59 protein-coding genes (2 of these 59 running past the window's edge) are annotated in these 54,913 nt (G+C 60.7%); 39 read left to right on the top strand and 20 right to left on the bottom strand.

Features of this window, described 5'->3' with window-relative positions; genetic code table 11:
* The 4 genes from L4923_RS02970 to L4923_RS02955 all read right to left on the bottom strand — a co-directional run.
* Nucleotides 1-116, bottom strand: partial view of an aminoglycoside phosphotransferase family protein gene (locus L4923_RS02970; protein WP_239361925.1) — the 5' end (the start) only. 784 nt of this gene lie to the left of the window's left edge; only the first 116 of its 900 coding nucleotides appear in the window; its start codon is at nt 114-116; its stop codon lies beyond the left edge, outside the window.
* 258 nt (nt 117-374) lie between these two features.
* Entirely contained in the window at nt 375-2,015 is a 1,641-nt protein-coding gene (gene groL, locus L4923_RS02965; RefSeq protein ID WP_239361924.1) for a chaperonin GroEL, read from the bottom strand.
* Between the two features lie 57 nt (nt 2,016-2,072).
* Entirely contained in the window at nt 2,073-2,369 is a 297-nt protein-coding gene (gene groES / locus L4923_RS02960; RefSeq protein ID WP_019173599.1) for a co-chaperone GroES, read from the bottom strand.
* Between the two features lie 394 nt (nt 2,370-2,763).
* Entirely contained in the window at nt 2,764-3,399 is a 636-nt protein-coding gene (locus tag L4923_RS02955; RefSeq protein ID WP_239361923.1) for a TetR/AcrR family transcriptional regulator, read from the bottom strand.
* A 130-nt stretch (nt 3,400-3,529) separates the two neighbouring features.
* On the opposite strand from L4923_RS02955, the gene L4923_RS02950 reads away from it, so the two are divergent.
* The 8 genes from L4923_RS02950 (at nt 3,530) to L4923_RS02915 (ending at nt 12,593) form a co-directional block, all read left to right on the top strand.
* The gene (locus L4923_RS02950) at nt 3,530-4,714 is read left to right on the top strand and encodes an MFS transporter (RefSeq protein ID WP_239361922.1); all 1,185 of its coding nucleotides are present in this window, start codon (nt 3,530-3,532) and stop codon (nt 4,712-4,714) included.
* A gap of 13 nt (nt 4,715-4,727) precedes the next feature.
* Nucleotides 4,728-6,011 carry a D-arabinono-1,4-lactone oxidase gene (locus L4923_RS02945; RefSeq protein WP_239361921.1) on the top strand — a complete coding sequence of 428 codons (1,284 nt, stop codon included), beginning with the start codon at nt 4,728-4,730 and terminating at the stop codon, nt 6,009-6,011.
* Nucleotides 6,011-7,159: an alanine racemase gene (locus L4923_RS02940; RefSeq protein ID WP_239361920.1), complete on the top strand. Its 1,149-nt coding sequence runs from the start codon at nt 6,011-6,013 to the stop codon at nt 7,157-7,159. Before L4923_RS02945 ends, L4923_RS02940 begins: the two co-directional genes overlap by 1 nt.
* Nucleotides 7,160-7,275: 116 nt before the next feature.
* Complete coding sequence (locus tag L4923_RS02935) at nt 7,276-8,211, top strand: bifunctional helix-turn-helix transcriptional regulator/GNAT family N-acetyltransferase (protein ID WP_239361919.1); 936 nt, start codon at nt 7,276-7,278, stop codon at nt 8,209-8,211.
* A 168-nt stretch (nt 8,212-8,379) separates the two neighbouring features.
* Nucleotides 8,380-8,904 (top strand): OsmC family protein, encoded by a 525-nt coding sequence (locus tag L4923_RS02930; protein WP_239361917.1) that lies wholly within the window; start codon nt 8,380-8,382, stop codon nt 8,902-8,904.
* Between the two features lie 271 nt (nt 8,905-9,175).
* Complete coding sequence (locus tag L4923_RS02925) at nt 9,176-9,613, top strand: MarR family winged helix-turn-helix transcriptional regulator (protein ID WP_343302641.1); 438 nt, start codon at nt 9,176-9,178, stop codon at nt 9,611-9,613.
* Nucleotides 9,610-10,791: an HlyD family secretion protein gene (locus L4923_RS02920; RefSeq protein WP_239361913.1), complete on the top strand. Its 1,182-nt coding sequence runs from the start codon at nt 9,610-9,612 to the stop codon at nt 10,789-10,791. Before L4923_RS02925 ends, L4923_RS02920 begins: the two co-directional genes overlap by 4 nt.
* A gap of 269 nt (nt 10,792-11,060) precedes the next feature.
* Complete coding sequence (locus tag L4923_RS02915; RefSeq protein WP_239361912.1) at nt 11,061-12,593, top strand: DHA2 family efflux MFS transporter permease subunit; 1,533 nt, start codon at nt 11,061-11,063, stop codon at nt 12,591-12,593.
* Nucleotides 12,594-12,673: 80 nt separating this feature from the next.
* Here L4923_RS02915 and L4923_RS02910 read toward each other — a convergent pair whose 3' ends face one another.
* Nucleotides 12,674-13,162 carry a CAP domain-containing protein gene (locus L4923_RS02910; RefSeq protein ID WP_239361911.1) on the bottom strand — a complete coding sequence of 163 codons (489 nt, stop codon included), beginning with the start codon at nt 13,160-13,162 and terminating at the stop codon, nt 12,674-12,676.
* 215 nt (nt 13,163-13,377) lie between these two features.
* Between L4923_RS02910 and L4923_RS02905 the strand changes: the two genes are divergently transcribed.
* Nucleotides 13,378-14,196, top strand: coding sequence for a DUF2189 domain-containing protein (locus tag L4923_RS02905; protein WP_239361910.1), 819 nt, complete (start codon nt 13,378-13,380; stop codon nt 14,194-14,196).
* A gap of 22 nt (nt 14,197-14,218) precedes the next feature.
* Here L4923_RS02905 and L4923_RS02900 read toward each other — a convergent pair whose 3' ends face one another.
* The gene (locus L4923_RS02900) at nt 14,219-14,803 is read right to left on the bottom strand and encodes a LysE family translocator (RefSeq protein ID WP_425530901.1); all 585 of its coding nucleotides are present in this window, start codon (nt 14,801-14,803) and stop codon (nt 14,219-14,221) included.
* Nucleotides 14,804-15,097: 294 nt separating this feature from the next.
* Between L4923_RS02900 and L4923_RS02895 the strand changes: the two genes are divergently transcribed.
* The gene (locus tag L4923_RS02895; RefSeq protein ID WP_239361908.1) at nt 15,098-15,958 is read left to right on the top strand and encodes a TIGR01459 family HAD-type hydrolase; all 861 of its coding nucleotides are present in this window, start codon (nt 15,098-15,100) and stop codon (nt 15,956-15,958) included.
* Nucleotides 15,959-15,968: 10 nt separating this feature from the next.
* Nucleotides 15,969-16,952 carry a bifunctional riboflavin kinase/FAD synthetase gene (locus L4923_RS02890; protein WP_239361907.1) on the top strand — a complete coding sequence of 328 codons (984 nt, stop codon included), beginning with the start codon at nt 15,969-15,971 and terminating at the stop codon, nt 16,950-16,952.
* Nucleotides 16,953-17,048: 96 nt separating this feature from the next.
* On the opposite strand, the gene L4923_RS02885 is transcribed toward L4923_RS02890, so the two are convergent.
* Nucleotides 17,049-17,612 carry an HdeD family acid-resistance protein gene (locus L4923_RS02885; RefSeq protein WP_239361906.1) on the bottom strand — a complete coding sequence of 188 codons (564 nt, stop codon included), beginning with the start codon at nt 17,610-17,612 and terminating at the stop codon, nt 17,049-17,051.
* 171 nt (nt 17,613-17,783) lie between these two features.
* Between L4923_RS02885 and L4923_RS02880 the strand changes: the two genes are divergently transcribed.
* From L4923_RS02880 to L4923_RS02870, 3 genes are all read left to right on the top strand, one after another.
* On the top strand, nt 17,784-18,593 hold the full coding sequence (locus tag L4923_RS02880; protein WP_239361905.1) for a MipA/OmpV family protein: 810 nt from the start codon (nt 17,784-17,786) through the stop codon (nt 18,591-18,593).
* Between the two features lie 291 nt (nt 18,594-18,884).
* Nucleotides 18,885-21,821, top strand: coding sequence for an isoleucine--tRNA ligase (gene ileS / locus L4923_RS02875; protein ID WP_239361904.1), 2,937 nt, complete (start codon nt 18,885-18,887; stop codon nt 21,819-21,821).
* Nucleotides 21,822-22,012: 191 nt separating this feature from the next.
* A complete protein-coding gene (locus L4923_RS02870; protein WP_239361903.1) occupies nt 22,013-22,693 on the top strand; it encodes a hypothetical protein in 681 nt (226 codons plus the stop codon).
* Between the two features lie 124 nt (nt 22,694-22,817).
* On the opposite strand, the gene L4923_RS02865 is transcribed toward L4923_RS02870, so the two are convergent.
* Nucleotides 22,818-23,264 (bottom strand): nucleoside deaminase, encoded by a 447-nt coding sequence (locus L4923_RS02865; protein WP_239361902.1) that lies wholly within the window; start codon nt 23,262-23,264, stop codon nt 22,818-22,820.
* A gap of 233 nt (nt 23,265-23,497) precedes the next feature.
* Here L4923_RS02865 and L4923_RS02860 point away from each other — a divergent pair, with 233 nt between their 5' ends.
* The 5 genes from L4923_RS02860 to L4923_RS02840 all read left to right on the top strand — a co-directional run bounded on the left by L4923_RS02860 (nt 23,498) and on the right by L4923_RS02840 (nt 29,751).
* On the top strand, nt 23,498-25,534 hold the full coding sequence (locus tag L4923_RS02860; RefSeq protein WP_239361901.1) for a pseudouridine synthase: 2,037 nt from the start codon (nt 23,498-23,500) through the stop codon (nt 25,532-25,534).
* Nucleotides 25,534-26,088 carry a 16S rRNA (guanine(966)-N(2))-methyltransferase RsmD gene (gene rsmD / locus L4923_RS02855; RefSeq protein WP_239361900.1) on the top strand — a complete coding sequence of 185 codons (555 nt, stop codon included), beginning with the start codon at nt 25,534-25,536 and terminating at the stop codon, nt 26,086-26,088. The genes L4923_RS02860 and rsmD overlap by 1 nt, the downstream gene beginning before the upstream one ends.
* A 172-nt stretch (nt 26,089-26,260) precedes the next feature.
* Entirely contained in the window at nt 26,261-27,565 is a 1,305-nt protein-coding gene (locus L4923_RS02850) for a M16 family metallopeptidase (protein ID WP_275448233.1), read from the top strand.
* A 3-nt stretch (nt 27,566-27,568) separates the two neighbouring features.
* Nucleotides 27,569-28,918, top strand: a complete 1,350-nt coding sequence (locus L4923_RS02845; protein WP_239361898.1) for a M16 family metallopeptidase — start codon at nt 27,569-27,571, stop codon at nt 28,916-28,918.
* Nucleotides 28,915-29,751 (top strand): patatin-like phospholipase family protein, encoded by an 837-nt coding sequence (locus L4923_RS02840; protein ID WP_239361897.1) that lies wholly within the window; start codon nt 28,915-28,917, stop codon nt 29,749-29,751. The genes L4923_RS02845 and L4923_RS02840 overlap by 4 nt, the downstream gene beginning before the upstream one ends.
* 21 nt (nt 29,752-29,772) lie before the next feature.
* Here L4923_RS02840 and L4923_RS02835 read toward each other — a convergent pair whose 3' ends face one another.
* The 3 genes from L4923_RS02835 to L4923_RS02825 form a co-directional block, all read right to left on the bottom strand.
* The gene (locus tag L4923_RS02835) at nt 29,773-30,189 is read right to left on the bottom strand and encodes a VOC family protein (protein WP_239361895.1); all 417 of its coding nucleotides are present in this window, start codon (nt 30,187-30,189) and stop codon (nt 29,773-29,775) included.
* Nucleotides 30,190-30,289: 100 nt separating this feature from the next.
* Nucleotides 30,290-30,658, bottom strand: a complete 369-nt coding sequence (locus L4923_RS02830) for a hypothetical protein (protein WP_239361894.1) — start codon at nt 30,656-30,658, stop codon at nt 30,290-30,292.
* Nucleotides 30,655-30,921, bottom strand: a complete 267-nt coding sequence (locus L4923_RS02825) for a hypothetical protein (RefSeq protein WP_239361893.1) — start codon at nt 30,919-30,921, stop codon at nt 30,655-30,657. Before L4923_RS02825 ends, L4923_RS02830 begins: the two co-directional genes overlap by 4 nt.
* A gap of 128 nt (nt 30,922-31,049) precedes the next feature.
* On the opposite strand from L4923_RS02825, the gene L4923_RS02820 reads away from it, so the two are divergent.
* The 7 genes from L4923_RS02820 (at nt 31,050) to lpxK (ending at nt 37,086) form a co-directional block, all read left to right on the top strand.
* Entirely contained in the window at nt 31,050-31,376 is a 327-nt protein-coding gene (locus L4923_RS02820; RefSeq protein WP_239361892.1) for a winged helix-turn-helix transcriptional regulator, read from the top strand.
* Nucleotides 31,377-31,491: 115 nt separating this feature from the next.
* Nucleotides 31,492-32,835, top strand: coding sequence for a TldD/PmbA family protein (locus L4923_RS02815; protein WP_239361891.1), 1,344 nt, complete (start codon nt 31,492-31,494; stop codon nt 32,833-32,835).
* Complete coding sequence (locus tag L4923_RS02810) at nt 32,822-33,628, top strand: 3'(2'),5'-bisphosphate nucleotidase CysQ (RefSeq protein WP_239361890.1); 807 nt, start codon at nt 32,822-32,824, stop codon at nt 33,626-33,628. The genes L4923_RS02815 and L4923_RS02810 overlap by 14 nt, the downstream gene beginning before the upstream one ends.
* A gap of 74 nt (nt 33,629-33,702) precedes the next feature.
* Nucleotides 33,703-33,948 (top strand): DUF4170 domain-containing protein, encoded by a 246-nt coding sequence (locus L4923_RS02805; RefSeq protein WP_239361889.1) that lies wholly within the window; start codon nt 33,703-33,705, stop codon nt 33,946-33,948.
* 2 nt (nt 33,949-33,950) lie between these two features.
* Complete coding sequence (locus tag L4923_RS02800) at nt 33,951-34,742, top strand: lysophospholipid acyltransferase family protein (protein WP_239362065.1); 792 nt, start codon at nt 33,951-33,953, stop codon at nt 34,740-34,742.
* A complete protein-coding gene (gene waaA / locus L4923_RS02795) occupies nt 34,739-36,055 on the top strand; it encodes a lipid IV(A) 3-deoxy-D-manno-octulosonic acid transferase (protein WP_239361888.1) in 1,317 nt (438 codons plus the stop codon). The genes L4923_RS02800 and waaA overlap by 4 nt, the downstream gene beginning before the upstream one ends.
* A 2-nt stretch (nt 36,056-36,057) precedes the next feature.
* Nucleotides 36,058-37,086, top strand: coding sequence for a tetraacyldisaccharide 4'-kinase (lpxK, locus tag L4923_RS02790; protein ID WP_239361887.1), 1,029 nt, complete (start codon nt 36,058-36,060; stop codon nt 37,084-37,086).
* 34 nt (nt 37,087-37,120) lie between these two features.
* On the opposite strand, the gene L4923_RS02785 is transcribed toward lpxK, so the two are convergent.
* The gene (locus L4923_RS02785; protein WP_239361885.1) at nt 37,121-37,354 is read right to left on the bottom strand and encodes a DUF2093 domain-containing protein; all 234 of its coding nucleotides are present in this window, start codon (nt 37,352-37,354) and stop codon (nt 37,121-37,123) included.
* A 338-nt stretch (nt 37,355-37,692) separates the two neighbouring features.
* Between L4923_RS02785 and L4923_RS02780 the strand changes: the two genes are divergently transcribed.
* Nucleotides 37,693-38,106: a hypothetical protein gene (locus L4923_RS02780; RefSeq protein ID WP_239361884.1), complete on the top strand. Its 414-nt coding sequence runs from the start codon at nt 37,693-37,695 to the stop codon at nt 38,104-38,106.
* Between the two features lie 64 nt (nt 38,107-38,170).
* Here the strand turns inward: L4923_RS02780 and L4923_RS02775 are convergent, their stop codons facing one another.
* Nucleotides 38,171-39,097 carry a LysR substrate-binding domain-containing protein gene (locus L4923_RS02775; RefSeq protein ID WP_239361883.1) on the bottom strand — a complete coding sequence of 309 codons (927 nt, stop codon included), beginning with the start codon at nt 39,095-39,097 and terminating at the stop codon, nt 38,171-38,173.
* A 91-nt stretch (nt 39,098-39,188) separates the two neighbouring features.
* Here L4923_RS02775 and L4923_RS02770 point away from each other — a divergent pair, with 91 nt between their 5' ends.
* Nucleotides 39,189-40,082 (top strand): DMT family transporter, encoded by an 894-nt coding sequence (locus L4923_RS02770; protein ID WP_239361882.1) that lies wholly within the window; start codon nt 39,189-39,191, stop codon nt 40,080-40,082.
* An 8-nt stretch (nt 40,083-40,090) separates the two neighbouring features.
* Here L4923_RS02770 and mutL read toward each other — a convergent pair whose 3' ends face one another.
* Both mutL and L4923_RS02760 read right to left on the bottom strand, forming a co-directional pair.
* Nucleotides 40,091-41,935, bottom strand: a complete 1,845-nt coding sequence (mutL, locus tag L4923_RS02765) for a DNA mismatch repair endonuclease MutL (RefSeq protein WP_239362064.1) — start codon at nt 41,933-41,935, stop codon at nt 40,091-40,093.
* 116 nt (nt 41,936-42,051) lie between these two features.
* On the bottom strand, nt 42,052-42,945 hold the full coding sequence (locus tag L4923_RS02760) for a metallophosphoesterase (RefSeq protein WP_239361881.1): 894 nt from the start codon (nt 42,943-42,945) through the stop codon (nt 42,052-42,054).
* A gap of 287 nt (nt 42,946-43,232) precedes the next feature.
* Between L4923_RS02760 and L4923_RS02755 the strand changes: the two genes are divergently transcribed.
* The 3 genes from L4923_RS02755 to L4923_RS02745 all read left to right on the top strand — a co-directional run bounded on the left by L4923_RS02755 (nt 43,233) and on the right by L4923_RS02745 (nt 44,972).
* The gene (locus tag L4923_RS02755) at nt 43,233-43,628 is read left to right on the top strand and encodes a DUF3828 domain-containing protein (RefSeq protein WP_343302640.1); all 396 of its coding nucleotides are present in this window, start codon (nt 43,233-43,235) and stop codon (nt 43,626-43,628) included.
* 4 nt (nt 43,629-43,632) lie between these two features.
* A complete protein-coding gene (locus L4923_RS02750; protein ID WP_239361879.1) occupies nt 43,633-44,181 on the top strand; it encodes a YbjP/YqhG family protein in 549 nt (182 codons plus the stop codon).
* 113 nt (nt 44,182-44,294) lie between these two features.
* Nucleotides 44,295-44,972, top strand: coding sequence for a superoxide dismutase (locus L4923_RS02745; protein WP_239361878.1), 678 nt, complete (start codon nt 44,295-44,297; stop codon nt 44,970-44,972).
* 34 nt (nt 44,973-45,006) lie between these two features.
* Here L4923_RS02745 and queF read toward each other — a convergent pair whose 3' ends face one another.
* Both queF and L4923_RS02735 read right to left on the bottom strand, forming a co-directional pair.
* A complete protein-coding gene (gene queF, locus L4923_RS02740) occupies nt 45,007-45,468 on the bottom strand; it encodes a preQ(1) synthase (RefSeq protein WP_239361877.1) in 462 nt (153 codons plus the stop codon).
* Between the two features lie 125 nt (nt 45,469-45,593).
* Nucleotides 45,594-45,998, bottom strand: coding sequence for a tautomerase family protein (locus L4923_RS02735; protein ID WP_239361876.1), 405 nt, complete (start codon nt 45,996-45,998; stop codon nt 45,594-45,596).
* Nucleotides 45,999-46,158: 160 nt separating this feature from the next.
* Here L4923_RS02735 and L4923_RS02730 point away from each other — a divergent pair, with 160 nt between their 5' ends.
* Nucleotides 46,159-46,476 carry a hypothetical protein gene (locus L4923_RS02730; protein WP_239361875.1) on the top strand — a complete coding sequence of 106 codons (318 nt, stop codon included), beginning with the start codon at nt 46,159-46,161 and terminating at the stop codon, nt 46,474-46,476.
* Nucleotides 46,469-47,374, top strand: coding sequence for an RNA polymerase sigma factor (locus tag L4923_RS02725; protein ID WP_239361874.1), 906 nt, complete (start codon nt 46,469-46,471; stop codon nt 47,372-47,374). Before L4923_RS02730 ends, L4923_RS02725 begins: the two co-directional genes overlap by 8 nt.
* A 31-nt stretch (nt 47,375-47,405) precedes the next feature.
* Here L4923_RS02725 and L4923_RS02720 read toward each other — a convergent pair whose 3' ends face one another.
* Nucleotides 47,406-48,506, bottom strand: a complete 1,101-nt coding sequence (locus L4923_RS02720) for a mandelate racemase/muconate lactonizing enzyme family protein (RefSeq protein WP_239361873.1) — start codon at nt 48,504-48,506, stop codon at nt 47,406-47,408.
* 165 nt (nt 48,507-48,671) lie between these two features.
* On the opposite strand from L4923_RS02720, the gene L4923_RS02715 reads away from it, so the two are divergent.
* The 3 genes from L4923_RS02715 to L4923_RS02705 all read left to right on the top strand — a co-directional run bounded on the left by L4923_RS02715 (nt 48,672) and on the right by L4923_RS02705 (nt 51,563).
* Entirely contained in the window at nt 48,672-49,859 is a 1,188-nt protein-coding gene (locus tag L4923_RS02715) for a glycine C-acetyltransferase (RefSeq protein ID WP_239361872.1), read from the top strand.
* A gap of 11 nt (nt 49,860-49,870) precedes the next feature.
* The gene (gene tdh, locus L4923_RS02710; protein ID WP_239361871.1) at nt 49,871-50,905 is read left to right on the top strand and encodes an L-threonine 3-dehydrogenase; all 1,035 of its coding nucleotides are present in this window, start codon (nt 49,871-49,873) and stop codon (nt 50,903-50,905) included.
* A 154-nt stretch (nt 50,906-51,059) separates the two neighbouring features.
* Nucleotides 51,060-51,563 (top strand): HPP family protein, encoded by a 504-nt coding sequence (locus L4923_RS02705; protein WP_239361870.1) that lies wholly within the window; start codon nt 51,060-51,062, stop codon nt 51,561-51,563.
* Between the two features lie 5 nt (nt 51,564-51,568).
* Here the strand turns inward: L4923_RS02705 and L4923_RS02700 are convergent, their stop codons facing one another.
* Together L4923_RS02700 and L4923_RS02695 are read right to left on the bottom strand one after the other, a co-directional pair.
* Complete coding sequence (locus L4923_RS02700; RefSeq protein ID WP_239361868.1) at nt 51,569-52,150, bottom strand: tetratricopeptide repeat protein; 582 nt, start codon at nt 52,148-52,150, stop codon at nt 51,569-51,571.
* Between the two features lie 61 nt (nt 52,151-52,211).
* Nucleotides 52,212-52,664, bottom strand: coding sequence for a MarR family winged helix-turn-helix transcriptional regulator (locus L4923_RS02695; protein WP_239361866.1), 453 nt, complete (start codon nt 52,662-52,664; stop codon nt 52,212-52,214).
* Nucleotides 52,665-52,768: 104 nt separating this feature from the next.
* On the opposite strand from L4923_RS02695, the gene hmgA reads away from it, so the two are divergent.
* The 3 genes from hmgA to L4923_RS02680 form a co-directional block, all read left to right on the top strand.
* A complete protein-coding gene (gene hmgA, locus L4923_RS02690; RefSeq protein ID WP_239361864.1) occupies nt 52,769-54,082 on the top strand; it encodes a homogentisate 1,2-dioxygenase in 1,314 nt (437 codons plus the stop codon).
* A 91-nt stretch (nt 54,083-54,173) separates the two neighbouring features.
* A complete protein-coding gene (locus L4923_RS02685) occupies nt 54,174-54,527 on the top strand; it encodes a DUF1428 domain-containing protein (protein ID WP_239361862.1) in 354 nt (117 codons plus the stop codon).
* A 10-nt stretch (nt 54,528-54,537) separates the two neighbouring features.
* Nucleotides 54,538-54,913 carry the 5' portion of a fumarylacetoacetate hydrolase family protein gene (locus L4923_RS02680; protein WP_239361861.1) on the top strand. It continues 638 nt past the right edge of the window, so 376 of the gene's 1,014 nt are visible here — the first part of the coding sequence; it begins with the start codon at nt 54,538-54,540; its stop codon lies beyond the right edge, outside the window.

Genomic DNA, 54,913 nt, shown 5'->3' with positions numbered 1-54,913 from the left:
CCGCCCGGCTCGACCTTGCGGATCGACAGGTGTGCCCACTGTGGAAATTGCGTGCCGACCAGCCGTCGCACCAGCGTTGTGTCGATTTCGACAGTGACTTCGGATGTACCCGACATGGCTGTCCTCCGGTGCGTGGAGCACCTTGCAAAAGAAGAAAGGGCGACATTTCTGTCGCCCTTTCCCGGATATTGCCTGAGAAGGGCAGGCGTAGATGGATTTCGTTAAAAAACCATATCGTTGCTGGTACTTACAGACAGATCATGAAAATTGTTCTGAAGCCGAAAGCGTCGCAAATATAGCGCTGAAACCGGGTCGGCAAAAGAAAAGGGCGGCATTTCTGCCGCCCTTCGTAAGCTTGAGCCGGTTGGCTGGACTTAGAAGTCCATGCCGCCCATACCGCCCATGCCGCCAGGCATGGCCGGAGCCGGGGCGTCCTTCTTCGGAGCTTCGGCGATCATGGCCTCGGTGGTGACCAGCAAGCCGGCAACCGAAGCGGCGTCCTGCAGGGCGGTACGGACAACCTTGACCGGATCGACGATACCGAAGGCGATCATGTCGCCGTATTCGCCGGTCTGGGCGTTGTAGCCGTAGGTCGCGCCCTTGTTCTCGAGCACCTTGCCAGCAACGATCGAAGCTTCAGCGCCGGCGTTCGAGGCGATCTGACGGATCGGAGCCTGAAGGGCACGACGGACGATCGCGATACCAGCAGCCTGGTCGGCGTTGATGCCGGCCGACTTGATGGCCTGGGTGGCGCGCAGCAGGGCAACACCACCGCCTGCAACGATGCCTTCTTCCACCGCAGCGCGGGTGGCGTTCAGGGCGTCGTCAACGCGGTCCTTCTTTTCCTTCACTTCCACTTCAGTCGCACCGCCGACGCGGATAACGGCAACGCCGCCAGCCAGCTTGGCGAGACGCTCCTGGAGCTTCTCACGGTCGTAGTCCGAGGTGGTTTCTTCGATCTGCTGCTTGATCTGGGCGACGCGGCCCTGGATCTCGGCCTTCTTGCCGGCGCCGTCGACGATCGTGGTGTTCTCCTTCTCGATACGGACCTTCTTGGCCTTACCGAGCATGTTGAGCGTCACGCTTTCGAGCTTGATGCCGAGGTCTTCCGAAATGACCTGGCCACCGGTGAGGATGGCGATGTCTTCCAGCATGGCCTTGCGGCGGTCGCCGAAGCCCGGAGCCTTGACGGCAGCGATCTTCAGGCCACCGCGCAGCTTGTTGACGACCAGCGTGGCCAGAGCCTCGCCTTCGACGTCTTCCGAGATAATGAGGAGCGGCTTGGAGGTCTGCACGACGGCTTCGAGAACCGGGAGCATGGCCTGCAGATTGGACAGCTTCTTCTCGTGCAGGAGGATGTAGGCGTCCTCGAGCTCGGCGATCATCTTGTCCGGGTTGGTGATGAAGTAAGGCGACAGGTAGCCGCGGTCGAACTGCATGCCTTCGACGACTTCCAGCTCGGTCTCGGCGGTCTTGGCTTCCTCAACGGTGATGACGCCTTCGTTGCCGACCTTCTGCATCGCTTCGGCGATCATCTTGCCAACCGACTCGTCGCCATTGGCCGAGATGGTGCCGACCTGGGCGACTTCCTCGGAGGTCTTGATCTTCTTCGAGGCCTTGCCGAGAGCGGCAACGACTTCGGTGACAGCGAGGTCGATACCGCGCTTCAGGTCCATCGGGTTCATGCCGGCGGCAACCGACTTGGCGCCTTCCTGCACGATCGCCTGGGCCAGAACGGTAGCGGTCGTGGTGCCGTCGCCGGCGATGTCGTTGGTCTTCGAAGCGACTTCGCGGACCATCTGGGCGCCCATGTTCTCGAACTTGTCTTCAAGTTCGATCTCCTTGGCGACGGTGACGCCGTCCTTGGTGATGCGCGGAGCGCCGAACGACTTGTCGATGACGACGTTGCGGCCCTTCGGGCCGAGGGTCACCTTCACCGCGTCGGCGAGGATGTTGACGCCGCGCAGCATGCGCTCGCGGGCATCACGGGAGAATTTTACTTCTTTAGCAGCCATTTTTTACTCCTGGGCTTTGCGCCCGAAATCAAGATTGGATGGTGCGGATAAAGGCGGTCAGCCGATGATGCCCATGATGTCGGATTCCTTCATGATCAGAAGGTCTTCGCCATTGAGCTTCACTTCGGTGCCCGACCACTTGCCGAACAGGACGCGGTCGCCGGCCTTGACGTCCAGCGGAACCAGCTTGCCGGCCTCGTCACGAGCGCCCGAGCCGACGGCGATGACTTCGCCTTCCTGCGGCTTTTCCTTGGCGGTGTCGGGGATGATGATCCCGCCAGCCGTCTTCTCTTCGGATTCAACCCGGCGAACGACCACGCGGTCATGAAGCGGGCGGAACTTCGACTTTGCCATTTGATTTCCTCGGTGCGAAAGGTGAGAAAGAATTTCCTCCGTCCGGCCCTGCCGGACCTTCGGTTAGCACTCGCCATGGGTGAGTGCTAACGTGGCGGTGAGATAATCCCGTGTCGGAGGAGAGTCAAGGAGCGGCGCGGCATCTGGCCGCATGAAATCGGCGTTTTATCCTGGAGGCTGCCTTCGCGGCAGGATGCTCGTCGGTGATACCGATCCAATATGGGCAAAACATGCTAATAAGATGTCGTCCACGAACGGGCTGATGAAATGGGTCATGCTCGACGCAGCGGCGTAAGACGGGCATCCTTGTGGATGTTCATTCGGACCCTCCGATGATGCTGAAGCGTGGTAACTCCGGTCCGGTCCGAATGGACAACCTCCTGAAAGCGCACAGCTAGTCGAAGAACGTGCGCAACTGGCTGTGAATGATCGACTTGTAGTCGTCGAGCGTACGCTGTCCTTCCGCCCTGTCTTGTGTCAATGCCAGCCGCACGACGCCGCCGGCGAGCTGAAAGAACAGAAACACCAGGCGTCGAAATTCGTCACGCCGTTCGTACTTCAGCAGATGGATGACCTGACCGCAGAAGATATCGGCCTGATGATGTGTCTCGGCGATGTCGAGATTCTGAAGTGCCTTATCGGCCTGGATGGCGTTCTGCAGGTCCTGGATGGCGGGGTCTCCAGCGACGCGCTGGTAATAATCGTCGAGCATCCGATCGGACGCGGCGATCATGCTGTCCAACCCATCGATGTCGGTGACGATTTCCTGCTGACGCGCCCGAGTAACTTCGGAAAAGCGTTCGTAGAGCGTGGCCAGGATGGCCGACTTGTTGGGGAAGTAGTGATAGACGGTGGCAATCGGCCCGCCGGCTAGCGCGCCCACCTCCTTCATGGTCACGGCGTCAATGCCTTTCTCGCCGATCAGCCGCTTGGCGGTGGCCAGGATCGCGTCGATGCGCTCCCGGCTGCGTTCCTGTTTCGGCCGGCGCCGCAATTGCGACCCAGCGGCTGCTCGCTTGGACTGTTTCATGAGCCGGCTGTCCACATTGAATGCCCGTCGCCAAATCCGCATTGACAGGAAAGATGATCATGTATCAGTTTTCAAGATGCTGATTGAGTGTCAGCTTTTGGTTTGAGGCAACGGACGTTGGGAGGCGCCTGTGGACTCGACAAGTTCCGTGGATAGGGGAGAGGCAGACTGGCTTGTTGGCAATCCGACACGCCAGCAGCTTGCCGCATCCCTGTGGGTTGGTTCCGTTGGGCTGCTTGTGCTCGGTCTGCAGCCGGTGCTGCTCGGGGCGCTATTCACACAAGGTCATGTCACCGGTGATGAACTCGCACTGGTGGCAACCGCCGAACTGATCACCATCGGTATCGGCTCGGCCATCGTGGCCATGGCGCTCCCGGCGCGCAACATGCGTGGAAAGAGCGCGATCCTGCTGATCCTCCTGGCACTGGCCAATGTCTGGACGGCCCGCTCGGCGGGCGCAAACATGTTAATCGCTGCCCGTGCCGCAGCTGGCCTCGCCGAGGGCGGGTTGGTGGCGGTTGCAACAGAACTGATTGCGCGGTCGCGCAAGGCGGAGCGCATCGGCGGTTATTTCGTATCGTTGCAGACCCTTGCCCAGTGCGTTCTGACGCTGCTGCTCACGCTTGCGGTGATCCCGGCCTACGGCGCAAGTGGTGGTTTCATGGCCTTGGCCGTGGTTTGCGTGTTGTCGCTCGTGGTTGCACAAGCGGTGGCCGATGATTACGCAGACCTGCCGAGGGACGAACATTTCTCGAATGTGCTGACACCCGGCGCAATCACCGCGCTGCTTTCCATCTTCTGCTACTTCATGTTCTTCGGCTCGGTCTGGGCCTTCCTGGAACCACTCGGCGCCCAATACGGCATCGACGGCCGCACGGTTGGGCTGATTGTCTCGGCGAGCCTGGCCGCGCAGATCTCGGGTGCGATGACGGCGACCGTGTTCGAAGCACGCATCAACTATCGGGTCGCCATCATCGGCGTCGGTGTCGTCGCGGTGCTTGCGTGCGTGGTGCTGGCCAGCAAGCCAGCGTTGACCGCTTTCTGGGCTGCCGCGCTGGCGATGGGTTTTATCCTGCTCTTCGTTGTTCCCTATCAGATCCGGCTGGCGATCGCAGCGGACGAAACACGTATGGCAGCCCTTCTTGTCCCCGCGGCGCAACTGTTCGGATTGGCGCTCGGGCCTGTCGCCGCTTCGCTGCTCATCGATGAAGGCGACTTCCGCGCTGTGCCGGAATTCGCGGCTGTCAGCGTCATCGCCTCCGTTGCGTTGCTTGGCCTGTTTGTTGCGCTGGCGCGTCGGCGCGCTGCAGTCTGAGGCGAGGACAGCCATGACTGACACTGCACGCTGGACGAATTGGTCGGGCTTCGTAGAAGGCTCGCCACGGCGGATTTTGAACCCCGATAATCTCGATGGTGTTGTCGAAGCGGTGAAGACGGCACCGGGTCCATTGCGCGTGGTCGGGGCAGGACATTCATTCACACCGCTCGCCCTGACGGACGGCACGATGCTGTCGCTGGAGAAATTCCAAGGGCTGGTTTCGCACGACACAGCCGCCAACGTTGCGCGGGTTCGTGCCGGCACAAAACTCGGCTCGCTGATGCGGCTGCTGCAGGATATCGGCCAGGGTCTGCCCAATATGGGCGATATCGACAAGCAGGCAATCGGCGGGGCACTTGGAACGGCAACCCATGGTTCGGGCCGTAGGTTCGGCGCTTATCATACACAGCTCGAGGCGATGCAGTTTGTCGATGGGCGCGGCGAAGTACGCGAACTGACATTGACCAAGGACCGCGACATGATCCACGCTACCGGCGTGGCGCTTGGCGCTTTCGGCGTGCTGACCGAGGTGGCGCTCAGGAACATCCCGACCTATAGGCTGCATCGGCGCAAATGGGTGCTGCCGATCAAGGAGATGCTAGCCGAATTCGAGCCGATGATGGGCGCCCATCGCTCGGCGGAGTTCTACTACGTCCCGTTCTCCGGCCATGCGCAATTCATTGCCAGCGACCTGTCCGACAAGCCGGTGAGCCCGCGGCCGCCGGAGGAGGATGAAGAGGGATTGGCGACGCTGCGCAAGTTGCGCACGATGCTGCGTTTGGCACCTTGGTTGCGCGGAATGATCATCCGCTCCGTGATGGCCAGGCTGCCGGCGGAAGACTATGTACAGGATTGGCTCAACGTCTACGCCAGCGATCGCCGCACCCGCTTCAACGAGATGGAATATCACCTGCCTTTCGAGGAAGGACCTAAGGCGCTGGCCGAGATCGTCGAACTGACCGAAAAGCGCTTTGCGGAGGTCTATTTCCCAATGGAGGTCCGCTCGGTCGCGGCCGATGAGTTCTGGTTAAGTCCTTTCTACAGACGCCCGACTTGCTCGATCGCTATCCACCACGATGCGGCCAACGATCCGCGGCCTTTCATGCGGGCCGCTGAGCCGATCTTCCGCAAATATGGCGGGCGTCCGCATTGGGGGAAGATGCACAATCTGAAGGCGGCGGATTTCGAGGAACTTTATCCGCGCTGGAAGGACGCGATGGCGGTGAGACGGGATATCGACCCGGAAGGCCGTTTTGTTTCCCCCTATATGGCAGACCTGTTCGGGTTGAAGTGATGGACGCCCATTTCCTGACGATAACGGCTGCGCTGCGCGAGGCAGGACTGTTCAAGCCTTGCCTCGTTCTGGACCTGGATCGGCTTGATGCCAATGTCGCTCTGACCCGTCAGAAGCTGGCACCCGAGTTCGCACTCAGGCTGGTCGACAAATCGCTGCCTTGCCTTCCGCTTCTTTCCCATATTGCCAATGCACTTGGCTCTACGCGGTTCATGACCTTTCACCTGCCGATCAGCGAGGTGGTTCTCAAGGCTTTTCCGAAGGCGGATCTCCTGCTCGGCAAGCCAATGCCGGCTGAGGCCGCACGACAGGTGCTGTCGCGCAGGGATGACGACTGGAAACGCGTCTGTTGGCTGATCGATACGGAAGCGCGGCTGGAGCAATATATGGTGCTGGCGGAGGCGCTGGGTTGCGACCTTCGCATTGCCTTCGAGGTCGATGTCGGCCTGCATCGTGGCGGTATTGCGGAACCGGCCGCGCTGACTCGATTTTTGCAGCGGGCGCGCCAGCATCCTCTGCTGCATTGCGAAGGCATCATGGGCTACGAAGCCCATGCGCCGCATATTCCGAAACTGTTCGGCGGGCCGGAAAAAGCGCTGGCGGAATCTGTGGCCGCATTCCAGACCTTCGTTGCCTGTCTTGAGCCCGGTGAGCGGCAGATCCTGAACACCGGCGGCTCGAAAACAGCGCTGCTGCATGGCGTGCGGACGCAGGCGAATGAAGTATCCATCGGTTCGGCTTTTGTCCTGCCAAGCGATTTCGACACGGCCGGTCTGGTCGGCTTCAAGCCCGCTGCCTTCATCGCAACGCCGGTGCTGAAAGTGGTGGAAGCGCAAATGCCAGGGCCGGCTTTCGTTGGACGTATGTTGCAGGCGTTTGGGCGTTTTCCGCGGCGCGGCTGCTACATCTACGGTGGCAAGTGGATGGCGAAGCCGGTCTTTCCCAGCGGGGCGCGGGAGGAAGCGACGCTTGGCCAATCCTCCAATCAGCAGTTCATGGCGCTACCCGACAATACGACTCTATACCCGGACGATTTTTTCTTCCTGCGCCCAACCCAGTCCGAATCCGTCCTGCAGCAGTTCGGTGCCATTGCCGTGTTTTCCCAAGGACGTATCATTGAGCAATGGCCGGTTCTTCCGGTGGGCTGACTTATGATCGTTTAATGGTCGAGAGGGGCTTGATCGTTGCTTTTGGCATCCATATATTTGACTTAGTCAACAATTTGGTTGACGCCGTCTGGCGCCGCCAATCCCTTGAGGTTCTCATGTCTGCTTTTTCCAGCCCCCGTAACGAGGAAGTTGCCTGCGTGCGTGCGTTCAACCGTTTTTATACGCGCCAGATCGGCCTGCTGGAGGAAGTGCTGCTGAAGAGCCCATTTTCCCTGAGCGAAGCGCGGGTCCTGTTCGATCTTGCCCAGCGCGACGGTCAGAGCGCGGCTGAATTGGGGCGTGAGCTCGGGCTCGATGCCGGCTATCTCAGCCGCATGCTGAAGAAGTTCGAGGAGCGTGGCCTCGTACAGCGTCAGGCGCAGGCCGACGATGCCAGGCAGTCTGCAATCGTATTGACCGAGGCGGGCAGGCAGGCATTCGCCGGTCTGGATGAAGCGTCCAACCGCGAGATCGGCGTCATGCTCGATCGGCTGCCGGCCGAACAGCGTGAAACGCTGGTAACGTCTATGATGACGATCATGCGATTATTGGGCGAGGGGGGCGAACCCAAGGTACCTTACATCTTGAGACCGCTGCAGACCGGTGATGTCGGCTGGATTACGCACCGACAAGGCCTGCTCTACGCGCAGGAGTATGGCTGGGACGAAACCTATGAAGCGCTGGTAGCCGAAATCCTCGCCGGTTTCGTCAAGTCTTACAATCCGAAGAAGGAGCGCGCCTGGGTTGCGGAACGCAACGGCGAAGTGGTCGGTTCGATCTTCGCCGTCCACCAATCCGACGATGTGGCAAAGCTCAGGCTGCTTTATGTCGAGCCGGCTGCACGGGGGCTTGGCATTGGCCAACGACTGGTGGATGAATGCATCGCCTTTTCCCGCTCGCGCGGCTACAAGACGCTCACCTTGTGGACCAACGACATTCTCGTTGCGGCACGGCGCATATACCAGACTGCAGGTTTCAAGCTGGTCAAAGAGGAGCGCCACACGTCCTTCGGCAAGGACCTTGTCGGTCAGATCTGGAACCTCGAACTCTAAGCCTGTCCGCGGCGAACGAGGGCAGGGCTGCAACATTGTTCTGTTCCTCCAGTGCCGAGCGAACGACCATCCCTGTGCCTGCCATACACGGGGCATCACTTTGCTTTTCCCGGGCGAGCCGACGCGCGAAACTTCAACCATTCGGTGCAATCGAGCTGGAGGTGAGTGATGGCTTTTCGCTTCAAGGATGTTTTCAACAACACGCAAAGCGCGCTCGGCGCCGATGCCAGCCAGGCGACGGCGACTTTTCAAGCGCACTCGCAACTCGCCGACGGCTTTCGTTCAAACGTGGCGATCCGTCAGTTCAGCGTTGGTGTGGACGAGCCACCGGCGCTGGCAGGCCAGGATACGGCGCCAAACCCGGTCGAGTATATTCTGGCGGCGCTGGGTTCATGCCAGGAGATCACATATCGGCTCTATGCGGATGCGCTCGGTATTCCGCTGAACAGCGTTTCTGTTCAGTTGAGCGGCGATGTCGATCTGCGCGGGTTCTTCAGTGTCGATTCCAATGTGCGGCCGGGCTACCAACACGTCCGGGCGGAAGTTTTTATCGATAGTCCTGCGCCGGAAGCAGATATCGCTCGGCTCAAGGAAACTGTCGACCGCCATTGTCCGGTACTCGACATTTTGCGCAATCCCACGCCGGTCGAACTGCAGCTTACCAGGAGGGTACAGCAGGTCGCGGCGGAGTAGGGCGCCGACCTGGCCAGAACGCCGTCGGGCCTTAGTCCAGATTTGAAATTTGTCAGGGTCGATCCAAAGGGATCGGCCCTTTTTTCATGGTGTTGAACGTATGCATCCCCGTCAGCATGCTCGAGCGCTTGTGCATGACTGCCATGCAAATTTGCCCGATCACGTCTTTGGTGATCAGCTTGAATAGTAAGCATGCTTATTATATATCGCGCTTATGACTTCGAACGCGGAACATACGCTTGGCTTTCTGGTCCACACAGTGGGCCGGTTGTTGCGCAAGCGCCTTGAGCAGATGGCGGTGAACACCAGCTTGTCCGCCGCCCAATGGCGGCTGCTGTTTTCGGTCGCCAAGGAAGAAGGGACAACGCAGGCGCGTATCGCCGAGTTTTTGGAGATCGAGCCGATCAGCGTTTCGCGCATGCTCGATCGCATGGAGCAGGGCGGATGGGTTGAACGGAGGCCCGACGCCAGCGACCGCCGCGTAAGGGCGATCTTCCTCACGGAACTCGGGCGGGAAGCCTTTTTGTATGTGAAGAGTTTTGCGGGCGAGGTGACCGAAGAGGCATTCGCCGGCATTTCGAAGGCTGACCAGAAGATCATCATGCAGGGGCTCGAGAGGGTCATCGAGAACCTGAACAACAGCATAACGTCCTCCCAAGACGTTGAAGACGGCACCGAAGCCAAGACCTTAGAAAGCGCACACCAATGAACGCCGTGTCCAAGATCGATGAGAAAGACGCTGCCAAGCTCGAGATGGAGCAGCCTGCACCAGCCACCCAGCCGGTAGTCGCAGCTCCGCCTCCGGTAGAGACGCTGGCGGTGTCGCAGAAAAAGAAATCCCGCGGCTTGCGCTTTTTCCTGATGGTTTCGGTGCCACTCGTCCTGGTGGCCGCTGGTGGCTACTACTGGGTGACCGGTGGCCGTTATGAAGAGACTGAAAACGCCAATCTGCAGCAGGCGACGCTTTCGATCGCGGCCAATGTTCCAGGCCGTATCGTTGAAGTGAACGTTGCCGACAACAAGCCGGTCAAGAGGGGGGATGTGCTGTTCGCCATCGATCCTGAACCTTACAAAATCGCTCTCGCGCAGGCCGACGCCGCGGTTGCCAATGCCCGGCTCAGCGTCGAGCAGTTGCGTTCTTCCTACCGCCAGGCTCAGGCCAAGGAGCTGTCGGCTTCGAGCGAAGTCACCTATGCACAATCGCAATATGACCGCGCCGTCGACCTGGTAAAGAAGGGCATCAACCCGCAATCCACCCTCGACCAGGCCCGTAATGACCTGGACAAAGCCAAACAGGATCTTTCCGTTGCCGCTCAGGGCATCGATAGCGCCAAGGCTGCCCTTGATGGCAATCCCGATATCGCCACGGACCAGCATCCGACTGTGCTGGCCGCGCTTGCCGCCCGCGACAAGGCTGCTTTCGATCTTTCGCAAGCGACTGTCAGGGCTCCCGACGATGGTGTCGCTTACAAGGCCGCGTCCTTCCGGGTCGGCCAGTATGTCAGCGTTGGTACGCCATTGTTTGCGCTGGTCGAAACCGGGGACACCTGGATCGACGCCAACTTCAAGGAAACGCAGCTCACTCGCATGAAGCCCGGCCAGAAAGCCGAGGTGGTGCTCGACACCTATCCGGACAAGACCTTCGAGGCCACTGTCCAGGCGATCGGCGCAGGCACAGGCGCACAGTTTTCGCTGCTGCCGGCTCAGAATGCGACCGGCAACTGGGTGAAGGTGACGCAACGCATTCCGGTACGGCTGCAACTGGACAATGAAGATGCGGATCTGGCCCTGCGCGCCGGCATGAGCGCGTCGGTCACGGTCGATACCGGTGTTTCGCGCGGCTTTGGCGGTCTGTTCGGCCACGCCTTTGCAGGCGAGGCCAAATAAACCGGTGTTTTGAACCTAGTTTGACGAGGAGGATCGGTTTGCCGGCGAGGCAGGACGGATAAGCAGGTCGTCGCGGCGTAAAACGACGTCGCCCGGCCAGTCCACTCTCGTCCCGACCCGCACCAGGTTTCCGGGTGGCAGGCGCCTCAATGCGGGCGCTGGCCGTTAAACCCCCAAAACGGCCGGCATTTCCCATTTGGGTTTGCCCTGCCGCCCGGAAAGCCACTTGGAAACATCGGCGCCGATCATTCCAACTGGACGATATTGCCATGAGTGCAGAGCAAACCTTTCGCGAAGTCCCGAACCGCGGGCTGGCCACAGTCGCCATCATGGCGGCAACGGTCATGCAAGTGCTGGACACCACCATCGCCAACGTCGCTCTGCCGTCGATGTCGGGTGACCTCGGAGCTTCTCCCGATACGATCAACTGGGTGCTGACCTCCTATATCGTCGCCGCTGCCATCGTTACGCCGATGACCGGCTGGCTATCCGACAAGTTCGGTCGCAAGGAGCTGTTCCTCGGTTCGGTAGTCGGCTTCGTCGTCTTTTCGCTGCTGTGCGGTATCGCCTGGAGCCTGGAGACAATGGTGCTGTTCCGCCTGCTGCAGGGCGTGTTCGGAGCATCGATCGTGCCGCTCTCGCAGCTCTTCCTGATGGACATCAATCCCAAGGAGCGACGCGGGCAGGCAATGGCGATCTGGGGTGCCGGCATCATGGTCGGCCCTGTTGTCGGGCCAACTTTGGGTGGATGGTTGACCGACAGCTACAATTGGCGCTGGGTGTTCCTGATCAACCTGCCGGTCGGTATCGTCGCGTTCCTGGGTATGGCGGCGTTCCTGCCCAGTATCCCGAAGCGCTTGCGCGGTTTCGACTTCTTCGGCTTTGCCATGCTGTCGCTCGGCGTCGGTGCGTTGCAGCTGATGCTCGACCGTGGACCTGACGCCGACTGGTTTTCTTCAACCGAAATCTGGATCGAAACCGGCCTCGCGCTGATTGGTTTCTGGGTGTTCATCGTCCACACCGTCACTGCGGAGCGACCGTTCATCGACGCCAAGATCTTCCGTGACCGCAATTTTGCGGCGGCACTGGTGTTCATCTTCATCATCGGCGTCATCCTGCTTGCCGGCATGGCGCTGCTGCCGCCGATGCTGTCGGCCATTTTCGGTTACCCGACGGTGACGACGGGCATGGTGATGGCGCCTCGCGGCGTCGGCACGATGATCTCGATGCTGGCGGTCGGGCGACTGATGAAGATGATCGATCCGAAGAAGCTGATCTTTTTCGGCATGCTCCTCACAGCCTATTCATTCTACATGATGTCCGGCTTTACGCCGCAGATGGATGCCTGGCCGATCGTCACGTCGGGGGTAGTCCAGGGCCTGGGGCTCGGCCTGGTATTCGTGCCGATTTCGACGATGGCGTTTTCGACGCTCAACCCGGGCAATCTGCCGGACGCGACATCGCTGTTCACGTTGGTGCGCAACATCGGTTCCTCGATCGGCATCTCAGCCTTTACTGCGGTGCTGACGCAGAATACCCAGATCAATCACGTCGAGTTGTCGGCCTTCATCAACCCGTTCAACCCAACGTTCTGGGCGGCCAATCCGACGGCTGCGATGGGTGATCGGACCGCGTTGTCGCAGGTCGATGGCATGGTCAATATCCAGGCGCAGATGATCTCCTACGTCTCCGATTTCAAGCTGATGGCACTGGTGACCGCATGTGCGATCCCGCTGCTTCTGCTGCTGAGATCACCGAAGCAGGCTCCCGCGGGCGGTGCGCCGGCGGTGCATATGGAGTGAGTAGCGAGATAGAGAGTAGCGAATAGTGAGCAGGGCGAGTTTTGCGCCCTATTCGCTACTCTCTAATCACTATTCGCTCGTCATTTCCCCATCACCAATGCCCAGTAGCGCCAATCCGGCCGCTTGGCGTCTGTCACATAGGCAAGACCGAAGCGTGTGAAGCGTGGGTCGAGCATGTTGCGGCGGTGCGGTGGTGAATTCATCCACATGTCGAACAGGCGCGTGAGGTCCATGCGACCCTGCGCGATGTTCTCGGCCGCCGCTCCTGCGATGCCGTTGCCGGAAACACGCGAAGCGAAATCCTTGCCCCAGCCAGTTGTGTGTTCCATCCGACCCGCGCCAGCCATATAGCGCGCCTGCTGCAAGGCAGCTTGCTCGAGTTGCGAGTCCGGGGCCATATCAGGCAATCCAGCGCTGGAGCGGATCTTTCCGACCAGTCCGGACGCAGCCACGGATGCACCACCGCCTTGTCCGGTGGGGCGCAATGTGCCGCAGCCCGCGAGGAGGCCAATGAGACCGCCGCAGGCGGCCGTGATGAATATGCGGCGATCGAGTTGAGAAACAGGCATGATAAGGCTGCGAGCGGAGTGAGAGAGGGCTGTCTTGTCCTGCATAATGGCGATCATGGCTTTTAGCAGGCAGGACCTGTCCGAACTCAACAATCTGTGACCGGGGCAGCGCGACAATCTGGCCGAAAACTGCTAGTCTCCCCGCGTTCATTGAGTGGCAGCCACGGGCGGCCATCCTGGCGATGACCGCCCTCCAACCCCCCGGGAGGAAGGTAATGGCCGATTTTCACGTCATGGCTGGCGCACACGGGCTCGAACTGCCGACTGTGCGTCGTATCACCATTTCGGATCTTTTCGATGCATTGAGGCGTGGCGCCGAGGATTTCTGGGCCAAGCCATCGCATTATGTTTTCCTTGGCCTGATCTATCCTATCGTGGGTTTGATCCTGACGCAGTGGTCGTCCGGTTCAAATGCCATCCAACTCGTCTATCCGTTGATGACCGGTTTTGCGCTGGTCGGTCCATTCGCGGCGATCGGTCTCTACGAGATGTCGCGGCGGCTCGAACGCGGTATGGATACCTCTTGGAAGCGGGCATTTGATGTGCGCCATTCGCCGGCGCTGCCGTCCATCGCGGTCATTGGCATCATGCTGATGGCAATCTTCCTTTTGTGGTTGTTCACCGCGCAATCCATCTATACGGCCTATTTCGGCGAGCAGCCGCCGACTTCGATGGGAACCTTCGTTCGCGACGTCCTGACGACCAGCCATGGTCTGGGGCTGATCCTGTGGGGCAACATTGTCGGATTCTTCTTCGCGCTCGTGGTTCTGGCCACCACGGTGATCGCCTTTCCGCTGCTGCTTGACCGTGATGTCGGCGTGGTTTCGGCGACCGAAACCTCGGTCCGCGCTGTTGCCATGAACCCGGTACCGATGCTGGCATGGGGCCTGATCGTGGCTGTGCTACTGGTGATCGGCTCGATCCCGCTCTTTGCCGGTCTTGCCATCGTCATGCCAATCCTCGGTCACGCCACCTGGCATCTCTACCGCAAGGTAGTGGAGCCGGAACCGAGGGCAGACCGGCGGCCGATGTAGGCATCAGTCGGTCGGTAATGACCTAGCGCTGGCTTTCGGTCGCCATCCGAACAGCCAGCGCTGCCAGCACCGTCCCCATCAGCCAACGCTGGATCAGCATCCACAGCGGGCGGCCTGCCAGGAACACCGCTATCGAACCGGCTGTAATGGCGATGATCGCATTGACCGACAGGCTGATCGCGATCTGGGTCACGCCCAGCACCAGAAGCTGCGACAGCACCTGGCCCTTTTCTGGGTCGATGAACTGCGGCAGCAACGACAGGTAAAGCACCGCGACCTTCGGGTTCAACAGGTTGGTCATCAGCCCCATCATGAAAAGCTTGCGCGGCCGGTCGCGTGGCAGTTCGCGCACTTGGAAGGGCGAACGCCCACCGGGTCGAAGCGCCTGCCATGCGAGATAGAGCAGATAGAGTGCGCCGGCCAATCGCAAGGCGTCATAGGCATAAGGAACTGCCAGCAGTAGGGCGGTGATGCCGAAGGCCGCGGAGAACACATAGAACAGGAAGCCAACGGCGACGCCGCCGAGTGAGATCAGACCTGCTTTTGCTCCTTGTGAGAGCGAGCGCGAGATCAGATAGATCATGTTCGGGCCGGGCGTCAGCACCATGCCGAGGCAGATCAGCGCGAAGGCAATGTGATTGGCGGTATCGGGCACGCTTGTCCCCCAAAAGAAGCGCCACTCTGGCAGCGCCGGCGGAAACTGCATCTTTGCCGTGTGTCTCGCAAGGGCATGTCTCGTCGGTTGATTGCGCCAGTTCCGGTTCCCCCATGGCCATTGTCATGTTTAGGCAAAAGCTGGTGACATGCGGAAAGGCTTCGGCTAATCCGGGCCGTCCCGGCCGTGTTCGAAATTCAAGCGCCAACGGCCGGAAACCCAACCGCTGCCTTTCCCTGGGATACCATGACGGAACTTTTTGAGACGATCGAGACCTTGACCGCAATGTCCGGCCGTTATGACGCGCTTTTGTGCGACGTCTGGGGGGTGGTTCATAATGGCGAGACGCATTTTCCGGCCGCTGCCGCTGCCTTGGCCAAAGCGCGCAAGGCAGGCGTTGCAGTTGTGCTGATCACCAATTCGCCTCGACGTAGCGCCGATGTGATCGCGCAGATGCGACTGATCGGCGTACCGGACGGCACATTCGATCGTGTCGTAAGCTCCGGCGACGTTACGCGCGATCTGATCGCAGAGGGCCCGCGCAAAGTGTTCCACCTCGGTCCTGACCGCGACATGAACATCTATGACGGGCTGGACGTGGAAATCGTCGAGGAATTCGAGGCGCAGGTCGTCGTCTGTACCGGTCTTTTCGACGATGAGGCGGAAACGCCGGAAGACTACAAAGAGATGCTGACCAGGTTGCGTGCCCGCAATCTCCCGTTCATCTGCGCCAATCCCGATATCATCGTCGAGCGCGGCGAAAGGCTGATCTGGTGCGCCGGCGCACTCGCCAGAGACTATGCGCAGCTCGGTGGCCGCACGCTGATCGCCGGTAAACCACACGCGCCGATCTATGCGGCCGCGATGCAGGCCGCAGCGGAAGTGCTCGGCCGTGACATTCCCCGCAGCCGCGCACTAGCCATCGGCGACGGCATGATGACTGACGTGAAGGGCGGGGCCGATAATGGCTTCGATGTGCTCTATGTTTCCGGAGGTATTCACGCCCGGGACTATGGCGATCCACTGCAGCCCGATCCGGTGCAGCTTGCCGCCTTCCTCGGAAAGCACGGCTATCGGCCGGTTGCCGTCATGCCGCGGCTGAAATAGGAAGGCCGGCATGGATAAGCCGTTCGAGCGCATTCCGGGCGACACGGTGCTGCCGGCACGTCTGCGAGGCGGCGTGGTCGCGATCGGCAATTTCGACGGCGTGCATCGCGGTCACCAGGCCGTGCTTCAGCAGGCTCTCGACGAAGCCCGCCGACGCGGCGTCCCGGCGCTGGTGCTTACCTTCGAACCTCATCCACGTGCGGTCTTTCGGCCGGATGTGCCGCTTTTCGTTCTAACGCCGCCGCCGGTGAAGGCTAAGCTCCTGTCCGATCTGGGGTTCGACGCGGTGATCGAACAGGAATTCACACGTGAGTTCTCGCAGCGTTCGGCCGAATCCTTCATCACCGACATTCTGGAGAACAATCTCGGCATCTCCTGTGCGGTGACCGGCTTCGATTTCCATTTCGGCAAGGACCGCCAGGGCAACCCGGTTTTTCTAGCTGAGGCAGGAAAACGTCACGGTTTTGGCGTCGTGCAGGTCGAGGCATTCTGCGATGAGGGCAGCGAGGTAGTCTCCTCCAGCCGCATCCGCGGGTTGCTCGCGGAAGGCAAGCCGGAAGAGGCAGCAGGCTTGCTCGGCTATCGCTTTACGGTCGAGAGTGAAGTGATCGGCGGGCAGCAACTCGGCCGCACGCTAGGCTTTCCGACAGCGAATATGAAGCTTTCGTCCCAAACCACTCTAAAGGAAGGTATTTATGCCGTCCGCTTTCGTCGACAGGATGGCTCGATCCATGATGGCGTGGCGAGTTTCGGCCGTCGTCCGACTGTGGACGACAACGGCGCCCCTTTGCTCGAAACGTTCCTCTTCGATTTCTCGAACGGTCTTTATGGCGAGATTTGCGAGGTTTCGTTCTTCGGCTATCTGCGCGGCGAGGTGAAGTTCGAAGGACTTGATCCACTCGTCGCCCAGATGAAGCGCGACGAGGCTGAGGCGAGGGCGCTTCTGGCCGGTGTCAGGCCGCTGTCTACCCTCGACGCGAAGATCGCATTCTAGAGCGCCGCGCCTTCATCCGGACGAGGCGTTCTCCAGATACTTTCTGAACCAGCGTATCGCACGTGCCGAAAATCGTTTCCGGCTTTCCCGTCCAGCCTAGGCGCGGCTGTTTTTCAATCCAAGGCCAAATGCTATGTAGGTCCAGCCTTGGAAAACCAGGTCGATGGCCAGGAACAGTCCAAGCACCCACAGGCTGTTGACCGGCCATTGCAGGGCTATCAGCAGACCAGCGAGCGCGGTAACCACACCTCCGGCTATAATCCAGCCCGAACCCTTTTCGGCACGATTTTGGTAGCCGATGGTCGCTCTGATCAGGCCCGACGCGACGAGTGCGATCGCAAGCAGGAGGGTCAATACGGCTGACGCCAGGAGCGGGTTGTAGAAGGCGAAGAAGCCGGCGACGGCATAAAGCAAGCCATTGAGCAGCCAGTAGAAGAAACGTCCCCAGGTCTTCACGCCGAAAGCATGGATGACCTCGATGGCGCCGGCCATCAGCATCAACCAGCCAACGAAGTAGACCGAGGCGACCGTCGCAATGAACAGATTGCCGAAGGCGATACCACCAAAAACCAGCAACAAGACGCCGAGAGCCACGAACCATCCCCATTTGGAACGGGCTTCGCCGATTACATTCTTCAGCTCTTCCGTGGGCAGAGTCATGGCCGTCCTCTCCAAGATTGTGCCTGTCACAAGGCGGACGATAACTCTGTGCCAATATGACGTCCAGTGACGGAGCTGAAACCGAATGTGTTTGAAAATCGGGGATTTAAATCAAATTTTACCAACAGGCCCGCATAGACAACGCAACGGTGAGTTGTGCATGGTGTTGTGATGAGTCCTGCAAAGTCCCTTCCGGCGGCCATTGCCGCTGTTGTCCTCTTTGCGCCGGTCAGCGCACGCGCCGAGGGTGATTTCTTCGGCTGGATTCGCGGCGATTGGTATCTGGAGGTCGGCGTCACCGGCCTCGTCGCTCCGAATTTTGAAGGCGGAAAGAAATATCTGCTGGGCGCAGAGCCGATCATCTCTCTCGGCAAGGCCGGCGGGGACACGCGCTTTTCCTCGCGTAACGACAATATTTCGCTCGGCCTCTACGACAACGGAAATTTCCGCGCTGGTCTGAACGGCAAGCTGTTGCTGCGTCGCGACAGCGACACCGAAGGGCTGGAAGGGCTCGACCCGGTGCGATGGGGCGGCGAAGTTGGTGGGTTCGCTGAATTCTATCCGCTGGAATGGTTGCGTGTCCGCGGCGAGGTCCGACAAGGGTTCCGCGCGCATCACGGCGTCGTCGCCGATTTCGCGGCCGATGCCTTCTATGACGTTACCCCGGAGGTGCGCATTTCCGGCGGTCCGCGCATGTCGTTCGCCTCGGCCAGCTATTTCGATGCCTATTATGGTGTCAATGCTGCGGAATCCGTGGCGACGGGTCTTGCCGAATACAAGCCCGGCGGCGGCCTGAAATCCGTTGGCGTCGGTGGTGCCGTCACCTGGAAGGTGACCGATCCCATCACTGCGAGCCTATTCGGCGAATACAGCCGCCTTACCGGTCCGGCTGCCGATTCCAGCCTGGTCAGGCAGAACGGCTCGAAGGACCAGTTCACGATCGGTATTTCGACCAGCTATCGCTTCGATTTTAAACTCTAGCTGAATGCGGCAGGGAAGCGCTTTATTCCTGTCAGCTTATCCGCTAAAAGCGCGGCCATGACAGCTTTCTCGCGCGTTCGCGGCATTGCGATACGAATTAGTGGCCCGGTGTTCCGGACGGCCTGAGGTCGTCGGAGCCGCCGGGACTTTTTGCGTGGGCAACCTTCGCCCTTTTTCCAGAACTCTTTGATTACGCAATTCCGGACGGAAACCGCTGCACACTTTTCCGGGAATTGCTTTAGTTCAACGCCCGAGGGCTCGCTGCCGACGGGCAACGCATATGGCAGATCGATGAACGACAAAGCTGAAACCCTCGACTATTCGAAGACCCTTTATTTGCCGCAGACGGAATTCCCGATGCGCGCCGGATTGCCGGAAAAGGAACCGGTGCTGGTCAAGCGCTGGCAGGACATGGGCCTTTACAAGCGCCTGCGCGAAACCTCTGCCGGCCGACCGAAATATGTCCTGCACGACGGTCCACCCTATGCCAACGGCAACATCCATATCGGGCATGCGCTGAACAAGATCTTGAAGGACATCATCGTCCGCTCGTTCCAGATGCGCGGTTTCGATTCCAACTACGTGCCGGGCTGGGATTGCCACGGCCTGCCGATCGAATGGAAGATCGAGGAAGAGAATTACCGCTCCAAGGGCAAGTCCAAGCCGGACCTCACGCAGCCCGCCGAGATGGTGGCTTTCCGCCAGGAGTGCCGCGCGTATGCCGAAAAGTGGATCAAGGTCCAGGGTGACGAGTTCCAACGGCTCGGCGTCGTAGGCGATTTCGACAACCCATACACCACCATGGCCTTCCATGCGGAAGCGCGCATTGCCGGCGAGTTGCTGAAGTTCGCGACCAGCGACCAGCTTTATCGCGGCTCCAAGCCGGTCATGTGGTCGGTGGTGGAGCGCACCGCGCTGGCCGAGGCCGAAATCGAGTACCAGGATTACGAAAGTGATACGATCTGGGTGAAATTCCCGGTCGATGACGTGACCGGAGATCTTGCCGACGCGCATGTGGTGATCTGGACGACCACGCCCTGGACGATCCCCGGCAACCGCGCTGTCGCCTATTCGCCGCGTGTCGCATACGGCCTTTACGAGATCACGTCGGCGGAGAACGACTTCGGTCCTCAACCGGGCGAGAAGCTGATCCTTGCTGACACGCTTGCCGGGGATTCATCCACGAAGGCGAAGGTGAGCATGAAGCGGCTCCGCAATGTCCCTGCGGAAGCGCTTGGCAAGCTTACGCTTTCTCATCCTTTGAAAGGCCTTGGCGGCGGCTATGATTTCGTCGTGCCGATGGTCGCCGGCGATCACGTCACCGACGATGCCGGTACCGGATTCGTGCATACAGCCCCCAGCCACGGCCGCGAAGACTTCGAGGCCTGGATGGATGCTGCCCCGGAGTTGCGCAAGCAGGGCATCGACGTTGCGATCCCGTTCCCGGTCGACGACGCCGGCTTCTACACCAAGGACGCGCCGGGCTTCGGTCCGGATCGCGAGGGTGGGCCTGCGCGCGTCATCGACGACAACGGCAAGAAGGGCGACGCCAACAAAGCCGTCATCGAGGCACTGATCGCGGTGAATGCGTTGTTCGCACGCGGACGGTTGAAGCATCAGTATCCGCACTCGTGGCGTTCGAAGAAGCCGATCATCTTCCGCAACACGCCGCAGTGGTTCGTCTATATGGACAAGGAACTTGGCGACGGCACCACGCTGCGCAGCCGGGCGCTGAAGGCGATCGATGACACGCGCTTTGTCCCGGCAGCCGGCCAGACGCGCCTTCGTTCCATGATCGAGGAGCGCCCCGACTGGGTGCTGTCGCGCCAGCGTGCCTGGGGCGTGCCGATCGCTGTCTTCGCCGACGTCGACGGCAATGTGCTTAAGGACGAGTCGGTCAATGCCCGTATTGTCGAGGCCTTCGAGACGGAGGGGGCGGATGCCTGGTTCGCCGAAGGCGCGCGCGAGCGTTTCCTCGGCTCGCGCGCCAATGAGCCGTGGACGCAGGTCATGGACATCCTGGACGTCTGGTTCGACTCGGGCTCGACCCATACGTTCACACTGGAGGATCGTCCCGACTTGAAATGGCCGGCGGACGTCTATCTGGAGGGCTCCGACCAGCATCGTGGCTGGTTCCATTCCTCGCTGCTGGAAAGCTGCGGCACCAGGGGCAGGGCGCCTTACGACACGGTCGTCACCCATGGCTTCACCATGGACGAAGAAGGCCGCAAGATGTCGAAGTCGCTCGGCAACACCGTGGTGCCTCAGGACGTCATCAAACAGTCGGGTGCCGATATCCTGCGGCTTTGGGTGGCGACGACCGACTATTGGGAAGACCAGCGGCTCGGCAAGACCATCCTGCAGACCAACATCGACGCCTATCGCAAGCTGCGCAACACCATACGCTGGATGTTGGGTACGCTGGCACATGATGATGGTGCCGAAGTAGCGGTCGCCGAGATGCCGGAACTGGAGCGACTGATGCTGCACCGGCTCGCCGAACTCGATGAACTGGTGCGCTCCGGCTTCGATGCGTTCGAGTTCAAACGCATCACGCGTTCGCTGCTCGACTTCATGGTTGTTGAACTCTCAGCCTTCTATTTCGACATCCGCAAGGATGCGCTCTACTGCGACGCGCCATCCAGCGTGAAGCGCAAGGCTTCGGTACAGGTGGTGCGCCACCTTTTCGATTGCCTGGTGAAATGGCTGGCGCCACTTCTGCCCTTCACGACCGAAGAGGCCTGGCTGGACCGCAATCCACAAGCCGAATCGCTGCATCTGGAACAGATGCCGGCGGTGCCTTCCGGCTGGCGCAACGACGCGCTGGCCGAAAAGTGGCGCAAGATTCGTCAGGTGCGCAGCGTCGTCACCGGTGCGCTGGAACTGGAGCGCGCCAAGAAGACGATCGGCTCCTCGCTGGAAGCGGTGCCGGTGGTCTATCTCGCAGATGCCAGCCTGGAAGCCGCGCTTGCCGGCATCGACCTTGCCGAGATCAGCATCACGTCTGATCTTGTCGTCTCGCATGACACGGCACCGGCAGATGCCTTTGCGTTGCGGGAGGTTGCGGGCGTTGCCGTGGTGATCACCAAGGCCGAGGATCGTGGCCTCGTGAAATGCGCCCGCTCCTGGCGCTACACTGCCGATGTCGGTTCGGATGCGGTCTATCCGGACGTTTCGGCGCGCGACGCGGCAGCCCTTCATGAATTGAAAGTGCTCGGCCGTCTCTAGGCTTTTGATGCCTTGCACCGCCGGCTCTAGTGCAGTGGCCGGCGTTGCCCTTAACGGGGTGTTGAGGTAAAGACCCCACATTCCGACGAAGAACAATGACAAACTATCGCCGGATTCCCGTTGAATGAGCGCTTAGAGTTCATTGCCGGGCCACCGGGGCTGGCCAGAGGTCGAGAGTGATAAAAATCAGCATGACCGATAGATACCGCGCGCGCGCGCTGGTCCTCGTGCCGCTCATGGCGTCTGGCCTGGCGCTTTCCGGCTGTGTCGGGTCGCCAACCTATGGCACCGACAAGCCTGCGGACGAACAACTGCTCGGCGATCTTTCGAACGCCATCTCGCTGCGTCCGCCCAAGCGCAACAATATCGACTACAAACCGCGCGCGACGCTGGTGAAGCCGAAGCCTGGTACGCAAGCGGCCTTGCCTGCGCCGCAGGATTCGATCACCCAGACCGCTGGTGGTGAATGGCCGGAATCGCCGGAACAGAAGCGCGCACGCCTGCGCGCCGAGGCGACCGCCAATGAAAACAATCCGAATTACGAGCCCGGCATCTATGCCGACGACGTACAGACCGATCCGGTTGCCGTGCGCAAGGCCATGGCTGAATCGGGTTCGAGCCATCCGCCTCCTCCGGACAGCGGCCAGGCCGTCGCCCGACGCGCCGAAGTGGCAAAACGTGTTGCGGCGAGCCAACAGAGCACGCCAACGTCGCGCAGGTTCCTTACCGACCCGCCCGTCGCCTATCGTACAGCGTCGGATGCCGCGCCGCAGGGAGACCTTGGCGAGGACGAATACAAGAAAGAACGGCGCCTGAAGAAGGAAGCCCAGGCCAAGAGCGGCAAGTCGGGCTGGTTCGACTGGTGGAACTAGGCTTCTGAAAAAACCTGCATGATAAAAAGCCGCTGCTTCTGCCAGCGGCTTTTTTGTTGGAATGAATACTGCCCGTTCATTTTTGTCAGTGTGAGACAATTTCGAACGGAGAACCGCTGCCGTATTAACGGCGGTCCCGGAAGAAGTCCTTGAGGATGGCCGAGGCTTCCGTTTCTGCAAATCCCGCATACACATCGGGAACATGATGGCAGGTGGGAGCCGCGAAGAAACGCGGTCCGTTGACGACTGCGCCACCTTTTTCGTCAGCGGCGCCGAAATAGAGCCGCCGCAGCCTGGCGAACGAGATTGCACCGGCACACATAGCGCAGGGCTCCAGCGTCACATAGAGGTCATGGCCGGTCAGTCTTTCGCTGGCGAGGTTCCGGCAGGCCTCGCGGATCGCCAGGATCTCCGCGTGCGCGGTCGGGTCCGACAGTTCGCGTGTGCGATTGCCGGCAGCAGCGACAATCACGTTGCCATGCACGATGACTGCGCCGACCGGCACTTCGCCGCGTGCCGCAGCCGCCTCTGCTTCCTTTAGCGCGGCTGCCATGAAATCCGGTCGTCTCACGCTGTTTCTGCTCCTCGATGAGCTCAGAATAGTCCTCGCCACCCGGCAGCGATCCTGTTATCTAGCGCGCGACTTCGAAAACCGATATCGATTTTCGAACAGGATCACGCGCACAACAGAAGCGTTACAGCGTCCTGACGCGTCGTTGCCGACGCGCGACGCCGTGACCGTGCGACAAATTTAGGAGATGGAGCGGAAGGCTGATCGCATTCCGCTCCGGCGAGCAAGGCAAGATGGACGACAAAAACAACAAGCCGCCGCGGTCGCGCGGCTCCAGAGCAGACGGCCCCCGCGGCCACGATTCCGGCAAGGCCGGCAAGCCTGGTTTCGGCAAGAAGCCGTTCGCCAAGCGTGCAGAAGGCGACCGGGCAACAGGCGAGCGCCCGCGCAGCGACTTCAAACCTGGTGGCGGCAAGCCTTGGCAGAAGCGTGAGGACGGCGGCAAGCGACCCTTCGAGAAAGGCGCGCGCGGTGAAGGCAAGCCATTTGTCAAGCGCGACGGTCCGCGCAAGCCCTATGCACCGCGGGAAGAGGCGGCTGAGGGCGAGCGGCCACGCCGCGATTTCGGCGATCGTCCTCGTGGTGCTCGCTCGGAAGGCGGATTCCGGCAAGATCGTAAGCCATACGAGAAGCGGGAAGGTGGCAAGCGGCCCTTCGAAAAGGGCACGCGTGGTGAAGGCAAGCCCTTCGTCAAGCGAGACGGTCCGCGCAAATCCTACGCTCCGCGCGAAGACCGTGCAGCAGATGGTGAGCGCCCGAAGCGCGACTTTGGTGGTGATCGGCCGCGTGGTGCGCGGCCGGAAGGCGGCTTTCGTTCGGACCGCAAGCCCTATGAGAAGCGGGAAGGTGCCGGCAATCAACGTCCCGGTCGCTTTGAACGTGGCGAACGCAAATTCGAGGGAGAGCGCTCCGACCGTCAATTCGAGCCGGGCGAACGTCGTTTCGAGCGCTCGAAGTTCGACGGTGAACGCAAGCCGTTCCAGAAACGTGAGGGTTCGAAGCGCCCCTTCGACAAGGGACCGCGTCGTGAATCTGCCGCGCGCTCTCATGCTCCGGCGGAAACCGCCGAGACCGGCGAGCGTATCGCAAAGCGATTGGCACGCGCCGGCATCGCTTCTCGACGCGACGCCGAGGAACTGATCGCGGCCGGACGAGTCAAAGTCAACGGCCAGATGCTGACCTCGCCTGCCTTCAACGTCTCACCGAGTGACGTTATCCACCTCGACGGCACGGAAATTCCGCCGATCGAGCGCACCCGCCTGTTCCTGTTCCACAAGCCGGCAGGTGTGGTCACGACCAACCGCGATCCGGAAGGCCGCAAGACCGTCTTCGACGTGCTGCCGTCCGAACTGCCGCGGCTGATGACGATCGGCCGACTCGACATCAACACCGAGGGCCTGCTGCTGCTCACCAATGACGGTGGATTGTCGCGCGTACTGGAACTACCTGCCACGGGCTGGCTGCGACGCTACCGTGTGCGTGTGCACGGCAAGGTCGAGGAACAGGCGCTGGCCGACCTCAGGGACGGCATTGCCGTCGACGGCGTTTTCTACGGCGCCATCGAAGCTTCGCTGGAGCGTACGCAAGGCACCAATGCCTGGCTGACCATTGGTCTGCGCGAAGGCAAGAACCGGGAGGTCAAGAACATCCTCGGCGCGCTTGGCCTCGAGGTGACACGGCTGATCCGCGTTTCTTACGGTCCTTTCCAGCTCGGCGAGCTTCCGGAAGGTCATGTGCAGGAGATAAAGGGCCGTACGCTGCGCGAACAACTCGGCGAGACCTTGATCGAGGAAGCCGGCGCCAATTTCGACGCCGATATCACGACGCCTTTTTCGAACAAGCCGGTGCGCCGCACCGAGCGGCGCGAGGAAGAGGCGCCGCGTGCTCGACCAACGCGCGACGGCGATCGCCGTCCAATCGGCGAGGGCGGCCTTATCAAGGCGCGCAAGCGCCGCGAAGACAGCCGTGACGAAGCGCTTGGCAAGTTGTCGACCAAGCCGGATCGTAGCGGTTTCGGCAAAGGTGGTGCCGGCAAAGGCTTCGGCGAGCGTGGCCCAAAGAAGGGAGAGCGCGAGCAGCGGCCGATCGATCCGCCAGGTCAGCGTCGCGCCAATGTCTGGATGGCGCCGGGCGCCAGACCGCAGGGCGCCAAGACGGAACGGCCCGAGAAGTCCGATGCCGGCAAAGGTGGCCCGCGTGGTCGCTCCTTCGACGGCAAGGGCGGTGCACCGCGCGGCAAGGGACCGGGCAAAGGCCCAAGGTCGCGCTGATGCGGGTTGTCGGTGGTGAATTTCGCGGGCGGCCCCTGGCGACGCCGCGCGACCAATCCATTCGCCCGACCACCGATCGCGCACGGGAAGCAGTGTTCAACGTGCTGATGCACCGTTTCGGCGAGAAGCTGGAAGGCGCGCGGGTACTCGACCTCTTCGCAGGTACCGGCGCGCTCGGGCTAGAGGCATTGTCGCGTGGCGCTTCCTATGCGGTTTTCATCGAGGAATCGGCGGAGGGGCGTGGGCTTATTCGTTCCAACGTAGAGGCTTTCGGTCTTACCGGCCGCACCAAGATCTTTCGCCGCGATGCAACTAAACTCGGAGAGGCAGGCACAATGGCGCCTTTCGGCTTGCTATTTGCCGATCCGCCCTATGGCAAAGGACTTGGCGAACAGGCGCTGCGATCGGCGCGCGCTGGAGGCTGGCTGGTACCGGGCGCGCTTTGTGTCGTCGAGGAAGCTGCTGGAGCACCTTTCCAACTGGACGAGGGGTTTTCGGTGATCGATGAACGCAACTACGGCGAAACCGTCATCCGCTTTATTGGAGCTAACTGACTTTGAGCCTTTCGCGCGCTGTGGCCTGACTTCGGCCCATATTTGCGGCAAGACGAGCATAAGAGGCACGGAATCGACGAAGACGCATGGTTGCAGCAAAGCGGAGCGGTCAGTGAGAGTTCGAAAAGATTGGCCCCGCCGCATGATGCTGGCAGCGTCGTTGATCGCATTGATGACAACGCCGACGCTGGCCAAGCAGGCGCCAGTCGAAAACACGATCAGTCAGTTCACGCTGGGGAATGGTATGCAAGTGGTGGTCATCCCCGATCACCGTGCCCCCATTGTCACCCACATGGTTTGGTACAAGATCGGCAGCGCCGACGAACCGCCCGGCAAGTCCGGCATCGCGCATTTCTTCGAACATCTGATGTTCAAGGCGACCAGCAATCATCCAGCCGGTGCGCTGGATCAGGCTGTCGCCGATATCGGCGGCAACGACAACGCCTTCACCTCCTATGATTTCACAGCCTTTCACGAGACGGTGCCACCATCGGCGCTTGGCCAGATGATGGGCTTCGAGGCTGACCGGATGCGCAATCTCGTCTTGAGCGATGAGGCTGTGGCCACCGAGCGCGATGTCATCATGGAGGAGCGTCGCTCGCGCATCGACAATGATCCGCAGGCACAGCTCGACGAGGCGGTCAACGCAACACTTTATATGAACCAGCCTTACCGCATCCCGGTTATTGGCTGGATGCAGGAGATCGAACAGCTCAACCGGGTCGACGCGAAGGCATTCTACGACCGCTATTACGCGCCGAACAATGCCGTCCTGATCGTTGCCGGCGATGTCGACGCTGAAGCCGTGCGCAAGCTGGCGGAAGAGTACTACGGCAAGGTGCCGCGCGGGCCGGATCTGCCACCTCGCGTGCGCCCGAAAGAGCCGGAAAAGACAACGGCACGTTCGGTGACGCTCGCTGATGCCCGCGTCAGCGTACCGAATTTCTCCATGCAATGGGTCGTGCCGTCCTACAACACCGCCAAATCAGGTGAGGCCGAAGCGCTCGACCTGCTCGGTGAGATCCTCGGCGGCGGCTCGCGCAGCCGCCTCTATCAAGAACTCGTCGTAAAACAGGGTATCGCGGCTAGCGTCGGCGCCGGTTTCCAGGGCAGGGCGCTGGATGATACGGTTTTTGCCGCCTATGCCACGCCGCGCGGCACCGCCAAGCTGGCCGATGTCGAGAAAGCCGTAGGTATTGAAATCGAAAAGATCGCGCGCGACGGCGTCAGCACGGACGAATTGGAGCGGGCGAAGAACCGCTATATCCGCTCGATGATCTTCGCCCGCGATCGCCAGGATTCCATGGCCAACATCTATGGCAATGTGCTGACGACCGGCGGCACGATCAAGGATGTCGAAGAATGGCCGGAGCGCATCCGCAAGGTAGGCGCTGACGAGGTCAAGGCCGCTGCGCAGCGCTACCTGCTCCTCGATAAAGTGGTTACGGGCTATCTTTTGCCCAAGGCGGAGAACTGAGCGATGCCGGGATCGACCTCCGTTTATGCCAACACGATCAGCCTGACGGTTCGCCTGCTGCTTGGCCTGATCTTGTTCGTCCTGCCCGCGTTTACCGCTTCGGCTGCTATGACCATCCAGGAAGTGAAGTCCGACAAAGGCATCACCGCCTGGCTGGTTGAAGATTACACCGTGCCGATCGTCACCATACGCTTCGTCTTCGATGGCGGCGCCAGCCAGGACCCTGTCGGCAAAGAAGGCACGGCCAATCTGATGGCCGGCCTATTCGATGAGGGAGCCGGCGATCTCGACAGTGATGCCTTCCAGATCAAGCTCGACGATGTCGGCGCGGAGATGAGTTTCGAAGAGAGCCGCGACGGTTTCTACGGCACAATGCGCATGCTGGCAGAGAAGCGCGACGATGCGCTCGGGCTGCTCAAGCTGGCAATCGAAAAGCCGCGTTTCGATCCGGCGCCGGTGGAGCGCATCCGCGCGCAGATCATTTCCGGCATCGAGTCCAACGTACGAAATCCTGAAACAATCGCCCAGGCGAAATGGCGTCAGGCACTCTACGGCAACCATCCTTATGCCAACTCGGAAAACGGTACCACGGAGAGCGTGGCGGCAGTTACGCAGGAAGACTTGCGCACGTTCCATAAAGCGATGTTCGGCCGCGATGGTCTGCATGTCGCGGTTGTCGGCGCGATCGACGCTGAAACATTGAAGCGCAAGCTCGACGAAATCTTCGGTGGTCTGCCGGAAAAGCAGCAATTGCGGCCGCTTGCGAATGTCGATGTCAAGCTTGGCCAAACCATCGAGGTCAACTACGACCAGCCGCAGACGTCGCTGCAATGGGCTTTCCCAGGTGTCGCGCGCGAGGCGCCGGACTTTTATGCCGCCGCACTCCTGAACGAGATCCTCGGGGGCCAGGCCTATACGTCACGTCTTTATCAGGAAGTACGCGAGAAGCGTGGACTGGCCTATGGCGTTTCGTCGTCGCTGGTCGATCGTCGTTACTCGGCGCTGTTGACCGTCGGCACCGCGACACGTTCGGACCGCGCTGCCGAGACCTTGAAGATCGTGCGCGATGTCGTGCAGCGTCTGGCCATTGAGGGGCCAACCGAACAGGAACTGGCGGCGGTGAAAAAGAACCTGATCGGCGCATACGCGATCAACAATCTGGATTCGTCGAGTTCGATTGCCAATACGCTGGTGGAACTGCAACTCGACAAGCTGGGCATTGACTACATCCAGCGCCGTACCGCCTATATCAATGGCGTGACCCTCGATCAGGTGAAGGCCGTGGCCAAGAAACTGCTGTCAGCCGATCCGGCGATCCTCGTGGTGGGACCGGCCATGGGGGGTAAGGGTTGAGCCCGACCTTTTCCATTGCCTTTGGCGGTGGCGGCGCGCGCGGCCTCGCACACATCCACGTTATCGAGGCGCTGGATGAGCTCGGCATCAAGCCCGTAGCAATTGCTGGCTCGTCGATCGGCGCGCTGATGGGGGCAGGCGTCGCCTCCGGTATGAGCGGCCGCGACATCCATGATTACGCACGCTCGATCCTCGGGACACGCGCTCAGGTGGCGAGCCGGATGTGGCGAGCGCGCCCCGGAACCCTTGCCGAGGCGATGGAAGGCGGGCTTCGGCTCGGACAGTTCAATGTGGAGCGTATCCTCAAGGCCTTCTTGCCGGAAATCGTACCAGCCAGTTTTGAAGAGCTGAAAATTCCGCTCAAGGTGACGGCAACCGACTATTTCGGCCACAAGCTCGCCGTGTTCGACAGCGGTGAACTGCGTTCGGCGCTGGCGGCGTCTGCCGCAATCCCTGCCGTGTTCCGACCGGTCGTGCGCGATGGTCGTGTGTTGATCGATGGTGGCATCTACAATCCGGTGCCGTTTGACCTGCTCGAAGGGGCGGCCGATATCACCATTGCAGTCGACGTCGTCGGCGGTCCGGAGGAGGGCAGCAAAAGGCCGACCTCGATCGACCTGATGTTCGGCGCAACCCAGTTGCTGATGCAGTCGATCATCGCCAACAAGCTGACGCAGTGCAGCCCGGACATCCTGATACGCCCGCCGGTTTCCCGCTTTCGCGTACTCGATTTCATGAAGATCGATGCGGTGATGGCGGAAACGGTGGCTGTAAAGGATGAGGTGAAGCGTGCCGTCGAGACCGCACTGGAGGCGCGACGCGAGCGCGCTTGATAGCTCCGGCTTCGCTCGGAGTCAGTGTGCGAACACCTGTTCCAGCGAACGGAAAACCTTGAATTCCAGCGCGTTGCCGGAAGGATCGCGGATGAACAGCGTGGCCTGTTCGCCCGGTTGACCTTTGAAACGCACCATCGGCCGCTCCAGCCAGTCGATGTCGTCGCGCGCCTCGAGGCGGGCAGCGAGCTTTTCCCACTCGTCCATCAAAAGCACCGCGCCGAAATGCGGGATCGGCACGACGATGCCATCGACTGCGCCATCACGCTGAGCGCTGGCTACGGTCGGACGCAGATGCGCGGACATCTGATGGCCGTATAGGTCGAAATCTACCCAGGTGTCAGACGAGCGGCCTATGCGGCAGCCAAGCACCTCGCCATAGAAGGCGCGTGTCTCGTCCAGATCGCGGACCGGAAAGGCGAGGTGGAAGGGAGTCATGAATCGACCTTTCGTGTCTGGGGCTGGAAATCGCAGACACAACCACATGCGAGAGCCAACAGCAAACATCGACCTTTGGTCATGTGTACGCCGACCGGAGCTACGTTGGGAACGTTGTCGCCAGTGGGCCGAAGAAGCCGACGATGCGGGTTATGCGCGCCTGATCGGCGTCGAGGAAGGCGATGTCGAGACCTTCGGGAAAAAACGATCCATCTGCCAAAACAAACCTCCAGGTAAAGCGCGCGATTCCGTGATGAACATCTACGCTGCTTGTTCGCGAGATGCGGGCACCCGGGTATCTCGCCTGGATTCCCGCGATGTGTGCGAGCAATTCGTCTGCCCCGTTTGTATGCGCTGTGGGATCCGTATAGGTCGCGCCGTCGCCCCACACCGATAACAGCAAACTCCGCCGCCGTGCGGCATTCTGGTCGGACCAGGATGCGCAATATGTGTCGACGAGATGCGTCAAGGACATTTATCCGACCTTTCCCATAAACTGTGACAACGCCGCGAAACGTCATGCAGGTGGCCAGCTGCAATCGCTCGGCGGAAGATGGCATCATACCCTTCGGCCACGGCACGATCGATGTTGCGCACCTCCATCAACTCCACGAGATGCTGGAAAGCGCTGTAGTGCGGAGAGAGCGACGAAAGCGTTTCACCGTCCGCCGCCGACCGTCCAGCTGCGGAGCCCGTATGTCCGGTTCCCCAAACAGTGATTGCAGGCTTCATTGCGACACTCCATATCCTTGCGCTGAACAAGCGGCACTCTCGCGGCTGGCCGAGAGCTATGAGGTGGAAGGGACGAGGCCAATACGCACGGAAGCGTAAGTGGTTACCCCCTGGTGAGGAGAATTGGTATGAACAAGCCGTTCGAGAATGGTTTTTCGGCCGCGATGAGACTGGTCGCGGGAAAATGGAAGATCGATATCCTGTGTGCCCTTTCGCAGGCGCCTCGCAGGTTCGGGCGCCTGCGCCATTCCATTCCGGACATCAGCGAAAAGATGCTGGCGCAACAGTTGCGTGAAATGGAGGTCGACGGGCTCGTGATAAGGCAAGCCTATCCGGGATTGCCTGCCAAGGTCGTCTATTCGCTGACCGAAAGCGGCACTGCCCTTTGCGCAAGTGCAGAGGGACTGTGCCGTTGGAGTGAACGGTTTCAGGGGCGCGTTGAGGCGGAGGCATGACCACCACTGCGAACTGCGGCCGATTGGCTTTCGGCATTGCGCGGACCGGGCAGGGACAATAGATGGAGCTACGACGGTCCCGCAAATGCGTGGTCGCGGAAAGCAGGAAACAAGCATGGCCGATACGCTGGACACCTCGAAATTGACCGATCGCGTCGCTGCGCTCGTCGACGCCGCCAAGAAGGCCGGCGCTGATGCAGCAGATGCTGTTGTGGTGCTCGGCCGCTCGACCAGTGTGTCTGTCAGGCTCGGCAAGGTGGAAAACACCAATGCCTCGGAGAGCGAAGACGTGTCGCTGCGCGTTTTTGTCGGCAATCGTGTCGCCTCGGTTTCGGCAACCGCGGCCTCGGATCCGAAGTCCCTGGCTGAAAGGGCGGTGGCGATGGCCAAGGTATCGCCGGAAGACCCATTTCAAGGCCTCGCCGATCCCTCGCTTCTCGCGAACGGAAGGAACGATCTCGACCTATTCGACAAGACGGAAATTTCAGCCGATCGGCTGCGCGAGGATGCCCTTGCCGCCGAACAGGCGGCCCTTGCGGTCAAAGGCGTGACCAATTCCGGAGGTAGCGCCGCCGGTGCCGGCATGGGCGGGCTGGTTCTCGCTACATCGCACGGCTTCCTTGGTCAGTACGCCGCAACCCGCTTCTCGCGGTCTGCCAGCGTGATCGCGGGCGAGGGCACGGGCATGGAGCGCGATTACGACTATTCTTCGCGCCTGCATTTCGCCGATCTCGATGATCCCGAAACGATCGGCCGCAACGCAGGCGAGCGGGCGGTGAAGCGCATCGGCGCACGCAAGGTGCCAACCGGCACGGTGACGGTTGTGTTCGATCCGCGCGTGGCGCGCGGTATCGCCGGCCATCTCGCCGGTGCCATCAATGGCGCTTCGGTGGCGCGCAAGACTTCATTCCTGCGCGATATGATGGGTAAGCAAGTGGCGTCAGCTGCGATCACAGTAACCGATGAGCCGTTGCGCCGGCGGGGCCAGGCCTCGCGCCCATTCGACGGCGAGGGTGTGGGCGGTGAGAAGCTCTTGATGGTCGAGAAGGGCGTGCTCAATCACTGGTTCCTGTCGACTTCGGCGGCGCGCGAGCTTGGGCTGACTACCAACGGACGCGGCGCCCGTAGCGGTTCGCAGGTTTCACCGTCCTCCACCAACGTAGCCATCGAGCCGGGCGAGCGCTCGCCGGAGGAACTGATTGGTGCATTGAAGGCCGGCTTCTATGTCACCGAAGTGTTTGGCCAGGGCGTCAATATGGTGACCGGCGAATACAGTCGTGGGGCTTCGGGTTTCTGGATCGAGAACGGCGAACTCACCTATCCCGTATCGGAGGTGACGATCGCCTCGAACCTGAAAACGATCTTCCTGGGGCTTGTGCCTGCCAACGATCTCGACCGCGAATACGGCACGGCTGCACCAACGCTGCTTGTCGAAGGGATGACCCTTGCCGGAAGTTGACCCAGCCGGGCTTGCCAGCGCCAATGAAGATCTTGCCTTGTTGCGGGTTGCCGCGCGCGAGGCCGGTGCTATCGCGTTGCGCTATTTCGGCAAGAACCCGGAAGTGTGGATGAAGGGCGGCACCTCTCCGGTCAGCGAAGCGGACTACGCCGCGGACACCTATCTGCGCGACACGCTGCTGGCGGCGAGGCCCGACTACGGCTGGCTATCGGAGGAAACGGCTGATGGTCCGGAGCGCCTGAGCGCTCGCCGCATCTTTGTTGTCGATCCCATCGATGGCACGCGAGGCTTTCTCGACGGACAGAAGTTCTGGTGCGTCAGTGTGGCGGTAGTCGAAGACGGCAAGCCGATTGCCGGCGTGCTCGAATGTCCGGCGGCACACGAAACCTATTGGGCGACGCCCGGTGCAGGGGCATTCCTCAACGGGAAGCGCATCCAGGTCCGCAACATCCCGGACATCGCCGAGTTGGCAGGTCCGAAAGCACTGCAGGACCTTGTGCCGCAAGCTTGGCAGCGGCGGTTGAAGCGGACCGCCTACATCCCTTCCTTGGCCTACCGGCTGGCGATGATTGCCGGTGGCAGGCTTGACGCCACCTTCGTCAAGCCGAATGCCCATGACTGGGATATCGCCGCCGCAGAGCTGATTCTGCGCGAAGCCGGCGGGCAGCTGATCGACAGTCATGGCGTTACGCCCGCCTTCGCCAAGAAAAAAGTCAGTCACGGCGCCTTGGCCGCCGGAAGCGGCGAAATGCTTGCCATGATGGCCGGCGTGATTTCCGGCCACGCAGGCTGAGGCGTTTCATAGGTTCCAAAATTAGCGGCTTTGGTCTAGACCAAGCACCAAATCACATGATGTGAAGGACGGACATGACCGGGGAAGACGGAAAGAAACAGCTTTTGCACCTGGTGTTTGGTGGTGAGCTGAAGGCGCTCGGCGGCAGCGAGTTCCGCGATCTCGATGCGCTCGACATCGTCGGCATCTATCCCGACTATCAGTCGGCGCTGAATGCCTGGAAATCCAAAGCGCAGGCCAGCGTCGACAATGCCCATATGCGCTATTTCGTCGTGCATCTGCATCGCCTGCTCGATCCACAGGGGCAGACCAGCGCGTGACGATGGAAGAGCAAGTGGCGAAACCGCAGGCTGATCGGCCCGCGGGCGAAAGGAAGCGCTCCAACAGCGCGCTGAAGCCGCTGTGGAAGAAGGTGCGCGAGCCGCTTGCACAATCGCGTTTCGTCAAGAGCCTGATCGTCAGCTTGTTCACGCTGACCATGCGTTTCATCCGGCTCACCAATCCGCGCGTTGCCCAGTCGGCCAAATTCAGCGACAAGGAATATGAAGGTATCGAGCCAGGCATCATCGCGCTTTGGCATGGTCAGCATATCCTGATGCCGGCCTTCTACCCTTCGAAGCGCGGATTGGTTGCCATGGTGTCGCGCAGCGCTGACGCCGAGATCAACGCACAGGTGATCGAGCGCTTCGGTATCGAGACCGTGCGTGGATCGGGCGGCCGCGCGGATGCGCGCCACATCGACAAGGGTGGCGCCAAGGCACTGATCGGACTCAAGAAATCGCTGATGGCCGGCAAGAATGTCTGCATGATCGCCGACATCCCGCATGGCACGCCGCGCGATGCGGGCCTCGGTGTCATCCTGCTCGCCAAGCTGTCGGGCCGACCGATCATTCCGGCGGCCCTTGCCACCAGCCGCCGCAAGGTGCTGGAGAAGAGCTGGGACAAGACGACCATCAACCTGCCGTTCGGCCGCTCGGCGATCGCCGCCGGCGAGCCCATCTTCGTAGCAAGCAATGCCGACGAAGCCGAGATGGAGCGCAAGCGCCTCGAACTCACCGATGCGCTCAACGCCGCTACCGCCAAGGCATACGACCTGGTGGATTCTGCGCGATGAGCGAGCGGTGGGCCCGCATGATGCTGTCGCTCTACCGTGTCGCCGGTTCGGCTGCCTATCCGCTGGCCGGCCCCTATGTCGCCTGGCGCGCTTCCAAAGGTAAGGAAGACCGTACCCGCAGTCGCGAACGCTACGGTGTTGCCAGCCAGGAGCGGCCTGACGGACCGCTGATCTGGGTGCATGCGGCAAGCGTCGGCGAGACCAATGCCGTGGTGCCGCTGGTCCGCTCGATTCTCGACTATGGCGTCACGGTCGTGTTGACCACCGGTACGGTCACCTCAGCCAAACTGGTGGCGGAGCGGCTGGGCGATCGTGTTATCCATCAATACGTACCCCTGGATTTGAGGCCGGCCGTGAGCCGGTTCCTCAATCATTGGCATCCCGACCTCGTCATCATCGCCGAATCCGAGATATGGCCGAACACTATTCTGGAACTCGGCGCGCGCAGCGTGCCGCAAGTGCTTGTCAACGGGCGCTTGTCTGATCGCTCCTTCGCCTCCTGGAAGAAACGGTCCAACATCGCTGAGGCGTTGTTCGAAAATCTTGCCCACGTCGTCGCGCAGTCGGAAGTCGACGGAGAGCGGTTCCGGGCACTTGGCGCACGACCGGTAACAGTTTCGGGCAATCTCAAGGTCGACACACCGCCGCCGCCGGTCAACCAGAGTGAGCTTGCCTTGCTTGACCGGCAGATCGGCGGCCGGCCGACCTGGGCGGCCATCTCGACCCATGACGGCGAGGAAGTCATTGCCGCCGAAGTACACAAGACGCTCGCGCCACGGCATTCCGGGCTGCTCACCATCATCGTGCCGCGTCATCCCGAGCGTGCGGAAGAACTCGTCGAAACGTTCGCCGGTATGGGGCTTACGGTGGCGCGGCGCAGCCTGGACGACCAAATCACACCCGATGTCGACATCCTGCTCGGTGATACGATCGGTGAGATGGGGCTTTATCTTAGGCTCACCGAGATCGCCTTTGTCGGTCGTTCACTGACGTCGGAAGGAGGACAGAATCCGCTTGAGCCGGCTATGCTCGAGACCGCCGTTCTCGCTGGCCGCAACGTCCAGAACTTCCGCGACTCCTATCAGAAGCTGTTGGACGCCGGTGCCGCCAAGCTGGTGCGCGATCGCCCGATGCTGGCTGGCGCAGTCAATTTCCTGCTTACCAATGAAGGAGCCCGCCGTGAGATGATGGCGGCGGGTGCCGCGACCGTGGAGCAGATGCGTGGCGCGTTGGCCACCACGCAAAGGGCATTGGAGCCCTACATCCAGCCGCTTGTCGTCAAAGCCCGCCTCAAGGTGGCGGGAGGTCGCTGAGCATGGCGAGCGAAGCACCACCGTTCTGGTGGGAAAAACCGGATTGGCGTGCTCGTGCCCTGTCGCCGCTCTCCTGGCTTTACGGCGCGATCGCTGGCCGGCGTATGCGTTCCGCGAAACGTGAAAAGATCGACGTACCAGTGCTTTGCGTCGGAAACTTCACGGTCGGCGGCTCCGGCAAGACACCGGTGGCTATTGCGCTTGCGGGGCACGCCTTGCAGCGAGGGCTGAATCCGGGATTTCTGTCGCGCGGGCACGGAGGCTCTTTTGCCGAGCCGCACATTGTCGATGCGCGTCATGATGCAGCCAAACATGTCGGCGACGAGCCGCTGCTTCTGGCGGAACACGCGCCTGTGGCGGTGTCGCCGAACCGTGCCGCCGGCGCTCGCATGTTGATCGAGAAAGAGGGCTGTGACTTCCTCATCATGGATGACGGTTTTCAGAGCGCGCGGATCCATATCGATTTCGCTCTTGTTGTCGTGGATGCCCGCTATGGGTTGGGCAATGGCCGCGTCATCCCGGGTGGTCCACTGAGAGCGCCGGTGGTGACCCAGCTTCTCTATGCGGATGCATTGCTCAGAATGGGCGACGGTACGGCGGCCGACATCGTGGTGCGGCAAGCTGCGCGCGCGGGCAAGCCGATCTTTGCTGCACGCGCCCGGCCACGCGATGCCAGTCAGTTCGCCGGCAAGCGGTTGTTGGCTTTCGCGGGGATCGGCCATCCCGAAAAGTTCTATGACACGGTGGCGGAAGCCGGCGGCAAGGTGGTGCTTAGCCGCTCGTTCCCCGATCATCACGTCTATGGCGCGGACGAACTGGCGGAATTGCTTTCCACCGCCAAGACGGCGGAACTCGGCCTCGTTACCACCGCCAAGGATGCTGCGCGGCTGCGGCACGGCGCAATCCCCTCGGGGTTCCTTGAAAAGCTCAGCGTGCTTGAAATCGAGACGGTGTTCGAGCCCGATCAAACGCCACAGCGCATCATCGATGAAACACTCGAAGCCTGGCGCAGGCGACGTGTAGGTGGATAGGTGAAGCCCGCCCGCTAGAGGAAAGGCTCTTTCGTTACCCGCGCTTTCGCAGATCCGGATTGACCTCGATTTCGCGCTGCAGGGAAGCAGCAGCGCTGACATAGGGTTCCTGCCGCGCCACGCTCCAATATTTGAGCTCGTCCAGAGCGATGTTTTCGCCGGTTACGGCGCAGCGTACGAAGGCGCCCGGACTGGTGACCTGGAAATCGCCGTCAAGATAGCGAATGCGGGCTTCGCGACCTCCGGGACCTTCGAAACGATTCATCATCACGGCAGACCTGTGTTCATGAAGGTCGGGCCTTGTCGGCCTGACTTCAAGCGTTTCCGCCATAAAACGCGGGCAAGGTCAAGCGCGAGGCCAGCCTGGCACAACCGAGACGGCTTATTGTCGAAAAAAACATATGTCGGATCGCCATGGTCGTTGCCGTTTCCCGCCTTGCTGCTCTGCTCAAGCAGGCCACCGCAGGCGATGTGCCAGCGCCGGTAGCGAGGCCGGGTCCAGACAAGGCAGCTTTGATCAAGACGCTGGTGACACCGCTCGCACCACGCGGAGCCGAACCGATGCCGTCGATAGCGCCACCGCTCATCGTGCCGACGAAGGGTACCTTGGCGCAGAAGGAGGCTTCGCCGCAGATCATCGACGCATACCGCGCTGCGCTTGAACTGGACGAAGCGGCGGCAGCGTCGGTAAGCCCGCGATCGTCAACGGTGAGCGCAGCCGCTGTTGAAATGGAAACTGGGCTTCGATCATTGTCGGGCTCGCCAACCAGCCGCGATGATGCCGTTTCTGGCATGCGCGCCCAACCCATGCCAAACTATGCGTTTGCTCCGCCGCTGCAGGCTGCGACTGTTCTGGGCCTGACGGATGAAACTGCCAAGAAGAGACGAGCCGGGCAGATAAAGCCAATGCGTGAGGAGTCTTGGCGCATTCCGGCGGAGGTGACGATCAGTGCGCGTACGATTGCCTTCGCGTTTGCGGCACTCGCGTTATTCCTGCTGATCATCCTCTTGCTGTTTTAAGCTTGACCGAACCTTTCGACGTGATCGAACGCTCGAAATCGGTATGGTTCATGGGCCCGCGGTCTTAGCGCTCCGCATCCAGGAAACTCTGGAAGCGCTCCATGGGCACGCCGGCGGCCTCGGCGATACGCCGCGCGAGTTCCGCGGCTGCGGCACGCGGTTTTCCGGCTGGGCGATCAAGCCAGTAGGATACCGGATTGAGCGCTGTGCGCTTGTCCACTGCCACGACACGTCCTGCCGCGACTTGGCCTTCCGCCAGAGGTGGCCGGGCAAGGGCGATGCCGAGCCCGTAGGCGGCGGCATCCAGCACCAGGTTGTAGTCCTCGAAGCGCCGGTCCTGCGGGCGAGGCCGGTAGTCGACACCTTGTTCACCGAACCAGGCGCGCCATCCGGCGGCGTCGGAATCGTGGATCAGCGGGTATTTCAGCAACCGTTCGGCATCGCCGGTACCGATTTCCTTTGCCAGTTGCGGCGAGGCGATCGGAAACATGTGCTCCTCGAACAATTGCATGGCGATGCGCTCCGGTACGCGCCCGCGACCGCAGCGGATGGAAAGGTCGATGCCTTCGTCAGCCAGATCGATCTGGCGGTTGTCGACATCGAGCACGATCCGGATCTTCGGGTCGCCGCATTCCAACCTCGCCATGCGGGGCATCAGCCAGAGGCCGCTGATGGAAGGAATGGACGCAAGCCGCACCACTGCGGAGCCACGCGGTTCGACCCAGCGGTCGGAGTTCGAAGCAATCAACGCGAAAGCTTCGCTGGTGCGCAGATGCAAACGATTGCCCTCGATGGTCAAAGAGACGCCGCGCGCCTTGCGCTCGAACAATTTGAGCCCGAACCAGTCTTCGAGCCGCGCAATCTGGCGGCTGACCGCGCCATGAGTGACGTTGAGCTTCTCGGCTGCGGCCGAAAAGCTGCCTGTCTTGGCCGCGGCGTCGAAGGCCCGCAAGGTTTCGAGTGGGGGCAATATATCCAAGCTGTGATCCATGTTCACAGCTCATCCTCGATTTCATCGTTTGTCAACGGGGCCGGAAAAGCGTTTTCTGCCACTGCGACCCTGATTGGCGCGGAGAAAGATCATGAGTGCACAAATGAGCATGGCGAATTCGGAACAGCGGACCGATGTCACGGCAATGTTGGCAGTGGCGCTTACAGTGGTCGGGTGGGCTTCAGCCTTTCCCGCGATCCGGGCTGGTCTCGCTGCCTTTGGGCCATTGGAGCTCGGTGCGCTGCGCTTTGCGATTGCAGCCGTGCCGGCGGCAATCTTCCTTGCCATCAAGCGCCCGGCATTGCCCAAGCTCAACGAGTTGTGGCGTTTTGGGGTTGGTGGCGCGATCTTCGTCGCGCTTTACACGGCGATGCTGAATATTGGCGAGACCACAGTGTCGGCTGGTGCCGCTGCATTCATCATCAATGTCAGCCCGATCTTCACCGCAATCATGGCGATGTTCCTGCTCGGCGAGCGGTTCCCGGTGCTCGCCTGGTTCGGCACTTTCGTTTCCTTCGCCGGTATCGGCGTCATCGCAATGGGCGAGGGCAATGGGCTGACGTTCAACACCGGTGCGTTGCTGATCCTGGGCTCGGCGCTGTGTTCGTCGGTCAACACCATCGTGCAAAAGCCGCTGTTTTCACGACATCATCCACTGACAGTCGCTGCGTGGAACATGGTGCTCGGCGCGCTGTGCCTTGCGCCATTCTTTCCAGAAAGCCTTGTCCAGGCCTCACATGCCGACAAGGCAGGCCTGACTGCTGTCATCTATCTCGGGTTGATCCCGAGTTTCATTTCCTACGCCGCCTGGGCAACGGCGCTGTCGCGTCTGCCGGCAGCACGCGCTTCCAACTACTTGTACCTGGTCTCACCGGTGGCGACGGTGATCGGCTTTGCTTGGCTTGGCGAAGTGCCCACAACGCTCGGCATCATCGGCGGCGTGCTTGCGCTCGGCGGTGTGATCATCGTCAACATGAAGCGCTGACGAGAGGCTTAGCGTCGGCCGAACAGTCGCTCGATGTCCGCAAGCTTGAGTTCGATATAGGTCGGGCGGCCGTGATTGCAGGTGCCGGACCCCGGCGTCGCTTCCATCTGGCGCAGCAGGGCGTTCATCTCATCGGGCTTAAGCAGGCGGCCGGAGCGCACCGAGCCATGGCAAGCCATGGTGGCGGCGATGTGATGGAGGCGTTCCGTCAGCGCTTCAGTGGTGTCATTGTCGGCGATCTCGTCGGCCAGATCGCGGACGAGCTGCTGCACGTCGGTCTCGCCCAGCATGGACGGTGTTTCGCGCACGGCAATGGCACCGGGCCCGAAACGCTCGATACCGAGACCGAAACGCTTCAGGGTTTCGGCATGCATCGCCAGCCGTTCGGCATCGTCTTCGGGCAGATCGACGATTTCCGGCAGAAGCAGCATCTGCGCCGGCACGGGGCGAGAATGCAGCGCGTTCTTCAGCGCTTCATAGACAAGGCGTTCATGCGCGGCATGCTGGTCGACAATCACCAGCGAATCCCTGGTCTGTGCGACGATGTAGTTCTCATGCACTTGCGCGCGCGCCGCACCCAGCGTTGCGCCGAGCAAGGTATCGGTGGCCTCGATCTGGCTGGCGCGGGCATCGGCACTGACTGCGGGCCCGGTATCGAAAGTCTGCTGTTCGTGTTCGCGAAAACCCATCTCGAGCGGCCGCTGCGGTGAACGCGTGGCATCGAAACCCACAGGTCCGGAGGTATGATGGGCCGCATCGTAGCTGCGATGACCATTCGCTGGGCCGCCATGACCGAAGTTGGTAGCGCCGGGCCTGAAGGCGGCCATCATGCCCGCTGCCCCCGTGGTTGCTGCCCGTATACCGGCGTTCGTCAGTGCCTCGCGGATCGCGCCGACGATCAAGCCGCGAACAAGTCCGGGATCGCGGAAGCGCACGTCGGCCTTGGCCGGGTGTACATTCACGTCGACCGTCGCGGGATCGAGCGATAGGAACAACGCCACCACGGCGTGGCGGTCGCGCGGCAGCACATCCATATAGGCGCCGCGGATGGCGCCGGCGATGAGCTTGTCGCGCACGGGCCGGCCGTTGACATAAGCATATTGCTGCAAGGCATTGGCGCGCGTGAAGGAGGGGATCGAAACGTAACCGGTGAGCTGCACGCCTTCACGCATGGCGTCCACGGCGATGGAATTGTCGGGAAATTCGGAACCCATCACCTGCGCCAAGCGGCGCAACTGTCCTTCTGGGCTGTCGTCGGTCGCCGGCAGTTCCAGCGTCGAGCGATCGGAACCAGCAAGCGTGAACCGTACGGAAGGGAAGGCAATTGCGATGCGCTTGATGACGTCGCTTGTGGCAGAGCTTTCGGCGCGCTCGCCCTTCATGAATTTCAATCGCGCAGGCGTGGCGAAGAACAGGTCGCGCACCTCTACGGTCGTGCCGCGATTGGCTGCCGCGGGCCGCACAGGCGCCACGCGCCCGCCCTCAATGCTGATTTCGGCGGCGCTATCGCCTTGCGCCGTGCGCGAGCGGATCGACAGCCGTGCAACGGAACCGATCGAAGGCAAGGCTTCGCCTCGAAAGCCGAGCGACCGGATGTCGTTGATGTCGGTGGAGAGCTTCGACGTACAATGGCGCGCCACGGCAAGCGCCAATTCCGGTTCCGGAATGCCTGACCCGTCGTCGGTAACACGGATCAAATTCAGCCCGCCGCCGGCGGTGACGATCTCGACCCGGCCAGCGCCCGCATCGAGCGCGTTCTCGACCAATTCCTTGACGACACTGGCGGGACGCTCGATGACCTCGCCAGCGGCGATCTGGTTGATCATCGTTTCGGAAAGCTGGCGGATGGGCATGGCTGGACTATAGCGGGATTCGCCAAACCGGCGAACAACCATGCCCGGCTATTCGTGCAAAGACCACAGCGAAATCGGCGGAAACTTTCCGCCGATTTCAGCCCATCCAAATGCGACTACGCGGTCCGGATTTTCAAGGTACGGTTTTCCTCGCGTCCGAAGCCGCGAATCTCGACCCTCTCATCATAGATTTCGACGATTGCGTAGGCGCTGGTGGCAGGTGTGTCGACCATGCCCTTGAAGTTGATGAAGTATTTGCCGTTGAGTTCGCCGAAATTCCCAGCATGGTTGTGGCCATTGAAATAAGCGACGACATTGCTGGAGCTGATCAGCAGTTCCACGATGCGGTCGGAATCCCACATATTGTGCTCGTTTTCGGGATAGATCGGATAGTGACCCATCACGATCACTTTCTCTCCCGCCGACTGTGCCGCCTTGATGGTCTTGTCGAGCCAGGCGAACTGATCGTCGCTTAGCGAGCCGTTCCAGGTTTGCGCATTGACGGCGCCGTTCGCTTTCAGTTCTTCGAGCCGCTTGGCGGCGGTCTCCCGGCGCGGATCGTCCTTCGGTGGAGCAAACAAGCTGACGTCGTTGCCATCGAGCACGATGAAGCGATAGCCGCCGCCTGCGAAATCGTAATAGGCCTTTTCCATGCCTGCGGTACGCACGACCGAGGTCAGGTATTCGGCAGCGACGTCATAGTCGTGATTGCCGAGCAGGAAGAAGCGCTCATGCTTCAGCTTGTCGTAGAGCGGCAGGATGTGTGCGTAGCTCTCCCAATGACGGTCGATGATGTCGCCCAACGTTGCGACGAAGCGCAGGTCTTCCTGGTTGAAGGCTTCAATGGCTTCCGACAGTTTCCAAAGGCTGTTCGAATAATAGCGGTCGAGCTTGAGGTTGGGCACGACCGGTGCGTATTGCGGATCGGCGACAATACCGAATTTGAAAAGCGGCGCCTTTCCATCCGCTGCCGATGCGTCGACAGTAAAGCCTCCGAACGGTGCAAACATTGCGGCAGTGCCGCCTATCCTGAGGAGGTTGCGTCGTGTGATCAAGGGAGCCTCTGCCTGCAAACTACCGGGGCAGGGTAGGCATGCTCGGTGACAGCGGCGTGAATCCACCTGGTGTCACGGCCCAGTTAATGCTCGATTTCAGGCCGTAAAAAAGCCGAGATGGCGGATGCGTGATATGAGATGCCACTCGGGATTGGGGAATCATGAAGCCGGGATTGCTGCTTGCCTTATCCGTTTTGACTTATTCGGGTCCTGCTTTGGCTGGGCCGGCTTCGGATGCGGTGATGTTTTTCTATTCACCGGTAAAATTCGCCGCCGATCCGCAGTATCGGGATCGCTTCACCGACCCCGTCATCAAGCTGTTCCAACTCAATGATGCCGCCATCAAGAAACACCCGGACGAGGTCGCTTGCATTGATTTCGATCCGGCGCTGGATGCCCAGGACTACGACGACAAGACCGTTACCGACAGTGTGAAGCTCACAGAGACCGTCGACGGCGATAAGGCGACAGTCACCGCAAGCTTCAGCCTGTTCACCGAAGGCGAAGATTCCAGACGCGAAATGGTCTGGGACCTCAGGCAGATCGAGGGAGCCTGGAAGGTCGCTGACATCGCCTCCAGGAGCAACAGCTGGAAGCTTAGCGAACTGGGTTGCTCGGGTGGAGAAGAGCCGGAATAAGCCGATGGTGCGCGGACACCGCTTTTTGCTTTTGCTGTTGGCCGGATGTGCATGCGGTGCCTCGACCGCGGGAGCTTGCGCAGAGGGATTGCTGGGCGCCAAGACGCCCGCGTCGCCGACCGCACCTGCCGGTGCGGCTCCGACCGCGTCGAACCTGGCGACTGCAGTCGATCCGGATTCGCCCACGGCGCGAGTCAGGCCCTTCTATGCGGACGGCACGGATCTGGCTTTGGCCGACCGCGACCATTTCGTCGATCCTGCAAGGACGGTGCTGGAGAAGAACGAACTTCTTAAGAAGTCAGGGCAAGGCGATTGCCTCGACCAGAATATGCCGCTCGATCAGGTGCCATACGACAAGGCCGCGCTCGAAAAGACCTTCAAGTCACTGGAATCGATCAGCGGAGACCAGGCGCGTGTGGTGGTTGCCTTTGTCGAGGGCAGTGAGCCGCATCGCTTGGAGTGGAAGTTGAAGAAGGTCGAAGGCACCTGGAAGATAACCGATCTTCTGTCGGTCACCGGCGAATGGGCTCTCAGTCAATATCAGTGCGAGTGACGCCGAGGGATTTTTCGTTCTGCGGGTTCAAATCTCGACACGGCGGGTTTGTCGCGGGAACGTGCGCTCCGTTTGCGCGTTGGGCATGCTCATCCCAACAAGGAGCCGAGACGATGATTGCGACACGCCGTTCCGTCCTTCTGCTTGCCGCCGGCACCGCCGCGGCGACGCTGGCACGCCCTTCCATCCTGCGCGCAGCAAAGCCGTTCGAGCAGCCACCGTTGCCTTTTGACGAGAATGCGTTGGCCCCGCAGATATCCGCCCGCACCGTGGGCCTTCATTACGGCAAGCATCACAAGGCCTATTTCGACAAGCTGAACCAGCTTGTGCCCGGCACTCCCTACGCCGATATGACGCTTGAGAAGGTCGTGGTGGCAGCCAAGAAGGACGGCGAGGACAAGGTCTTCAACCAAGCAGGCCAAGCCTGGAATCATGTTTTCTACTGGCAGCAGTTCAAGGGTGGGCCAACCAAGCCGACCGGCGCCTTCGCCGACGCGGTCAAGCGCGACTTCGGCGACGAAAAAGGCCTGTTCAAAGCCATCGCCAAGGAAAGCGATGCGGTATTTGGCACCGGCTGGGTATGGCTTGTGGCCGATAACGACAAGCTGGCCGTCAAAGGCTATCAAGACGCCGGCAATCCGCTGCCGGATGGGTTGAAACCGCTTGTCGGCATCGACCTATGGGAGCATGCCTATTACCTCGACTACGAGAACCGCAAGGGCGAGCATGTCGGTGCCCTGCTGTCGGAACGTATCAACTGGCAGGCTGCCGGCGAGCGGATGAGCACTTAATGTTTGTTGGCACGGCAATCGGGAAAGCCGCGATTCAGCCTCTGCCGCGATAGGGCGCGACACCCGTGTCAGGTAACCAGGCGCCTTTCGGTGGTTCGCCGGTCTGCCAGAATACGTCGATCGGAATACCACCGCGCGGGTACCAGTAGCCACCGATGCGCAACCATAGCGGCTTGGTGGCCGCCACCACGCGTCGCCCAATCATCACCGTGCAATCCTCATGGAAGGCGCCATGGTTGCGGAAAGAAGTGAGGAACAGCTTCAGCGATTTGGATTCGACAAGAAGAGTATCCGGCGCATAGTCGATCACGATGTGTGCAAAATCCGGCTGGCCGGTGACGGGGCAGAGCGAGGTAAATTCGGGGCAGGTGAAGCGCACGATCGCCGGCGGACCGTCGCCGCGTGTGAACGGCACGGTCTCCAGCACTGCGTCGTCGGGACTGTCAGGCGTCTCGACCTTGGCACCGAGTTGGGTCAGGTTTTCCGTTTCCGTCATGGATGAACTCCTTTCGAGATAGGCTCTATCCTCAAGGAACGGCCCAAGCCAGCATTGAATGCAGTCGGGTTGATGCTGAAGGGGCAGACGCCGACGAGGAGGCCACCTGCCTCGTCGGCACCACTTCACTTGGCAGCGTCAAGCGCCGCGACAATCTCAGGATTTTCCGATTGCAGGCGCCCGCCGGCTCCGGCCATTTCGAGCGAATAGTCGTTGCAGAGGATGAGAATGTCGTCCGTGTTGGCGATGCCGGCATATGCTTTTGCAATGACGCCGTTGAGCTTCGCAATCAAAGATCGGCGGGCCCCCGGGTTCGGGAGTGCGGGTGCTTCGACGAAGCAGACGGGCCGTATCGGCTCGGCGTCGGCGAACCCATCCTGAGCGACGTTGGCTGCCGTGTGCTCCCGCAAGAATATACGCACGTCCGGGATGTGATAGGCTTCGTCGAGCGCGGCGGTGACTTCCGCCATCAGGATTTTCTTGGCTTCGTCCTGCAGCCCCGCAGGACCTTCAATGATGAAAACGGGCATCGTCGTCTCCTTCGTTCGGTTCATCCCGACAGCGTCATGCCGCGGGTTCGATCCAGGAGACGTCTCGTGAAGCAGAAAGGATTCTGAGAAATTTCCCAGGGGCGAATCCTTCGAGCTCTGGCGTTCGTCTTCATTGTATAAATCTTGCAAGGAGCCAGCCGTGAAGCACACGATGATCCGTTATCGGACGAAGCCGGAACAAAGCGAAGAAAACCAGCGATTGATCGAGCAGGTTTTCGAAGAGTTGCACCAGAAGGCACCCATTGGCGTGCAGTATGTCGCATTGCGGATGGATGAGGGTGTTTTCTTCCATGTGGTTGGCGTGGCCGAAGAGGGCGAAAACCCGATACCTGCCCTCGACGCTTTCCGGGATTTTCGGCGCGATATCGGGGCCCGTTGTCTTGAAGCGCCTGTGCAGGGCAGGGTCAAAGTTGTCGGCAGCTTTGGCGTGCCTGGATGGTCAGCAACCGATGACTGAAGCACAGCGCGCCCGCTCGAGATACAACACGGAACTTGCGTCGTTGATCGCGCCGCTTCGGCCGAAACTGCACCGCTATTGTGCCCGTATGACCGGCTCCGCGATAGAGGGCGAAGATGTGCTGCAGGAAGCTCTGGAAAAGGCCGTGGAGGCCTTTCCTGCCTCCGTACCGCTCACCAATCCCGAAGGTTGGCTCTTTCGCATTGCGCACAATGCCGCGCTTGATTTTCTACGCCGGCGCCGGCGTATCCAAGCATACGAGACCGCAGCAGGATTGGAGATGTCTGCCGAGCTGCCGGCCGATGCGGACAGGCGAATCGCAGCCACGGCAAGTTTGCGTACCTTCATGCAGTTGCCAACGCGTGAGCGTAGCTGCGTTATCCTGATGGACGTGCTCGGCTATTCGCTAAGCGAAATTGGTGCTGTGACCCAGATGAGTATTCCGGCCATCAAGGCCCTTTTGCATCGGGGCAGGAATCAGTTGCGAACCTTTGCCGCCGAACCAATCGATAAACCCTTGCCGGTGCTTTCGCCGCAGGAGCGCGAACGACTGTTCTTCTATGTCGAGCGCTTCAATGCACGAGACTTCGAGGCGTTGAGAGACCGTTTGGCCGATGAGGTCAAGGCGGAACTTGTCGGCCAGACGGTGATGCGAGGACGTCGCGAAGTCTCAAACTACTACAGCAATTATGCCAGCGACCTGCGCTGGCGCCTGACTGCCGGCGCGCTCGAAGGATATGCGGGGGCACTGGTATTCGACAATCGCGAAACGGCGCCATTGCTACCGGCTTACATCGTTCTTCTGCGCTGGGAGGGCGACCTGCTGATGGAAATCAAGGATTTCCGCTACGCGCGCTATATCGTGGACGGCGCGGACATCCTTTCCCTAACGCGATAGAGGTGACGCGGGCCGCGAATGAAGGCATTTGTCAGCAGCGGAAGATGGGTTCGCCGAACGTGTCCGGATCCACCTCGACCCCCAGGCCGGGACCTCGTGGAGGAGTCATGCCACCGTCCTCGATAGTGAAATCGGCCTTGCCGTTGGCAACCGTGACCCAGTTGTGGAAATCGACCGTGTGTTGGCGCAGCAATTCCGGCGTCGACAGCAAAAGGCCGCAATAGGCCGCGGTGTCGATCTGCGCGCCACCGGTGTCCTCGATGGTGATTTTGAGATTGCGGGCAATCGCAATGTCGCGGATCAGCTTGGCCTTGGTCAGTCCGCCGACGCGGGCGAGCTTGATGGTGATGCCGTCGACAAGCCCATCGGCAATGGCACGCAGCAGGGCATCGGCGCTATCAATGGTTTCGTCCAACACCAGCGGCCGGTCGCAAGCCGAGCGGATGGCGAGATTTTCCTCGTAGTTCGCACAAGGCTGTTCCAGGGTGTAGTCGAGCGTGCGTGTCGCCTGCAGGAAGCGCCGGGTTTCCGCTGTGCCCCAGCTGCCATTGGCATCGCAAAACAGCACGGTGCCAGTGGGCACCGCGGCGCGAACGGCTTCGAGGCGAGCGATGTCTTCGTTGACGTCGAGGCCGACCTTGACCTGCAGCCGGCGATAGCCCTCGGAGATGTATTTCCTGGCCCGCATGGCCATGGCATCGGGGCTCTGCTGCGCCAGCGAACGGTAGAGCGGGATGGCGCTGCCTTCTGCGCCGCCGGTCATGGTCGCCAAGGAAAGACCACAGCGCTGGCCGGCAAGATCCCACAGCGCCATGTCGATGGCGGCCTTGGAGTAGGGGTGGCCCTTGAGCAACAGATCCATGCGGCGGTTCAACGCCTCGATGCCGGCGGCATCCTCGCCGATCAGGCGCGGCGCCAACTCACGCATGGCAGACCGCGCACCTTCCGCAAAGGCCGGATCGTAGAAGGAGCCCAGCGGCGCCATCTCACCATAGCCCTTGCTGCCGTCGTGGCTGCTGATCTCGACAATGGTCGAATCGAAACCCTCTGCGCTGCGTCCGCCCGAGCAGGTGTAGGTGCCGTCGCGAAACGGTTGCCATTGCTGGTAGAGACTGATGGAGGCGATGGTCATCCTGGGGTTCCCTGGCGATGCGAGCCGATGTGATGGTGCATCAGGCTATCGCCCCGAAAGGTCGGGCGCCGCCAAGGAAGCGGCAGATCCGTCGGTCGTTTTTGTGCTAGCTTTCAACCGGTCCGTCGCAGTATGCGTGGCCAGCTTCAAGGGAGTCCGTGCTTCATGAGTAGCAGCTTTCTCGCCCATCTCGACGCTGAACTGGCCGGCCTGAAGGCGGCAGGGCTCTACAAATCCGAACGGGTGATCTCATCCATGCAGTCGGCCGAGATCGAGGTGTCCGGCGAGAAAGTGCTGAATTTCTGCGCCAACAACTACCTTGGCCTTGCTGACAATGCAGAATTGCGCGCGTCCGCTCAAAAGGCGCTGGACCGCTACGGCTACGGCATGGCCTCCGTGCGCTTCATCTGCGGCACGCAGGAAGAGCACAAGCAACTCGAAGCCAAGATCTCGTCCTTCCTGGGCCTGGAAGACACGATTCTCTATGGCTCCTGCTTTGACGCCAATGGTGGATTGTTCGAGACGCTGCTCGGTGAGGAAGATGCGGTGATTTCGGATGCGCTGAACCATGCCTCGATCATCGACGGCGTGCGCCTCTCCAAGGCCAAGCGCTTCCGCTATGCAAACAACGACATGGCCGCACTCGAGGAAGAGCTGAAGAAGGCGGAAGGCAGCCGTTTCAAGCTGATCGCCACCGACGGCGTCTTTTCGATGGATGGCATCATCGCCAACCTGCAGGGCGTCTGCGACCTTGCGGAAAAATACGGCGCCATGGTCATGGTCGACGATAGCCATGCCGTCGGCTTCGTTGGCAAGCATGGGCGCGGCTCGGCCGAGCACTGCGGTGTCGAGGGCAGGGTGGACATCATCACCGGTACGCTCGGCAAGGCACTGGGCGGCGCCTCCGGGGGCTATACATCCGGCAAGCGGCAGGTGGTGGAGTGGCTGCGCCAGCGTTCACGGCCTTATCTCTTTTCCAACACACTGATGCCGGCGATTGCAGCGGCGTCACTCAAGGTGTTCGACATCATCGACGAGGGCGATGCGCTGCGCGAAAAGCTCTACGCGAATGCGTCGCATTTCCGCTCCTCGATGAGCAAGCTCGGTTTCACGCTTGCCGGCGCCGACCATCCGATCATACCGGTGATGCTTGGCGATGCGACGCTGGCGCAGCAGATGGCCACCAAGATGCTGGAGCGCGGCATCTACGTCATCGGCTTTTCGTTCCCCGTCGTGCCCAAGGGACAGGCGCGCATCCGCACGCAGATGTCGGCGGCGCATTCCACGGCCGATATAGATCGCGCCGTCGCGGCGTTCGATGAAGTTGGCAAGGAACTCGGCATCATTTCCTGAGGAAGAACAGAATGTCCAACATGATGCGCGCGCTGGTGAAGGCGAAGCCCGAGCCAGGAATCTGGATGGAGCGTGTGCCGGTTCCTGAGATCGGCCCCAACGATGTGTTGATCAAGGTCAAGAAGTCGGCGATCTGCGGCACCGACGTCCATATCTACAACTGGGATCAGTGGGCCCAGAAGACCGTGCCGGTACCGATGGTAACAGGCCATGAATTCGTCGGCACCATCGCCGATGTCGGTTCAGCCGTGAGCGAATACAAGGTCGGACAGCGTGTGTCGGGTGAAGGTCACATCGTCTGCGGCCACTGCCGCAACTGCCGCGCGGGCAGGGGGCATCTGTGCCGCAATACGTTGGGCGTTGGCGTCAATCGGCCCGGTTCTTTCGGCGAATATGTCGCCATCCCGCAGCACAATGTCGTGCCGATCCCCGATGATATCCCGGACGAGATCGCGGCGATCTTCGATCCGCTCGGCAATGCGGTTCATACCGCGTTGTCCTTCGACCTGGTTGGCGAAGATGTGCTTGTTACCGGGGCGGGTCCGATCGGCATCATGGGGGCCCTGGTGGCGCAATGCGTTGGTGCGCGTAAGGTTGTGATCACCGACATCAACCCGACCCGCTTGGCGCTGGCCAGGAAGATGGGGGTGCATCACGTCGTCGACGCCTCGAAGGAAAAACTGCGCGATGTCATGCATGACGAGGGAATGACCGAAGGTTTTGATGTCGGTCTGGAGATGTCGGGATCAGCCGTCGCCTTCCGAGACATGATCGACACCATGAACAATGGCGGCAAGATCGCCATCCTTGGCATTGCGCCAACCGGGTTCGAGATCGATTGGAACAAGGTCATCTTCAAGATGCTGCATCTCAAGGGCATCTATGGCCGCGAAATGTTCGAGACCTGGTACAAGATGATCGCGTTGGTGCAAGGGCCGCTGGATGTGAGCGGACTGATCACCCACCGCATTGGCATTGACGACTATCAGGCGGGGTTCGACGCCATGCGCAGCGGCAATTCCGGCAAGGTCGTTATGGATTGGTAGGAAAAATTTTTTCTTAACAGTGGATTTTTTCGAATAACGTTTGTTGCCGCGCCGCGAGCGCGTTTGCTAATGCAGCAGACCTAATTGTGCAAGCGCCTCGCCCCGGGAATCGAAACGATTTTCGGGGTGATGTGTGAGGGCCGGAATTCCGACTATGCGCCGCCATATCCGTCACTTCACTGCGCGCCACGAGCCAGCCAGTCATCCGCTTTCGCATGCAAAGTCGGGCCTTGGCGCAGTTATCGGCATCGGCGCAGTCGGTGGCCTCGCAACGCTGACCGATCTGCCGCTGCTGCTCGCACCGCTGGGCGCCACGGCGGTCTTGATCTTTGGCCAGCCCACCAGCCCGCTGGCGCAGCCTGCCAATGTATTCGGCGGCTATCTGCTGGCTACGATCGTGGGCGTCGCGGCAGCCTTGACGCTCCCTGGAAACTGGACCGTGGCGGCCTTGGCCGTCGGCGCTGCGATCGCGCTGATGTCGATGCTGCGCGTCACTCATCCGCCAGCTGGTGCTGTGCCGCTGATTGCGATTGCTGCGCCTCTGCAAAGTGCTTCGTTGTTCGGCACGATCCTGATCGGCTCGATCAGTCTGGTCGGACTCGGCGTCGTCCACCATCGCTTGCCGCCGCGCCTTCACTATCCACGCCGGGTGGATTGAGCAGGCTAGTTCGGGCTGCCAGATGCCGGGGCATTCCTTTGCAAACGGTCGAGTTCCTTCAAATGCAGCTCATAAGCTGACTGATCGCCGGTTTTCTGGGCAATGCGCGCCATGCCAATGTGAGCCTCGACATGGTTGGGATCGATCGCCAGCGCGCGCTTGAAATACTCGGCTGCTCTCGTATCCTCATTTCGTTCTTCCAGTGTTCGGCCATGATCGGAGAGAAGAGGCGCTGCACTCGGCATTCGTTTTTCAGCTTCCGCGAACCACCGCTCGACCGTTTCCGAAGGCTCGCCACGCTGATGCGTGGTCAAGGCGAACCCCCAATAGATTGACGGATTTTCGGGATCCAGGAGCCAAGCCTGGTTGAATCGACGGATCGCCGTTTCAAAGTCCTGATTTTGAAATGATTGCCAGCCCAGTTCGATGGCCCGTTTGGCGCCGATTTGCAGATTGTCGTTGGTGGATTTTCGAACGCTTTCAATAAACTTCTTATCGGCCTCCTGCATCTCAGCGGTCTTCTGCACGCCCTCCCACAACGGCATCTCTTTCGCGTAAGAAGCTGTTGCCATGATGATGGTAGCCAAGCCGATGATGATCTACCGTAAAGTTTGCATTTTGCCCCCCAAAGTCGTCGTAAGGCGTATCTCAACCCCGGCCTAAAATTGCGGATTCGAGTTTTCCGAGCAACTGGATGATAGCTTCGCGGGAACCGTTATCGAGTTTTCCGAGCAATTCCTGCTCGAATGCCTTCGCCAGCGGCACCATGTCGAGGTAAGCGGCAAGGCCTGTCTTCGTCAGGGCCAGATGCTCGATACGTCGATCTTTCTCATCCGGGGTGCGGGTCAGCCAGCGCCGTCGCTCCAATTCAGCCACGGCACGCGAGACCTTGGTCTTGTGCATCGCAGACTGTTCGCCGAGTTCTTTCGCAGTCATTGTCCCGCTCTGGCCTAGCCCTGACAGGGTGCGCCATTCCGGACGCGTCAAGCCAAGGCGGTCCTTGTAGATGCGTGCAAACTCCCGGCTGACCAGGTCAGCGAGATGGTAGAGCCGATAAGGTAGGAACGTTTCCAGCTCGAGGACGTCGTCTTGTCTTGCCATGCTGGTCATTCCGGCCGAGCTTCAAGAGAAGCTGTCGTGGCGTTGATAGTTACATTTTGGATGGTTACAGATGTAACCAATTTGGTCAATCCGGGGAGGATGTCATGCCGTTTTCCTATATGCCGGGTTTCGGCAACGATTTCGAAACCGAGACGCTGCCGGGTTCACTGCCGCAAGGGCGAAATTCACCACAACGGCCGGCCTATGGGCTTTATGCTGAGCAACTGTCGGGATCGCCTTTCACCGCGCCGCGCGGCACAAATGAGCGATCCTGGCTCTACCGCATCCGTCCAAGCGTGAAGCATACCGGCCGTTTCAAGACAACGAGCTATCCGCTGTGGAAGACCGCCCCCAATGTTGGCGACCATGAACTGGCGCTAGGGCAATATCGCTGGAACCCGACGCCGATGCCGACGGAGCCGACCGATTTCATCGCCGGCATCCGCACCATGACGACGGCGGGCGATGCCCTTGGGCAGAGCGGCATGGCCGCTCATGTCTATGTCGCCAACACGTCGATGGTGGACGATCATTTCTTCAATGCCGATGGCGAGATGCTGGTGGTGCCGCAGGTTGGCCGGCTGAATTTCGTCACCGAGATGGGCGTCATCGAGATGCAGCCGGGCGAGATCTGCGTCCTGCCGCGTGGGTTGGTGTTCAAGGTCGAGCTGCTCGATCCAGAGGTACGCGGCTATATCTGCGAGAACTACGGCGCCAAATTCACCATGCCGGACCGCGGTCCGATCGGCGCCAATTGCCTTGCCAATCCGCGTGACTTCAAGACGCCCTGTGCGTGGTTCGAGGAAAAGGAGAAGCCTTGCCGGCTGATCGTGAAGTGGTGTGGTTCGTTCCATGCCACGGCACTCGACCATTCACCGCTCGACGTCGTCGCCTGGCACGGCAATTATGCGCCGTATAAGTATGATCTTGCTACTTTTTCGCCGGTCGGGGCGCTACTGTTCGATCATCCTGATCCGTCGATCTTCACAGTGCTGACCGCGCCGAGCGGCGAAGAGGGCACCGCCAATGTCGACTTCGTCATCTTCCCGCCGCGCTGGATGGTGGCGGAAAACACTTTCCGCCCGCCTTGGTATCACCGCAACATCATGAGTGAGTTCATGGGCCTGATCCATGGCCAGTATGATGCAAAGGAAGAAGGCTTCGTGCCCGGCGGCATGAGCCTGCACAACATGATGCTGGCGCACGGCCCTGACGCGCCTGGCTTCGAAAAGGCATCCAAGGCGGAACTCAAGCCGGTGAAGCTCGACAACACCATGGCATTCATGTTCGAGACGCGCTTTCCGCAGATGCTGACACGTTTCGGTGCAGAACTCCCCACCTTGCAGGAGGACTACATCGACTGCTGGAAGGACCTGAAGAAGCGATTTAACGGCACGCCTGAAGGCGATTGGAGCTGATCCGATCAGCATCATCGGTTTTTCAGGGGCCGGTTGTCGGAAATCGCGCCAGTCATGCGTCCTGTGACCGTCAACATACAAGGAGACGATCATGACCTATGTCGATGGCTTTATTCTGCCGGTGCCGCAGGCGGAGTGGGAGGAATACCGAAAGAATGTCGACCTCGCCGCCACGGTCTGGATGGAACATGGTGCTTTGTCTTACGTCGAGGCCCAAGCCGATGATGTGCCCGATGGCGAGATCACCTCTTTCCCGCTTGCAGTGAAGAAGGAAGCAGGTGACACAATCGTATTTTCCTACGTCACCTATAAATCGCGCGAGCATCGCGACGAGGTGATGAAGAAAGTGATGGAGGACCCGCGGATGCAGCCGGGCATGCAAAATATGCCTGCCTATATGAAGCGGCTGATCTATGGTGGGTTCAAAGTCTTCATGGAGCGATAAGGGGAACTGAATGAAGCTTGCCACCTTGAAGAACGGGACGCGCGACGGAAAGCTTGTCGTCGTGTCCCGCGATTTGACGCGCCTGACCGACGCTTCGTTTCTGGCGCCGACCCTGCAGGCGGCGCTTGACGACTGGCGTCGTATCGCTCCGCATCTTGCGGCGTTGGCCGAGTCGCTCGAGCATGGTTCCGTGCCTTCGGAGCGGTTTCATGAGCATGATGCTCATTCGCCGCTGCCGCGCGCCTATCAGTGGGCCGACGGTTCGGCGTACGTCAATCACGTCGAACTGGTGCGCAAGGCACGCAATGCCGAAATGCCGGCAAGCTTCTGGACCGACCCGTTGATGTATCAAGGCGGGTCGGACGCGTTCATCCCGCCGCGAGATC

Origin of the sequence: Terribium retamae, from assembly GCF_022347545.1 — a bacterium.
In the GTDB taxonomy this organism is placed as follows: domain Bacteria; phylum Pseudomonadota; class Alphaproteobacteria; order Rhizobiales; family Rhizobiaceae; genus Mesorhizobium; species Mesorhizobium retamae.
Note: the sequence above shows the minus strand (reverse complement) of the source record. Positions and strands in the feature narration are given on the sequence as shown.

Bases quoted from the DNA above. Each gene is read 5' to 3' on its own strand.
- L4923_RS02750 (WP_239361879.1), top strand. From the start codon at position 43,633: ATGGTGCGCGGACACCGCTTTTTGCTTTTGCTGTTGGCCGGATGTGCA.
- L4923_RS02885 (WP_239361906.1), bottom strand. From the start codon at position 17,612: ATGACTCTGCCCACGGAAGAGCTGAAGAATGTAATCGGCGAAGCCCGT.
- hmgA (WP_239361864.1), top strand. From the start codon at position 52,769: ATGCCGTTTTCCTATATGCCGGGTTTCGGCAACGATTTCGAAACCGAG.
- L4923_RS02695 (WP_239361866.1), bottom strand. From the start codon at position 52,664: ATGGCAAGACAAGACGACGTCCTCGAGCTGGAAACGTTCCTACCTTAT.
- L4923_RS02775 (WP_239361883.1), bottom strand. From the start codon at position 39,097: ATGGATCACAGCTTGGATATATTGCCCCCACTCGAAACCTTGCGGGCC.
- L4923_RS02870 (WP_239361903.1), top strand. From the start codon at position 22,013: ATGACCGATAGATACCGCGCGCGCGCGCTGGTCCTCGTGCCGCTCATG.
- mutL (WP_239362064.1), bottom strand. From the start codon at position 41,935: ATGCCCATCCGCCAGCTTTCCGAAACGATGATCAACCAGATCGCCGCT.
- L4923_RS02720 (WP_239361873.1), bottom strand. From the start codon at position 48,506: ATGACCATCGCCTCCATCAGTCTCTACCAGCAATGGCAACCGTTTCGC.
- L4923_RS02910 (WP_239361911.1), bottom strand. From the start codon at position 13,162: ATGCCTGTTTCTCAACTCGATCGCCGCATATTCATCACGGCCGCCTGC.
- L4923_RS02895 (WP_239361908.1), top strand. From the start codon at position 15,098: ATGACGGAACTTTTTGAGACGATCGAGACCTTGACCGCAATGTCCGGC.
- L4923_RS02955 (WP_239361923.1), bottom strand. From the start codon at position 3,399: ATGAAACAGTCCAAGCGAGCAGCCGCTGGGTCGCAATTGCGGCGCCGG.
- L4923_RS02735 (WP_239361876.1), bottom strand. From the start codon at position 45,998: ATGCCCGTTTTCATCATTGAAGGTCCTGCGGGGCTGCAGGACGAAGCC.
- lpxK (WP_239361887.1), top strand. From the start codon at position 36,058: ATGGCGAGCGAAGCACCACCGTTCTGGTGGGAAAAACCGGATTGGCGT.
- queF (WP_239361877.1), bottom strand. From the start codon at position 45,468: ATGACGGAAACGGAAAACCTGACCCAACTCGGTGCCAAGGTCGAGACG.
- L4923_RS02880 (WP_239361905.1), top strand. From the start codon at position 17,784: ATGAGTCCTGCAAAGTCCCTTCCGGCGGCCATTGCCGCTGTTGTCCTC.
- L4923_RS02800 (WP_239362065.1), top strand. From the start codon at position 33,951: ATGGAAGAGCAAGTGGCGAAACCGCAGGCTGATCGGCCCGCGGGCGAA.
- L4923_RS02860 (WP_239361901.1), top strand. From the start codon at position 23,498: ATGGACGACAAAAACAACAAGCCGCCGCGGTCGCGCGGCTCCAGAGCA.
- groL (WP_239361924.1), bottom strand. From the start codon at position 2,015: ATGGCTGCTAAAGAAGTAAAATTCTCCCGTGATGCCCGCGAGCGCATG.
- L4923_RS02760 (WP_239361881.1), bottom strand. From the start codon at position 42,945: ATGTTTGCACCGTTCGGAGGCTTTACTGTCGACGCATCGGCAGCGGAT.
- L4923_RS02940 (WP_239361920.1), top strand. From the start codon at position 6,011: ATGGACGCCCATTTCCTGACGATAACGGCTGCGCTGCGCGAGGCAGGA.
- L4923_RS02850 (WP_275448233.1), top strand. From the start codon at position 26,261: ATGACAACGCCGACGCTGGCCAAGCAGGCGCCAGTCGAAAACACGATC.
- L4923_RS02905 (WP_239361910.1), top strand. From the start codon at position 13,378: ATGGCCGATTTTCACGTCATGGCTGGCGCACACGGGCTCGAACTGCCG.
- L4923_RS02755 (WP_343302640.1), top strand. From the start codon at position 43,233: ATGTTTTTCTATTCACCGGTAAAATTCGCCGCCGATCCGCAGTATCGG.
- L4923_RS02820 (WP_239361892.1), top strand. From the start codon at position 31,050: ATGAACAAGCCGTTCGAGAATGGTTTTTCGGCCGCGATGAGACTGGTC.
- L4923_RS02915 (WP_239361912.1), top strand. From the start codon at position 11,061: ATGAGTGCAGAGCAAACCTTTCGCGAAGTCCCGAACCGCGGGCTGGCC.
- tdh (WP_239361871.1), top strand. From the start codon at position 49,871: ATGTCCAACATGATGCGCGCGCTGGTGAAGGCGAAGCCCGAGCCAGGA.
- L4923_RS02890 (WP_239361907.1), top strand. From the start codon at position 15,969: ATGGATAAGCCGTTCGAGCGCATTCCGGGCGACACGGTGCTGCCGGCA.
- L4923_RS02745 (WP_239361878.1), top strand. From the start codon at position 44,295: ATGATTGCGACACGCCGTTCCGTCCTTCTGCTTGCCGCCGGCACCGCC.
- L4923_RS02900 (WP_425530901.1), bottom strand. From the start codon at position 14,803: ATGGTGCTGACGCCCGGCCCGAACATGATCTATCTGATCTCGCGCTCG.
- L4923_RS02935 (WP_239361919.1), top strand. From the start codon at position 7,276: ATGTCTGCTTTTTCCAGCCCCCGTAACGAGGAAGTTGCCTGCGTGCGT.
- L4923_RS02785 (WP_239361885.1), bottom strand. From the start codon at position 37,354: ATGATGAATCGTTTCGAAGGTCCCGGAGGTCGCGAAGCCCGCATTCGC.
- waaA (WP_239361888.1), top strand. From the start codon at position 34,739: ATGAGCGAGCGGTGGGCCCGCATGATGCTGTCGCTCTACCGTGTCGCC.
- L4923_RS02920 (WP_239361913.1), top strand. From the start codon at position 9,610: ATGAACGCCGTGTCCAAGATCGATGAGAAAGACGCTGCCAAGCTCGAG.
- L4923_RS02835 (WP_239361895.1), bottom strand. From the start codon at position 30,189: ATGACTCCCTTCCACCTCGCCTTTCCGGTCCGCGATCTGGACGAGACA.
- L4923_RS02845 (WP_239361898.1), top strand. From the start codon at position 27,569: ATGCCGGGATCGACCTCCGTTTATGCCAACACGATCAGCCTGACGGTT.
- L4923_RS02770 (WP_239361882.1), top strand. From the start codon at position 39,189: ATGAGTGCACAAATGAGCATGGCGAATTCGGAACAGCGGACCGATGTC.
- L4923_RS02825 (WP_239361893.1), bottom strand. From the start codon at position 30,921: ATGAAGCCTGCAATCACTGTTTGGGGAACCGGACATACGGGCTCCGCA.
- L4923_RS02705 (WP_239361870.1), top strand. From the start codon at position 51,060: ATGCGCCGCCATATCCGTCACTTCACTGCGCGCCACGAGCCAGCCAGT.
- L4923_RS02815 (WP_239361891.1), top strand. From the start codon at position 31,492: ATGGCCGATACGCTGGACACCTCGAAATTGACCGATCGCGTCGCTGCG.
- L4923_RS02715 (WP_239361872.1), top strand. From the start codon at position 48,672: ATGAGTAGCAGCTTTCTCGCCCATCTCGACGCTGAACTGGCCGGCCTG.
- L4923_RS02930 (WP_239361917.1), top strand. From the start codon at position 8,380: ATGGCTTTTCGCTTCAAGGATGTTTTCAACAACACGCAAAGCGCGCTC.
- L4923_RS02725 (WP_239361874.1), top strand. From the start codon at position 46,469: ATGACTGAAGCACAGCGCGCCCGCTCGAGATACAACACGGAACTTGCG.
- L4923_RS02805 (WP_239361889.1), top strand. From the start codon at position 33,703: ATGACCGGGGAAGACGGAAAGAAACAGCTTTTGCACCTGGTGTTTGGT.
- rsmD (WP_239361900.1), top strand. From the start codon at position 25,534: ATGCGGGTTGTCGGTGGTGAATTTCGCGGGCGGCCCCTGGCGACGCCG.
- groES (WP_019173599.1), bottom strand. From the start codon at position 2,369: ATGGCAAAGTCGAAGTTCCGCCCGCTTCATGACCGCGTGGTCGTTCGC.
- L4923_RS02685 (WP_239361862.1), top strand. From the start codon at position 54,174: ATGACCTATGTCGATGGCTTTATTCTGCCGGTGCCGCAGGCGGAGTGG.
- ileS (WP_239361904.1), top strand. From the start codon at position 18,885: ATGAACGACAAAGCTGAAACCCTCGACTATTCGAAGACCCTTTATTTG.
- L4923_RS02945 (WP_239361921.1), top strand. From the start codon at position 4,728: ATGACTGACACTGCACGCTGGACGAATTGGTCGGGCTTCGTAGAAGGC.